Origin of the sequence: Brevundimonas faecalis (assembly GCF_040549405.1) — a bacterium.
GTDB lineage: Bacteria > Pseudomonadota > Alphaproteobacteria > Caulobacterales > Caulobacteraceae > Brevundimonas > Brevundimonas faecalis.
This window is the reverse complement of the sequence record NZ_JBEPTF010000005.1, coordinates 57,672-115,342: the sequence shown is the minus strand read 5'-3', so window position 1 is coordinate 115,342 and position 57,671 is coordinate 57,672. Positions and strand designations below refer to the sequence as shown.

At 65.0% G+C, this 57,671-nt stretch carries 41 protein-coding genes and 1 riboswitch (2 of these 42 cut by a window edge); of the genes, 9 read left to right on the top strand and 32 right to left on the bottom strand.

What is annotated here, in order from left to right; translation table 11 throughout:
* From ABIE19_RS15785 to ABIE19_RS15695, 19 genes are all read right to left on the bottom strand, one after another.
* On the bottom strand, positions 1-382 hold the 5' portion of the coding sequence (locus tag ABIE19_RS15785) for an energy transducer TonB (protein WP_354090184.1). Its footprint begins 356 nt before the window's first position; only the first 382 of its 738 coding nucleotides appear in the window; it begins with the start codon at positions 380-382; its stop codon lies off the left edge, out of view.
* A 13-nt stretch (positions 383-395) separates the two neighbouring features.
* Positions 396-3,971, bottom strand: coding sequence for a TonB-dependent receptor domain-containing protein (locus ABIE19_RS15780; protein ID WP_354090183.1), 3,576 nt, complete (start codon positions 3,969-3,971; stop codon positions 396-398).
* A 100-nt stretch (positions 3,972-4,071) separates the two neighbouring features.
* Positions 4,072-5,010 carry a FecR family protein gene (locus ABIE19_RS15775; RefSeq protein WP_354090182.1) on the bottom strand — a complete coding sequence of 313 codons (939 nt, stop codon included), beginning with the start codon at positions 5,008-5,010 and terminating at the stop codon, positions 4,072-4,074.
* Between the two features lie 69 nt (positions 5,011-5,079).
* Positions 5,080-5,604: an RNA polymerase sigma factor gene (locus ABIE19_RS15770; RefSeq protein ID WP_354090181.1), complete on the bottom strand. Its 525-nt coding sequence runs from the start codon at positions 5,602-5,604 to the stop codon at positions 5,080-5,082.
* Positions 5,605-6,099: 495 nt separating this feature from the next.
* On the bottom strand, positions 6,100-6,642 hold the full coding sequence (locus ABIE19_RS15765; protein WP_354090180.1) for an NADPH-dependent FMN reductase: 543 nt from the start codon (positions 6,640-6,642) through the stop codon (positions 6,100-6,102).
* Position 6,643: 1 nt separating this feature from the next.
* Entirely contained in the window at positions 6,644-7,678 is a 1,035-nt protein-coding gene (gene dmpG, locus ABIE19_RS15760) for a 4-hydroxy-2-oxovalerate aldolase (RefSeq protein WP_354090179.1), read from the bottom strand.
* Positions 7,675-8,616: an acetaldehyde dehydrogenase (acetylating) gene (locus ABIE19_RS15755; RefSeq protein WP_354090178.1), complete on the bottom strand. Its 942-nt coding sequence runs from the start codon at positions 8,614-8,616 to the stop codon at positions 7,675-7,677. The genes dmpG and ABIE19_RS15755 overlap by 4 nt, the downstream gene beginning before the upstream one ends.
* A gap of 4 nt (positions 8,617-8,620) precedes the next feature.
* A complete protein-coding gene (locus ABIE19_RS15750; RefSeq protein ID WP_354090177.1) occupies positions 8,621-9,403 on the bottom strand; it encodes a 2-keto-4-pentenoate hydratase in 783 nt (260 codons plus the stop codon).
* Positions 9,404-9,415: 12 nt separating this feature from the next.
* Positions 9,416-9,949: a 3-hydroxyanthranilate 3,4-dioxygenase gene (locus ABIE19_RS15745; RefSeq protein ID WP_354090176.1), complete on the bottom strand. Its 534-nt coding sequence runs from the start codon at positions 9,947-9,949 to the stop codon at positions 9,416-9,418.
* A gap of 16 nt (positions 9,950-9,965) precedes the next feature.
* Positions 9,966-10,403, bottom strand: coding sequence for a RidA family protein (locus ABIE19_RS15740; protein ID WP_354090175.1), 438 nt, complete (start codon positions 10,401-10,403; stop codon positions 9,966-9,968).
* Positions 10,400-11,179 (bottom strand): 2-keto-4-pentenoate hydratase, encoded by a 780-nt coding sequence (locus tag ABIE19_RS15735; protein WP_354090174.1) that lies wholly within the window; start codon positions 11,177-11,179, stop codon positions 10,400-10,402. Before ABIE19_RS15735 ends, ABIE19_RS15740 begins: the two co-directional genes overlap by 4 nt.
* Before the next feature lie 19 nt (positions 11,180-11,198).
* A complete protein-coding gene (locus tag ABIE19_RS15730) occupies positions 11,199-12,677 on the bottom strand; it encodes a 2-hydroxymuconic semialdehyde dehydrogenase (RefSeq protein WP_354090173.1) in 1,479 nt (492 codons plus the stop codon).
* Positions 12,674-13,501, bottom strand: a complete 828-nt coding sequence (locus tag ABIE19_RS15725) for an alpha/beta fold hydrolase (RefSeq protein ID WP_354090172.1) — start codon at positions 13,499-13,501, stop codon at positions 12,674-12,676. The genes ABIE19_RS15730 and ABIE19_RS15725 overlap by 4 nt, the downstream gene beginning before the upstream one ends.
* Positions 13,501-14,250 (bottom strand): ABC transporter ATP-binding protein, encoded by a 750-nt coding sequence (locus ABIE19_RS15720; protein ID WP_354090171.1) that lies wholly within the window; start codon positions 14,248-14,250, stop codon positions 13,501-13,503. Before ABIE19_RS15720 ends, ABIE19_RS15725 begins: the two co-directional genes overlap by 1 nt.
* Entirely contained in the window at positions 14,247-15,002 is a 756-nt protein-coding gene (locus ABIE19_RS15715; protein WP_354090170.1) for an ABC transporter permease, read from the bottom strand. Before ABIE19_RS15715 ends, ABIE19_RS15720 begins: the two co-directional genes overlap by 4 nt.
* On the bottom strand, positions 14,999-15,556 hold the full coding sequence (locus ABIE19_RS15710; protein ID WP_354090169.1) for a VOC family protein: 558 nt from the start codon (positions 15,554-15,556) through the stop codon (positions 14,999-15,001). The genes ABIE19_RS15715 and ABIE19_RS15710 overlap by 4 nt, the downstream gene beginning before the upstream one ends.
* Entirely contained in the window at positions 15,553-16,593 is a 1,041-nt protein-coding gene (locus tag ABIE19_RS15705; protein WP_354090168.1) for an ABC transporter substrate-binding protein, read from the bottom strand. The genes ABIE19_RS15710 and ABIE19_RS15705 overlap by 4 nt, the downstream gene beginning before the upstream one ends.
* Positions 16,593-17,639 carry a fumarylacetoacetate hydrolase family protein gene (locus ABIE19_RS15700; RefSeq protein ID WP_354090167.1) on the bottom strand — a complete coding sequence of 349 codons (1,047 nt, stop codon included), beginning with the start codon at positions 17,637-17,639 and terminating at the stop codon, positions 16,593-16,595. Before ABIE19_RS15700 ends, ABIE19_RS15705 begins: the two co-directional genes overlap by 1 nt.
* A 4-nt stretch (positions 17,640-17,643) precedes the next feature.
* Positions 17,644-18,471, bottom strand: coding sequence for a sulfite exporter TauE/SafE family protein (locus ABIE19_RS15695; RefSeq protein ID WP_354090166.1), 828 nt, complete (start codon positions 18,469-18,471; stop codon positions 17,644-17,646).
* A gap of 186 nt (positions 18,472-18,657) precedes the next feature.
* Between ABIE19_RS15695 and ABIE19_RS15690 the strand changes: the two genes are divergently transcribed.
* Both ABIE19_RS15690 and ABIE19_RS15685 read left to right on the top strand, forming a co-directional pair.
* The gene (locus ABIE19_RS15690) at positions 18,658-19,461 is read left to right on the top strand and encodes an aspartate dehydrogenase (protein WP_354090165.1); all 804 of its coding nucleotides are present in this window, start codon (positions 18,658-18,660) and stop codon (positions 19,459-19,461) included.
* 72 nt (positions 19,462-19,533) lie between these two features.
* Positions 19,534-19,983 carry a VOC family protein gene (locus ABIE19_RS15685; RefSeq protein WP_354090164.1) on the top strand — a complete coding sequence of 150 codons (450 nt, stop codon included), beginning with the start codon at positions 19,534-19,536 and terminating at the stop codon, positions 19,981-19,983.
* 77 nt (positions 19,984-20,060) lie between these two features.
* Here ABIE19_RS15685 and ABIE19_RS15680 read toward each other — a convergent pair whose 3' ends face one another.
* The gene (locus ABIE19_RS15680; protein WP_354090163.1) at positions 20,061-21,053 is read right to left on the bottom strand and encodes an amidohydrolase family protein; all 993 of its coding nucleotides are present in this window, start codon (positions 21,051-21,053) and stop codon (positions 20,061-20,063) included.
* A gap of 187 nt (positions 21,054-21,240) precedes the next feature.
* Here ABIE19_RS15680 and ABIE19_RS15675 point away from each other — a divergent pair, with 187 nt between their 5' ends.
* Positions 21,241-22,194, top strand: a complete 954-nt coding sequence (locus ABIE19_RS15675) for a LysR family transcriptional regulator (RefSeq protein WP_354090162.1) — start codon at positions 21,241-21,243, stop codon at positions 22,192-22,194.
* On the opposite strand, the gene ABIE19_RS15670 is transcribed toward ABIE19_RS15675, so the two are convergent.
* From ABIE19_RS15670 to ABIE19_RS15615, 12 genes are all read right to left on the bottom strand, one after another.
* Positions 22,184-23,566 carry an amino acid permease gene (locus ABIE19_RS15670; protein ID WP_354090161.1) on the bottom strand — a complete coding sequence of 461 codons (1,383 nt, stop codon included), beginning with the start codon at positions 23,564-23,566 and terminating at the stop codon, positions 22,184-22,186. The genes ABIE19_RS15675 and ABIE19_RS15670 overlap by 11 nt on opposite strands.
* A gap of 23 nt (positions 23,567-23,589) precedes the next feature.
* Positions 23,590-24,849 carry a kynureninase gene (kynU, locus tag ABIE19_RS15665; protein WP_354090160.1) on the bottom strand — a complete coding sequence of 420 codons (1,260 nt, stop codon included), beginning with the start codon at positions 24,847-24,849 and terminating at the stop codon, positions 23,590-23,592.
* A 1-nt stretch (position 24,850) separates the two neighbouring features.
* Entirely contained in the window at positions 24,851-26,317 is a 1,467-nt protein-coding gene (locus ABIE19_RS15660; protein WP_354090159.1) for an aldehyde dehydrogenase family protein, read from the bottom strand.
* Positions 26,314-27,966, bottom strand: a complete 1,653-nt coding sequence (locus ABIE19_RS15655) for a thiamine pyrophosphate-binding protein (RefSeq protein WP_354090158.1) — start codon at positions 27,964-27,966, stop codon at positions 26,314-26,316. Before ABIE19_RS15655 ends, ABIE19_RS15660 begins: the two co-directional genes overlap by 4 nt.
* A gap of 88 nt (positions 27,967-28,054) precedes the next feature.
* Entirely contained in the window at positions 28,055-28,738 is a 684-nt protein-coding gene (locus ABIE19_RS15650) for a fumarylacetoacetate hydrolase family protein (RefSeq protein ID WP_354090157.1), read from the bottom strand.
* A gap of 21 nt (positions 28,739-28,759) precedes the next feature.
* Entirely contained in the window at positions 28,760-29,683 is a 924-nt protein-coding gene (locus ABIE19_RS15645; RefSeq protein ID WP_354090156.1) for a hypothetical protein, read from the bottom strand.
* A gap of 21 nt (positions 29,684-29,704) precedes the next feature.
* On the bottom strand, positions 29,705-31,459 hold the full coding sequence (locus tag ABIE19_RS15640; protein ID WP_354090155.1) for an LVIVD repeat-containing protein: 1,755 nt from the start codon (positions 31,457-31,459) through the stop codon (positions 29,705-29,707).
* A gap of 46 nt (positions 31,460-31,505) precedes the next feature.
* Complete coding sequence (locus ABIE19_RS15635) at positions 31,506-33,782, bottom strand: TonB-dependent receptor (RefSeq protein WP_354090154.1); 2,277 nt, start codon at positions 33,780-33,782, stop codon at positions 31,506-31,508.
* Positions 33,783-34,268: 486 nt separating this feature from the next.
* Positions 34,269-34,775, bottom strand: a complete 507-nt coding sequence (locus ABIE19_RS15630; protein WP_354090153.1) for a flavin reductase family protein — start codon at positions 34,773-34,775, stop codon at positions 34,269-34,271.
* A gap of 23 nt (positions 34,776-34,798) precedes the next feature.
* Positions 34,799-35,797 carry a bile acid:sodium symporter family protein gene (locus ABIE19_RS15625; RefSeq protein WP_354090152.1) on the bottom strand — a complete coding sequence of 333 codons (999 nt, stop codon included), beginning with the start codon at positions 35,795-35,797 and terminating at the stop codon, positions 34,799-34,801.
* Between the two features lie 4 nt (positions 35,798-35,801).
* Positions 35,802-36,830: a methionine synthase gene (locus tag ABIE19_RS15620; protein ID WP_354090151.1), complete on the bottom strand. Its 1,029-nt coding sequence runs from the start codon at positions 36,828-36,830 to the stop codon at positions 35,802-35,804.
* 29 nt (positions 36,831-36,859) lie between these two features.
* Positions 36,860-37,846: a DUF1852 domain-containing protein gene (locus ABIE19_RS15615; protein ID WP_354090150.1), complete on the bottom strand. Its 987-nt coding sequence runs from the start codon at positions 37,844-37,846 to the stop codon at positions 36,860-36,862.
* Positions 37,847-37,954: 108 nt separating this feature from the next.
* Positions 37,955-38,170, bottom strand: a riboswitch (cobalamin riboswitch).
* Positions 38,171-38,643: 473 nt separating this feature from the next.
* Here ABIE19_RS15615 and ABIE19_RS15610 point away from each other — a divergent pair.
* From ABIE19_RS15610 to ABIE19_RS15585, 6 genes are all read left to right on the top strand, one after another.
* Positions 38,644-51,804 carry a hypothetical protein gene (locus tag ABIE19_RS15610; RefSeq protein ID WP_354090149.1) on the top strand — a complete coding sequence of 4,387 codons (13,161 nt, stop codon included), beginning with the start codon at positions 38,644-38,646 and terminating at the stop codon, positions 51,802-51,804.
* Entirely contained in the window at positions 51,792-52,142 is a 351-nt protein-coding gene (locus tag ABIE19_RS15605; RefSeq protein ID WP_354090148.1) for a hypothetical protein, read from the top strand. The genes ABIE19_RS15610 and ABIE19_RS15605 overlap by 13 nt, the downstream gene beginning before the upstream one ends.
* A gap of 14 nt (positions 52,143-52,156) precedes the next feature.
* Positions 52,157-52,588, top strand: a complete 432-nt coding sequence (locus ABIE19_RS15600) for a hypothetical protein (RefSeq protein ID WP_354090147.1) — start codon at positions 52,157-52,159, stop codon at positions 52,586-52,588.
* Between the two features lie 214 nt (positions 52,589-52,802).
* On the top strand, positions 52,803-53,648 hold the full coding sequence (locus ABIE19_RS15595) for a DUF4238 domain-containing protein (RefSeq protein ID WP_354090146.1): 846 nt from the start codon (positions 52,803-52,805) through the stop codon (positions 53,646-53,648).
* Positions 53,649-54,520: 872 nt separating this feature from the next.
* A complete protein-coding gene (locus ABIE19_RS15590; protein ID WP_354090145.1) occupies positions 54,521-56,746 on the top strand; it encodes a TonB-dependent receptor in 2,226 nt (741 codons plus the stop codon).
* 65 nt (positions 56,747-56,811) lie between these two features.
* Positions 56,812-57,671, top strand: partial view of an alkaline phosphatase D family protein gene (locus ABIE19_RS15585; protein ID WP_354090144.1) — the 5' portion only. The gene runs 721 nt beyond the window's last position; the window shows 860 of its 1,581 coding nt (coding positions 1-860); the start codon lies at positions 56,812-56,814; its stop codon lies beyond the right edge, outside the window.

Sequence of the window (57,671 nt, the reverse complement as noted above, 5' to 3'; positions counted from 1 at the left end):
GCGCCGCCGAAACCGTCGGCGTCGGCTCAGGCTCCACCGTCAAGGGCAGGGTCTCCACGTTCGCGGGGACGGCCGTTGATGGGCGCGGCTGGATCGGCGGCCTGGGTTGGGCCGGCGCAGTTGCGGCCTCGGTCTGCTGCGGACCCGGCGGCTGTTCCGAAGGCGGCCTGGGCGGGGCCTGCATCCGCACCAGTTCGACTTCGAAGACCTGATCCGGAATCTGGACCGCCTCGGGCCGAGTGGCCCAGAAGCCGCTCGCGATCAACAGGGGCGCCGCATGCAGAAGCAGCGACGCCGCCACCCCGCGCCCCCAGGCGCTGCGCCGGCGACGCGACCGCCGCGCCTGGGGCTCGACCACAACGGCCGTCGACGTGCCGCTCATCGTCATCCCCGCCTCAGAACCGGAAGTTCAGGCCGATACGGATCGCATGCAGGTCCAGGTCGCTGGACGTGCGCCGCCCCTCCTCCACCGTCGAAGACCCCTTATGCTGGATCGTCTCATAGACCGGCCGCTCGCGCGGCCTGCAGAACGAGGCGTCGATGGCGCACAGCCAGGCCATGGCCGGATCCTTCGACGGATCATAGATTTCAACCCCGATCTGACGCTGACTGGTGTAGTTGGCGCCGGTGCCGGCCCGCGCCTTGGCGAAGTCCACATCCTGCTTGCCGAAGCGGCTGTAGTTGTACTCGGCGCGAAGGGACCAGCGGTCGTTGAGGGCGTATTCGGCGCCCAGCCCTGCCGAGAAGCCCTTGCGCGTCACCGAGGCGCGCTCGACGAAGAAGATGCTGGTCTCGCTGCCCAGGGGCGCCGAGACGTGGCCCGAGTTGGAGACATATTGATCACGCGACTGGGTCTCGTGCGCCAAGGCCAGTCCTCCCGCGCCATAGGCCATGAAACGGTCGCTGAAGGCATAGCCCAGTCGAGCGCGGACGCCCGCCGTCCAGCTGACGTCGAAGGCGCGGTCGGCTTCCAGATAGCCCTGCTTGGCCATGCCCGGATCAAGCGACAAGGTCTTCACCCGATCACGCAGATAGGTGCGGCTCCAATCCGCCTCGACGCCGACTACCCAGCGGTTCGACAACTGGCGGTTATAGCCGGCCTGCAACCCCATCAGGCCGCTGGGCGCGCTCCATTTCGCCGCCTCGCGCTGCGCATTGGCGTCGGTCGTCCCGTTCAGCGTGGTCGCACTTCCCGAGGATGACGCATGCTGACCGCCGCCGTGCGCGCCCAGGTAGAAGCCGGTCCAGTCGCGCGTCACCTCGCCCGGCTCCAGGCTGAAGGGCTCCAGCCAGGCGATCGGCCGATCGCCGCCGAACTGCTGCGTCAGGCTGAAGGAGACGGTGCGCCCCGGCCCGGGCTGCGTCACCAGACCCAGCGGGTCCATGTAGTAGCGGTCGAACAGGTTCTCGACGCGCAGGCTGGCCGTCAGCCGGTCCGTGACCCGATAATCGGCGAACAGGTCGGTCAGGGTATAGGGCTTCCAGTCCACCAGGGCGACGAACTGTCCCGCGCCCTGGGCCGTCACGTCTCCGTGGCCGATGGCGCGCGGCCCGGTGTGCTGCACCCGTCCGCCGACAGTCAGCCGGTCCTGCATCAGTTTCTGCGACAGCCCCAGCTCGAGGCTGTATTCCGGCGGCACGTGATTGGTGGCGTAGTCGCCGTACAGGGATTTCTGACCGCAGGTGTCCGCCGTGCGGCAATACTGGATGTCGAGGTAGTAGTTGGCGGCGAAGTCGGCCGTCAGGCCGCCCAGCTCATAGCGACTGCTGAACTCCAGCCCCTCGAACCGCGCCTGGTGGATGTTTTCTATGTTCAGGGTGATCGTCGGCTCGGTGCGGACGTTGCGGGCGATGTAGTCGTCCACAACCCAGTGGAAGTAGCCCAGCTTGAACTGGGCGCGATCGCCCTGGGCCAGCAGGTCGTTGCGGACCAGATTGGCGCCCAGTTCCCAGTTCTTCGACCGCTCGGGCGTGATGCGCTTGTTGGCGACGAAGCTGTTGAAGGCGGAAATGGTCTCGGTCAGGCCCGGCGCGCGCAGGGTGCTGGAATAGTTGAGATAGAGCTGCGCCCCCTCCATCGGCCGCAGGATCAGGCCCAGCGACGGGCTGAAGCCGCCGTCGTCCATGCGGACGTCCTGCTTCTCCGGCGCGTTCTGATAGGCCTCATAGGGATCGTAGCGGTCTTCCGACCAATAGTGGGTGTAGCGCAGCCCCCCGTTCAGCGTCAGCCAGTCGCGCGGCGTATAGGCGCCCTTGGCGAAGCCCGCGACCTCGTGCCGGAAGCCGTCGCGCGGCGTGTTCCAGCCCTCCAGCACGGCCGTATGACGGCTGCCGCGCGTGTCCTCGCCGCGATAGGACAGGCCGTAGGACAGCTCCAGATCGCCGCTGTCGAGGAAGAGGCGCGACCGGTTGCTGACGTCCACGCCCCACAGGTCGCTATCGGACCCGACCCGGAAGTTCTCATCCAGCCCCAGGCTCTTGGGCGTCGCCAGACGACCCCCGCGGATCGGATTGCGCAGTTCCAGGTGCGACCAGTAGGCGTTGGCCTTCAGGTCGATCAGGTCGCTGCCGGACGGCGCCCACAGATAGCGGGCCGTATAGGTGTCCAGCAGGGTTCCCGCCGTCCGCGCCTGCTGCTGGGCCTGACCTTCCCGACTGGTCTGGCGCGACGCCAGGCGATCCCCCGCTTCGCTGCGAAAACCGTTGTAGCCCAGTTGCACGACCTGGCCGTCGCCGAAACGCGCTGTGGCCTTGGCCAGCCAGGACTGGGTTTCCAGTTGGCTGTTGAGCACCTCTTCGCCCGCCCGATAGTTGGCCAGACCGGCGTTGATCATGGTGTTCGGCTGGACGCCGCTCCAGATCTTGGTGTCGCCGATATTGAGGGGACGCGCCACGGGACCATGCTCGCCCGCATGGAAATTCCCCTGTTCGCGATAGGTATAGCCCGCCAGCAGGTCGATCGCGTCGCTGGAATAGGCGCCGACGACGCTGGCCCACCCGCTGGTCGGCTCCAGGGCGCCGGGACGGTCCATGCCCGTCTTGGACGGCTCCGCCGTGCCGACGACCGAGCGATAGACATAGCCGCTCAGATCGCCGGCCGTCGGGTCCGAGGTGTTGCCGCGCAGGCCGCCGCGCACCCGAAGTCCCCAGGTCTCGCCCTCGCGCACGATGTCGCCGGCCTCCAGGGTGCGGATGGCGACCGAGCCGGCGTTGCCGAACGCCGCCGCGTCGGCCCCCTTGGTCACGTCCACGCCCGCGATGAAGTCGGGGTCGATGAAGGTCCGGTTCGAAACGCCCTGATAGCCCTGATAGACGGTGACCGCGTTCTCGGCGCCGTCGATCTTGGTCGTCACCCGACCGAAGCCCTGCAGACCCCGGATGTTCAGATCGATGGCCCCCGCCCCGTTGCGCGCCTCGCCCGACAGGACGCCGGGCGTGCCGCGGAACACGTCCGCCGGACTGGACCCGCGATAGCGTTCGATACGGTCGGCCCCGATGTGCGCGACCGGCGCCGGCTCGCTGTAGATCGCATCGTCGCTCAACCCTGCATCCGCGCCGATCGCGCCGGACGAAGCCGTCGCGCCTTCCACCCGCACGGCGCCGAGCTGGATCACGCCGTCCCCCGCCGCACGCTGGGGCGCAGGCTCAAGCCGCACAGTTCCCGCCCCGGTGAAACGATAGGTCAGGCCGCTGCCAGCCAGGATGCGCGACAAGCCCTCCGACGACGACATCCGCCCGACCGCTCCCGGCGAACGCACGTCGGGCATGGCCGCGCCATAGACCAGGTTCACGCCCGTCGTCCGGCTATAGGCCGCCAGGGCGGCGCCCAGCGGTTGCGGCCGAATGTCGAACGCCGTGTCCTGCGTCTGCGCCCAGGCCGGAACGCCCGACACGCCGACCGCGCCCAAGGCCGTCGTGCCCATCAAGACGGCCATCATCAAAACCCGGCCGCCGCCCAATCTCGTCTTCATACGCCCCTCACGCGGGATAAATCGGCGGACCACAGTCGTCCGCCTTCGGTGAGAAAGACGATGAGGCCTTGCCGCCGTCAGGTGAGAATGAGATTTATTTTCATATAGACGTCACAACAGCGAGCAAGGAACCGCCGCGCCGAATGCGCATCGGCGTCGCCTGGGCCAGGCGCTCCAGGCCCCGCGCGGCTTCCGTCGTACGAGTGATCAGGGTGACGGGCCGCGCCGCCAGGTCATCGTCCAGGATCAAGGTGCGCCCGCCGGTCCATCGGTCCAGGGCGGCCGCCACACGCCCCAGGGGCGCATTGACGAAGATCAGCCGCCCGTCGCGCCACGCCATGCTGTCCTCGGGCAAGAGGCGCGGCGGCTCCAGCCCCGCTCGGCCGTAGGAAAGACCATAGCCTTCCTCCAGGGTCGCAACGGCCTGCCCCATGCCCACCCGCGCCGCCTTCGCCGTGACCCCGACACGCGCGCCGCCGACCTCGATCGCCGCGACGAAAGCCCCCTCGCCCGCCTCGATCCAGCCGCCCGCCGCTTCCACGATGAAGGGTCTGGCGTCCGTCGCAGCCGGCTGGAACCAGGCCTCGCCGCCCAGCAGCCGCAGGCGACGCCGCCGAGAACTGAAGTCCACATTCACCGCCGTCGCGGTCGAAAGTTCGATCAGCGATCCGTCCGCCAGGGCGACGCGCGCCGTCTCGCCTGGCCGGGTCGCATAGTCGGCGAAGGGATGCGGCCCCAGGGCCAGACGCCCGCCGACAAGCGCGACAGCCGCAACTCCGCCGGCGCCGACCGCGCCGCGCAACATCCTCCGCCGATCCATCGTCGGCTTTTGCACTGACAGGCTGGGCAGGTGCGCGGACGCCCCCCACAGGCGTTGCAGTCGCTCATAGGCACGGACATGGCGCGGATCGGCGTCGCGCCATGCTTCAAAGTCCGAACGAAGACTGGGATCGGCCGGGTCGTCGTGCAGCCGCACGAACCAGGCGATCGCCGCCTCAGCTGCCGGGTCCGCCTGGGCCTGGCTTCGTCCTGTGCTCACATCCGTCTCTCATTGTTCCGCGCGCCGACGCGGGCGCTCCCTGTGTAGGACGAAAGACCACGTCCCTTGTCAGGTTTCTGCGTCGAAATCCGTGTCCGCCGCCAACTGGAGGGCCAGCAGCGCCCGCCCCATGTGCTCATGCACGGTCTGCCGCGACAGCTTCATCCGACGACCGATCTCGGCGAAGGACAGACCCTCGATCCGCGACAGGCGGAAGACCTCGCGCGGACGGGCCGGCATGGCGGCGATGATGCGGTCCATGCGCGCCAGTTCGATCCGGGTGATCAAGACGCTCTCCGGATTGGGTCGTGGATCGACCACCGTCAGCAAGGCGTCGTCTCCGTCGATCGGCGGTCTGGCCGCGCCGCGCCGTCTATGATCCACGATCAGGTTGCGCGCGATGCGGAACAGATAGCCCCGGGCGTTGACGATCGGCGCCCTGCTCTCTCGCACCGAGGCCGCCATGCGCAGCCAACTGTCCTGGGCGATGTCCTCGCAGTCCTCGCGACTGCCGACCCGACTGCGGACCAGCCCCCTCAAACGCCGATCCGTCTCTCCGATCTCGTCCTCGGACAACGGTATGGGCGACGGCATGGCGGAGTCCCGACAGTGATGAGCGCACGTCACCTAGCGCAAATGATAATGATTCTCAACGAACCAAAAGGGCATGAAGAGTGAAATCAACGGCCCGATATTCGGACGTTGGAAACGCCAAGATCCACGCAGGTCGCGAGGACGGCGAGGAGGTGCGGACGGAATTGCGTAGGCTGATCGATCGGTTGGACTTCATCCCGACGGAGGCCTGGGCAAGTTCCAGTTGGAGGTGCACGGCATCACCACAGCCGGCGATCATCACCCGATTGAGGTTGGGCTAGACAGCAGAAAGCCCCGCAGCATGGCTACGGAGCTTTGAGATATTTGGGTGCGGGAGCAGGATTTGGGCGATACCTCACACCTGTTGTCAGCTTCATGACATAGGCGCCGGCGGCGCACCGATTGCGTCGGAAGACCTCGGGCGCACAAACCATTCCACAAGCGAACGGATCAGGAAGGCGTAACCTCTTCAAGACGACGGGTTGCTGGTTCTCTTCAATGCCTGCAGGCGTCGCCCAGGTCGCGGACGCCGTCCAGGATGAAGTCCAGCGTCGGCTGGTGAACCAGACGGCCGTCCACGATCTTTTCGGCCACCATGCCGATGACGATCTGACGGCGGATCACCAGGCGGGAACAGGTGGCGATGAAGGTCTCGTTGAGCTGCTGCTGAGCCCGGACGCCCCCCAGGGCCGACGGCGAAGCCGTCATCGTCAGCACCGGCTTGTCGCGCAGGCAACTGTCCGCGCCCGGCCGCGACAGCCAGTCCAGGGCGTTCTTCAGCACCCCGCTCATGCCGTGGTTGTACTCGGGCGAGATCACCACCAGACCGTCCGCCGCAGCGATGTCGCGGCGCAGGGCGGCGACCGTCGCGGGCGCGCCCTCGCCGTCGAGGTCGTCATTGAAGAGCGGCATGTCCGCGAGCGATCTCACCTCCAGCCGCATATCGGCCGGCAGGCTGTCGCCCAGCGTCGCCAATACGGCGGTGCTGTAGGCATGGCGACGCAGGCTTCCCGACAGACCGATCAGGGACAACGCCATATCAGCCGACCGTCGCCGCGCGCGCCATGTCCAGGGCCACGTCCATGATCATGTCTTCCTGGCCGCCGACCATCTTGCGACGGCCCAGCTCGACCAGGATGGCCCGCGTATCGAGGCCGTGCTCGGCGGCGGCCTTCTCCGCATGGCGCAGGAAGCTGGAATAGACTCCGGCGTAGCCCAGGGTCAGGGTCTCGCGATCCACGCGCACCGGCCGATCCTGAAGCGGACGGACCAGATCCTCGGCCGCGTCCATCAAGGCGTAGAGGTCGCAGCCGTGATTCCAGCCCTGGGCGTCGGCGGCGGCGATGAAGACCTCGAGCGGCGCGTTGCCGGCGCCCGCGCCCATGCCTGCCAGAGAGGCGTCGACGCGGATCGCCCCGCCCTGGACCGCGACGATGCTGTTGGCCACGCCGAGCGACAGGTTATGGTGGGCGTGGACTCCGCGCTGGGTCTCGGGTTTCAGCACCCGGTCATAGGCCGCCAGACGCGCGGCGTACTGGTCCATGGTCATCGCGCCGCCGCTGTCGGTGACATAGATGCAGTGCGCGCCATAGGTCTCCATCAGCTTGGCCTGCTGGGCCAGGGCGTCGGGCTCTGACATGTGGCTCATCATCAGGAAGCCGGCCACGTCCATGCCCATGGCGCGGGCCGCCTCGATATGCTGCCTGGCCACGTCGGCCTCGGTGCAATGGGTGGCGATACGCACGGAACGCACGCCCAGGTCATAGGCGCGCTTCAGGTCATGCACCGTCCCGATGCCCGGCAGCAGCAGGGTGGTCAGCACGCTGTGCTCCAGCACCTCGGCCACCGCGCCGATCCAGTCCCAGTCGGTATGGGCGCCGAAGCCGTAGTTGAAGCTGGAGCCGTTCAGCCCGTCGCCATGCGAGACCTCGATCGCGTCGACCTTGGCGCGGTCCAGCGCCCGCGCGATCGCCTGGACATGGTCGAGACCGTACTGGTGACGGATGGCGTGCATCCCGTCGCGCAGGGTGACGTCCTGGATATAGAGCTTGGCGGTCTTGGGATCGAAGGTCATGCGGCGATCCTTGCAGCGATCTTCTCGGCGGTCTTGAGCGCCGCCGAGGTCATGATGTCGAGGTTGCCGGCATAGGCCGGCAGGTAGTGGGCCGCGCCCTCGACCTCGAGGAAGACGCTGACCTTCAGCCCCGTGAAGTCGCCGCCCATTTCGGGGATGCGCAGGGGTTCGTTGTCGCCGATGGCCTCGAACTGCACCGCCTGTTTCAGGCGATAGCCGGGGACATAGGCCTGAACCTCGGCCACCATGTCCTCCACCGAGCGACGGATCGCCTCGCGGTCGCCGTCGTCGCACAGGCAGTAGACTGTGTCGCGCATGATCAGCGGCGGTTCGGCGGGATTGAGGACGATGATGGCCTTGCCGCGCGTCGCCCCGCCCACCTGGGCGATGGCCTGGCTGGTCGTCTCGGTGAACTCGTCAATGTTGGCGCGCGTGCCCGGGCCGGCGCTCTTGGAGGCGATGGAGGCGACGATCTCGCCGTAGTGCACCTTGGCGACCCGGTTGACCGCCGCGACGATGGGGATCGTCGCCTGCCCGCCGCAGGTCACCATGTTGACGTTGGCCGCATCCAGATGAGCGTCGCCGTTGACCGGCGGGATGACATAGGGGCCGATGGCCGCCGGGGTCAGGTCGATCACCCGCTTGCCGTGCGCGGTCAGCACCTCGCTGTGCCGCTGGTGCGCACCCGCCGAGGTCGCGTCGAAGACGATGGCGATGTCGGCGAAACCCGGCAAGGCGACCAGGCCGTCCAGCCCCCCGGCGGTAATCGGGACGCCCAGCCGTTCGGCGCGCTTCAGACCGTCCGATTCCGGGTCGATGCCGACGAAGGCCGCCATCTCCAATGTGTCGGACAGGCGCATGATCTTGATCATCAGATCCGTGCCGATATTGCCCGAGCCGATGATGGCGACCTTGGTCTTGCCGTTAGAAGCAGTCATGGCTTCAGCCCTCGCCATAGGTGAAACGGACCTCGCCGAGGCCGCCGATCGTCGCGACCACTTGATCGCCGGTGGTCAGGGCGACCATCGGACCCAGGGCTCCGGCCAGCAGGATGTCGCCCGCCTTCAACGGCTCGCCGCGAGCCGCCAGGGTGCGCGCCAGCCAGGCGGCGGCGTTGAGCGGATTGCCCAGGGCCGCGGCCCCGACGCCGGTGGATGCGACCGCGCCGTTGACAGTCATCTCCATCGCCGCGCCTTCAAGATCGAGCCCGGCCAAGCCCCTGCCCGCGTCGGCCAGCACGAAGAAGGCCGAGGACCCGTTGTCGGCGACCGTGTCGGCGAAGGTGATCTTCCAGTCGGCGATGCGGCTATCGACGATCTCGATGGCGGCGTGGACGCTGGCGACCGCCGCCGCCGCCTGAGCCACGCTCGTCTCGGGGTCCGGTAGATCGGCGCCGAGAATGAAGGCGATCTCCGCCTCGGCCTTGGGCTGGATCGTCCGCGCGGGATTGAGCACGCCGCCGTCGGCGACACGCATGTCGTCGAACAGGACGCCGAAGTCAGGCTGATCGACGCCCAGTTGCGCCTGCACCGCCTTGGCCGTCAGTCCCGCCTTGCGGCCGACGATCCGCCGGCCCTGGGCCTCCCAGAAGCGGGTGTTGATCGTCTGCACCGCATAGGCGCCGTCCGCATCGGTCGGCGCCAGAACCTCGCGCAGGGGCGCCACGGCGGCGCCCGAATAGGCCTCGCGCAGCCGACGCGCCGTGGTTTCATACAAGGCCGACATCGTCAGTTGTCCTTACGCCGGGGTCGCATGCTTGCCGGGATGCACCGTGCCGCACTGGCCGCAGGTGCGCAGTTCCTCACTGGCGTAGAAGGCCGCGAACAGGGGCGGCAGGTCGCGGACGATGCTCTTCAGTTGCACCTCGACGCGGTGGACGATGGAACCGCAGTCGTCGCAATACCACTGGAAGGCGTCGATCACGCCGTCCGGCCGTTTGCGCTCGATCACCAGACCGACGCTGCCCTCGACCGGGCGCTGCGGCGAGTGCGGCACGTTCGGCGGCAAGAGGAAGATGTCGCCCTCGCGGATCGCCATGTCCTTCGGACCGTCCTCGGTCCACAGGCGCAGGTTCATGTCGCCTTCCAACTGATAGAAGAACTCCTCCAGCGGATCGACGTGATAGTCGGTGCGCTGATTGGGGCCCCCGACGACGGTGACGATGAAGTCGGCGTCCTCCCAGATCTGGGCGTTGCCCACGGGCGGCTTCAGTTGCTCGCGATGATCGGCGATCCACTGACGGAAGTTGAAGGGCGGTCCATAGGTCAGCATGGGCGGTGTCCTGAAATCACAGGTCTATGCGCGGGATGAAGGCGGTCGCCTTGATCTCGATCAGCAGATGCGGATGGGGAAGCTGGTGGACGGCGACGGTCGTCCGCGCCGGGCCGGCTTCGTCGAAGTACTCGGCGTAGACGGTGTTGTAGCCGCCGAAGTCGTTCATGTTCACGAGGAAGCTGGTGACGTCGACGACATCCGCCAGCGAGCCCCCGGCGTCGGCCAGGATGGCGCCGATGTTCTCAATCACCGCACGCGTCTGTTCCTTGATGTCGAGACTGACGACGCCGAACTCGTCCGCCGAGGCGCCGGCGAAGCTGTTGTCGGGTCGACGCGAACTGGTCCCGGAGACAAAGACGAAATCACCGGCGCGGCGGTAATGCGGAAAGCGGCCGCGCGGACGCGCCTTGCCCGGGATGACCCGGCCTTCTCCGTTCTCAGCTCCGCTCATGCTGCGCCGCCCGCGATGGTAAAACCGACCCGGCCGAGACGTCCGGCGTCGAGCGAAACCAAACGCGCCGAGCCGATGGCCGCCGCCGCCGTCGCGCCGCCCAGCATCACGGTCCAGCCGGGCTGCAGCGTCAGTCCCCCCGCGCCCGCCAGACGCGCCGCCGCGATCAGGGAACGGATCGGATCGCCCAGGATGGCGTCGCTCGATCCTCTCTCGACGACGGTCCCGTCCACGCTCATCTCCATCGCCACATCGGCGAGATCCGTCTCCGCAGGCAGCCAGGGCCCGACCACGAAGGCGGAAGACGACGCATTGTCCGCGACGACATCCCCCAGGGCGAAGCGGAAATTCTCATAGCGGCTGTCGATGACTTCCAGGGCCGGGGCCACCGCGTCGACGGCCGCCAGGGCCCCGTCATAGTTCACCGTGCCCGTCAGGGGCGCCTTCAACCGCACCGCGACCTCGGGCTCGACACGCGGATGGATGAAACGCGTGCGGTCCAGAACCCCGCCGTCCGCCACGACCATGTCCGAGGTCAGGCGCCCCCAGATCTGATCCTTCAGACCCATCTGGACCATCTTGGCTTCGCTGGTGAAGCCCATCTTCACCCCGACCAGGGTCGCCCCGCGCGCCAACCGGTGATCGATCACGGCGCGCTGGATGTCATAGGCGTCGTTCAGCGCCAGTTCGCCTTCCTGTCCGGTGATCTGCGGGATGGCGCGCGCGTCACGCGCGGCGGCGTCCAGTCTGGCGGCGATGTCAGCGATGTCGACCATGTCGTGGGCTCCCCTTCCCTTACAGTTTGACGCAGATGTTGGTGGGTTCTGAATAGAAGCTCAGCGAATGCTCGCCGCCCTCGCGTCCGATGCCCGACAGCTTCATGCCGCCGAAGGGCGTGCGCAGGTCGCGCAGGAACCATTCATTGACCCAGACGATGCCGGTTTCCATCTGCCCGGCCACGCGATGGGCGCGACCCACGTCCCGCGTCCAGATCGCCGCCGCCAGACCATAGTCGCTGTCATTGGCCAGTTCGATCGCTTCGTCCTCGCTGTCGAAGGGCGCGATATGGCAGACGGGGCCGAAGACCTCCTCGCGCACACAGCGAGCGTCCTGACCCAGGCCCGTCAGAATCGTGGGCTGGACGAAGGCGCCCTGATCCAGCGGACCGCCGAACGACGGCACTCCGCCGCCGGTGACGACCGTCGCCCCCTCTTCCTTCGCCAGGGCATAGTAGCTCAGCACCTTGTCGCGATGGCCGTGCGAGATCAGCGGCCCCATGTCGGCGCCCGACCAGGGATCGCCGATGGTCAGGGCCTCGGCGCGCTCGGCCAGGGCCTTGACGAAGCGCTCGAAGATCGGCCGCTCGACATAGATGCGCTCGGTGCACAGACAGACCTGACCGCAGTTGGAAAAGACCGACCGCACCGTGCCTGCGATGGCTTCTTCGAAATCGCAGTCGGCGAAGACCAAGGCCGCGTTCTTGCCGCCCAGCTCGAACGAGACCGGCTTCACCCCGGCCGCCGCCACCCGCATGATGGCGCCGCCGGTGGCCGACTCGCCGGTGAAGGTGATGGCGTCGATGTCGGGGTTGGCGGTCAGCCATTCGCCGGTCGAGTCGGCCCCGAATCCATGAACCAGGTTGAACACGCCCGGCGGCACGCCCGCCGCATCCATCACCTCGGCCAGCAGGGTCGCCGTCGAAGGCGTTTCCTCGCTCGGCTTGACCACCACCACATTGCCGCAGGCGAGCGCGGGCGCGACCTTCCAGGTCATCAGCAGCAGCGGCAGGTTCCACGGCGATATGATCGCCACCACTCCCAACGGGCGCGCGACGGCGTAGTTGATGGCGCTGCGCCCATCGGCCAGCTCAGTGCGGAAGCTGGGCATGGCCCGCGCCTCGGCCAGGGAGGCGAAGGCGCGGAAGTTGGCAGCCCCGCGCGGAATGTCGATGGTGCGCGCCTGATGCAGGGACTTGCCGGTGTCGGCGATCTCGGCGGCGGCGAAGTCGTCGAAGCGGGCCTCGATCCCCTCGGCGACGCGAACCAGAACCTTGCAGCGCTCGGCCTGGGACATCTTCCCCCACGGCCCCTTGAGCGCCCGGCGACCCGCCGCCACGGCCCAGTCGACCATGGCCCGGTCCGCCTGGGACACCCGCGCCGCGACCGTTCCCGTGACCGGGTTCACATTGTCGAAAAAGGCCTCGCCCGCGACGAAGGCGCCGTCGACGTAGTTCAGGATGTCGCGTTGCGCGAACGGATAGGCTGCGTCCGTCATGCCTTGCCCTCGACCCGCGCATAGCCGGCGGTGTTGCTGTGTGCGGCGCCGCCCTTGCCGACATGCCCGGCCATCTGAAGCAGCGAAAGAATGGTGTCGTTGAATTGAACCGGCGCCTCGAGGAAGGCCGAATGGCCGACGTCGTTGATCTCGACCAGGAAGGAGCCCGCGACTTCTTCCTGAACCAGACGCACCGCCTCGATGGGGAAGATCACGTCCTCGGTCCCGCACAGGAACAGAATGGGGAAGCCCTTGCCGGCCAAATCGGCGGCCGGACGCGCCGTGAACCGCCCTGTCAGGCTGTGACGATCCGCAGCGTTGAAGCTAGAAATCTGGCGATAGAGCATGGCCAGGTCGCGGGGCGCGCCGGCGCCGAGGACGCGGTCGATCTGGTCCATCGCGGCGGTGTTCGCGCGGGCGACGTCCATGATCGCCTTCACCGCCTCGCTTTCGACGACGCCGTGCAGGCTGTCGCAGATCGCCAGGGCCGCGACGCGTTCCGGCGCCTGATGCGCGAAACCGATGCAGGTTCCCGCCCCCATCGACTGGCCGACCAGCGCCGCCCGGTCCACGCCCAGGTGATCGAGCAGGGTGGTCAAATCCTCGACGAAGGCGTCGCGCCCGCGACCATCCAGATCGCGCGACTGACCGAAGCCTCGGTGATCGAACAGGATGACCCGGTTCGACCGCGCCAGGATTTCAATCTGGCCGTACCAGATGGCGTGATTGCCGCCGATGCCGTGCGCCAGCACCACCGCCGGCCCCGCGCCGTGCGTCTGGTAATAGATTTCGGCGCCTGCGGTTTTCAGAATCCCGCCTTCCATCACGCCACTCCCATCAGTTTGCTGAGCCGGACGACGTAGTCGCCGAAGGCCGGGTCTTCGCGCGTCAGGCTGGGATCGCGCGGTCGCGGCAGGTCGATGCGCACGTCCTCGATGATCGTCCCGGGCCGCTCCGACATCACCAGCACGCGGTCGGACAGCAGCACGGCCTCCGAAATGCTGTGCGTGACCAGGACCACCGTCTTGCGGTCGCGCTGCCACAGACGCAGCAGCTCCATGTTGAGCCGGTCGCGCGTCAGGGCGTCCAGGGCCCCGAAGGGCTCGTCCATCAGCAGGATCTGAGGATTGCGCGCCAGGGCCTGACCGATGGCCACGCGGTGCCGCATCCCGCCCGACAGCTGATGCGGATAGCTGGCCTCGAAGCCAGTCAAGCCCAGGGTCTCGACCAGTTCGGCCAAGGCCGCTTCGTCCAACCGCTGCGCCGAAGCGTCGAGATTGATCCCGAGCAGCAGGTTGTCGCGCACATTGAGCCAGGGCATCAGGTTCGAGGTCTGGAACACGAAGCCCATGGTCGGCGAAGGCGCGGTCACGGCCGCTCCGTTGACCAGAATTCTCCCCTCCTCGAACGGGATCAGCCCTGCGATCAGACGCAACAGGGTGCTCTTGCCGCAGCCCGACGGGCCGAGGACCGAGACGAACTCGGCGGCGCCGATGTCGGCGGAGACGCCGTCGAGCACTTTGCGCTCGTCGAACGCCTTGCCGACGCCCGTGATGGAGATTTCCGCACTCATGCCGCACGCCACCAGATGAAGCGTTCCCAGTAGGCGACGCCGTAGAAGAGCAGCAGCGACAGGACCGTCACCGCGAACAGGGCCGCGAAGGTCAGGGTGGTGTGGCCCGAACCCGACGCCGTCAGGATCAGATTGCCCAGCCCGTCGTTCGAGCCGACGAACTCGCCCACCACCGCGCCGATGACGGCCAGCGGCATGGCAACCTTGCAGCCGTCGAGGAAGCTGGGCAGGGCCGCCGGCAGGCGCAGTCGCCAGAAGGTCTGCAACGGCGTGGCGCGCAGGGCGCGGAAGTGTTCCTCGAGATGGGCCGGAGTGCTGGCCAGCCCTCCGAGCGTCGAAATGATGATCGGGAAGAAGGCGAACAGGAAGGCCATGATCAGCTTCGAGGTCAGGCCGTAGCCGAACCAGACGACGATCAGGGGCGCCAGGCCTATCTTGGGAATGCTCTGCAGGGCGACGAACAGGGGATAGACTGTGCGTTTGGCCGTGCGCGAAAAATATATCAGCGCCGCGATCGGCACGCCCAGCACCACGGCGATGACGAAGCCCCAGAAGACCTCGGTCAGGGTCACAAGGCTCTGCGCCAGGATCGGCCCGCGCGACTGCCACAGCTCGGCCAGGATCGCGCTGGGCGGCGGAAGCAGATAGGCCTGAACGCCCCACCAGCGGACGCCGTACTCCCACGCCATTCCCAGCAACAGGAAGAAGGCGGCGCTGATCGCCGTGTCGCGGTTGAACAGGACACGGGTCATGCCTCGCCGTCCTTGTCCAACAGGGCCTGGATGCGCGCCGGCGGCGGCACCAGGAAGCGTTCCAGCTTCCACTGATCGAAGGTCGCCAGCTTCTTTCCGTCCCACACCGAGGGGGCGTAGGGATGCTCGGCGTCGATCTGGGTCATGTCGGTATAGAATTCGACATTATTGCCGTCCGGGTCGCGGAACACGAGGAAGGTGTTCTCGCCGGGACCATGCCTGCCGATGCCCCGGTCGATGGGCACGCCGCGCGCCGTCAGCATGGCCGCGACCTTCTCCAGCTCCTCAAGGGTTTCAAGGCGATAGGAGAAGTGCTCGACCGCCGGATAATGACCCTCGGGCGCGTCGGAATGACCGGGCGGCAGTTGCAGCAGAGCCAGGTCATGGTGATCCTGACCGGCGCGCAGGAAGACCATCTGATGGTCGATCCAGTCCGAGACCTCCAGGCCCATGACCTCGGTGTAGAAGGCCAGCGACCGGTCGATGTCGCGCACCTTCAGCACCAGGTGCCCCAGCCGCGTCGGCCGCGGACGATAGGATGCGGGATCGGTCATGGCTGTTTCCCCATCGGAATGAAGGCGTTGGTGAAGAGGGTCTCGGTCGCGTCGAAGCCCTGGAGCTGGCCGTTGGCCTGCAGGGTCGTGACGGTGCGTTCGATCTTTTCAGGTTTCAGCCGGTGCGACCCGCCCTCGGCGGCCATCAGGTCGGCGGTCTCGCGGATCTGACGCTCGGTCACGGCCTCGTCGAGCAGCGGATAGTGACGACGAATGATCGCCAGCGCCCCCTTGGGGTCTCGCGCCGCCTCGGCGTATCCGCGATAGGCCGCGTGGGTGAAGGCGCGCACCAGGGCGGGATCGCTTTCGATCAGGGCGTCGCGCGTCGCCAGGCCGCTGCCGTAGACGTCCAGGCCGAAGTCGGCGTAGGCAATCCGGCCGATGCTGACGCCCTTGGCCTTGGCGGCCTTGTCGAACAGGGCCATCGAATTGCCCAGCCAGCATTCGGCGGCGTCGATGCGTCCCTCGACCAGAGAGGAGACGACGATGGCCGGATCGAGCTGGATCTGCTCGACGCGCGCCGGATCGACGCCGTTGTCGCGCAACCAGGCCGGCATCAGGGTCTGGATGGCCGACGACTGGCCGGCCCCGAAACGCAGGCCCTCCAGGTCGGCGGGCTTGGCGACGGCATGCCGCTCCTTGACGAAGCAGGCGCCGGCCGGCAGCCGCATGTTGATGCCGCCGATCATCCGCGCTGCGCCGCCCTTGGACCGGTTGAGCGCGACCGACAGGGGGTCGAGGTAGGCGAACTCGAACATGCCCTGATCAAGCTCGTTGGCGGTGCGGACGCCGCCGAAGCCGCGCACGGGTTCGACGTTCAGCCCGGCCTCGGCGAAATAGCCCTTGTCCATGGCGACGAAGACGCCCGCCATGCTGCCCTGGGGCAGCCAGGCCATGTTGAAGCGGACGGTGCGGGCGTCCTCACGCGGGGCCGTCTTCGGCGCGCCGCCGCCGAACGCGCTCCACAGCGTCAGTCCCGCGACCGCCGCCACAATCACGACCGGCGCGATCAGGGCGCGACGAGCCAGGGCGGCCATCAGGCGGCGCCTCGCGGCAGATGGGGCGCCGAGACGGGGTTGACCAGCTCGCCGACCCCCGCGACCCAGGCCCGCATCACGTCGCCGTCCTTCAGGAAGACCCCGCGCCCCATGCCGACCCCGGCCGGAGTACCTGAGGCGATCACGTCGCCGGCGCGCAGTTCCAGGATGGTCGAGAGGTAGGCGATCTGCTCGTAGATGTTGAAGATCATCTCGGACGTATTGCCGTCCTGCATCGAGGCCTCGTTGACCGAGAGGCCCAGGCGGATGTCATGCGGATCGCCCAGGCAGTCGCGCGGCACGAAGACCGGCCCCAGCGGCGTGAAGGTGTCGAAGCTCTTGCCCCGGAACCAGTCGTGCGAGAACGGGAAGTCCGTGCGCCGGGTGCGGTCGCGCGCCGAGACGTCGTTGACGATTGTGTAGCCGGCGATCAGCTCGTGCGCCTCGCCCACGGCGACGTTCTTGCCCGCACGGCCCAGGACCACGCCCAGTTCGACCTCCCAGTCGGGACGCGACACCTGCGGCGGCACGATCACCGTCTCATCGGGACCGACGACGCTCTCGACCGTCTTGAGGAAGATATAGGGCTCGCTGTCGGCCTTGGCCGCCAGCTTGGTCTGCATCTCCTCGGCATGCTCGATGAAGTTGGAGGCGGCGCCGAAGATACGGCGCGGCTCGAACGGAGTCAGCAACCTGGGCGCCGGAAGCGCCTGACCAGAGGCGTCGGCCAGGGCGCGGGCGAGGCCGAACAGCCCCTCGCGTCGCGCCTCCCAGTCACGGATGATCGTCGTGACGTCGCCCGCGACGGCGGCGAAGCCATGGACGGCTGCGGCGTCGTGCAGGTCGTGGAAGGCGTCGCCGACCTTGATCGTCGGGCGCGGGCCGTCGGAACCGGCGCGAGCGGCCAGAGCAAACCAGGTCATGGGCGGGTCAACCTTTTGAAATGAGAGGGCCGGCTGCGGCGCGACGAGGCCGAGCAGTCCAGCGCCGATCCCGGCGATCGCGGCGCGGCGATCCACCAGGCTTTGAGCGGCGACATCGGGCACGGCATCACCCGAAGGCCCGGATCAGCATCCGCGCCGAAACCACGGCGAGGAACAGGCCGAACAGGATGCTCAACTGTCGCTTCGACAGGGCATGGGCGATCCGCGCCCCCCAGGGCGCCGTGAAGAAGGACACCGGCGCGATGATCGCCAGGCCGATCAGGTTGACGTAGCCCAGGCTGCCCGGCGGCAGATCCGGCACGTTCCAGCCTGTGATGGCGAAGGCGATGGTCGCCGGGACGCTGATCAACAGGCCGAACAGAGCCGCCGTGCCCACCGCGCGATGGATGGGGAAGTTGAACAGGGTCATGGTCGGGACGCTCAAGGTCCCGCCGCCGATGCCCATCATGCTGGAAATCCCGCCGATGGCGAAGGGCAGCAGCTGGCCGCCCGGTCCGCCGGGAATCGTGTCGGCGATATGCCTGCCTTCCAACGGCAGCAGCATCTTGATCGCGACCAGCAGGGCGATGACGCCGAACACGGCCGACAGGACATCCCCCGTGACCCGCGACGCCACCAGAACCCCGACGATGGCGCCCAGGAAGATAGCCACGCTCCAGCGCTTCAGCTGCGGCATGTCCACCGCGCCCTTGGCGTGATGGGCGCGGGACGAGGAAATGGCGGTCGGGATGATCGTCGCCAGCGAGGTCGCCACCGCGACATGCATCCGCACCGAGGGATCGACGCCCATCGACGTCAGCACGAGATCGAGCACCGGGACGATGACGATGCCGCCTCCGACCCCCAGCATGCCGGCGATCACGCCTCCGACCGCCCCGGTCAGCAGCATCATCGCCGTCAGCGTCAGCAGCTCATGATTGATGAAGTCAGACACCGGCTCCCCCAGAAGTCAGTCATGACTTGTGCGGGGTCTCGGATATGCGGTCAAAGAGAGAAACTTGGACGAATTATAACCAAAAACATATAATTCGACAGGCCGCCCGATTTATATGCTTTTCGGGATACCCGCTTAGACAATGGGTATATTCGCATATAACGGCCGCGCCTTAGCCTAGCGCCCATGATCAAGATAGGCATAGCCGGGTTCGGCACCATCGGCCGCGTTGTCGCGCGCCATATCGAAACAAGCGAACTGCCGCTGACGCTGGCGGCCGTGTCCGCGGGCGACCGGGGTCGCGCCGAGGCTGCGATGGCGGCCCTGCGAACCCCGGTCCCCATCCTCGACACCGCTGACCTGGTCGCCGCCTGCGACGTCATCGTCGACAGCGCCCCGACCGCGGCCTTCCACGACATCGCGGAAACGACCCTGCGGGCGGGCAAGACCCTGGTGACGGTCAGCGGCGCGGCCTTGATGCAATGGCCCGAGGCGGTCGAGCTGGCGCGCGCCCATAACGGACGCATCATCCTGGCCACCGGCGCCCTGCTGGGGCTGGACGCCGTGCGCGCCGCCGCCATCGGAACCATCCATTCCGTGACCATGGTGACGCGCAAGCCGGTCAAGTCCCTGGTCAAGGCCGAGCACGTGGTCCGCAACAATATCGACCTGTCCGGCCTCACCGCCCCGCTCAAGATCTTCGAGGGCACGGCCCGCGAGGGCGCCGTCGCCTTTCCGGCCAATGTGAACGTCGCGGCCGCGCTGGGCATGGCGGGCGTCGGCCCGGACCGGACCCAGCTCGAGATCTGGGCCGACCCGGCGCTGGAGCGCAACACCCACCGCATCGTGGTCGATTCCGACAGCGCGCGACTGGAACTCGCCATCGAGAACGTGCCGACCGACGAGAACCCCGGCACCGGCCGGATCACCGCGCTCAGCATCGTCACCGCGCTGCGCGACCTGGTCAGTCCGATCCGCATCGGCACCTGATTTCTGCAACCACGCCCTCCCCGTCCCGGACCAAGTGATCCGGGCGGACATGTTTCTGAAAGGCCTGCCTCCATGACGACCCGCCTGCGCCACGTGGCGATTGCATCCGCCGATCCTGACACCTCGGTCGGCTTCTTCACCGAGGTCCTCGGCTGGACCCTGGCCGGCAAGATCGATAGCCGCAACGCGCGCGGCTATTATGTGACCGACGGCCACATCAACATCGCCCTGCTCTGCTTCAAGAACCGCCCCGCCGCCGGGATGGAGTTCCCCGAGGGCTATACCGGCCTGCACCACATCGGCTTCCAGTGCGACGACATCAACGAGATCGTCGAACGCTTCGAAAACTCGGGCTTCGCGCCGCGCCATGACGTCAACCTGGCCCAGGGCCTGGGCAAGAACCCGGCCAAGGACAACGCCGAGTACAAGATGACCGGACCCGAGAACGTCATGGTCGACGTGTCCGAACGCGGCTGGGCCGGCACCGAAAGCTACAAGGGCAATCCCGTCCCGACGTCATAGGCGCGCCGCAGCTTAAGACATGAAAAACCCGCCGGAGCAGCGCCCCGGCGGGTTTTCTAATGGGATCAAAGGACAGCCTAGAGGTTCAGGAAGGCCCTGGCGTTGCCGCTGAGGATCTTGGCCTTCTGCGCGCCCGACAGACCGTCGTGGCCGCGCACCAGCGAACCGATGTCCTGCTCCCCCAGCGGGAAGGGATGGTCGGACCCCAGCAGGACGCGATCCTCGCCCATTACGTCGATCAGCAGGCTGAGCGCGCGAGGGTCGAACACCGCGGAATCGACGAAGAAGCGATCGACATAGGTCGAGGGCGGATTGGGGCAGTCGGCGCGGACGATGTCCCGATACTTCCAGGCGTTCTCGACCCGGCCCAGCAGGAAGGCGAAGCTGCCGCCGCCGTGGCCGAAACAGATGCGCAGGGACCTGGGTAGGCGCTCGAAGGCGCCCGACAGGATCAGCGACAGGATCGACAGTTGCGTCTCGGCCGGCATCGCCACCAGCCAGGGCAGCATGTATTTGGGCATGCGCTCGCGCGCCATCATGTCCCAGGGATGGATCAGCACCGCCGCGCCGATGTCGGCGCAATGGGTCAGGAAGGTCAGCAGGCCTTCGTCATCCAGGTTGCGCAGGCCCATGTGGTTGCCGATCTGGACGCCCAGATGGCCCGACGCCATGGCGCGGCTGACCTCGGCGCAGGCCATGTCGATGTCCTGCAGCGGGACCTGGGCCAAAGCCTTCATCCGATGCGGGGCGTAGCCGCAGAAGGCCAGGGCCTCATCGTTGAAACGCTGGGCCATGTCGCGCGCTTCCGCCGCCGGGCGGCTGTAGCCGAACATGATCGGGGTGGCGCACAGGATCTGCAGGTCGATGCCCTGGGCGTCCAGCGCCTCGACGCGGCGCGCCGGGTCCCACAGGATATCCTCGACCGGCCGGAACTCGCTCCCGCCCTGCATGATGAAGCCCTTGCCGCCACCGGAGTCGCGCAGCCAGGGCAGGCCTTCAGCCTCCGCCCGGGCACGATAGGCGGCGTCCATCGCGGGGAAAAAATGGCTGTGCATGTCGATGACAGCCATGTCCTTTGAAGCCTCAATCGTCATGAGTTTGGTCGCGCCCCTGTGCATCCGTCATCCCCGCAACCGATTCCGGCGCGGGGGGCCACCAGGGTCAGTACCGGCGGTCGGCTATCAACAATAATCCCGAGACTTGCCCCAGCTATTACAAAACGAATATATTAGTCCCAAGGCGGCGCGAGGGAGCATCATGCCCAAATTCCACGACAACTTCCTGCTGGGCCGACTGAAACTGCGTCAGTTGCGCCTGCTGACGGCGATCGCCGACGAGGGCACCGTACTCAAGGGATCCCAGGCGCTGAACATCGCTCAGCCCGCTGCGACAAAAAGCATCAAGGAGTTGGAGGACGCCCTGGGCGTCCAGCTGTTCGACCGCTCCTCGCGCGGCGTGACCCCGACGGATTTCGGCCGAGTGATGATCAAGCACGCCAAGCTGATCCTGACCCAGCTGCGCCATGCGGGCGAGGAACTGCAGTCGCTGGAGGAAGGGCTGTCGGGCCGGGTCCATGTCGGCACCCTGCTGGCCGCCTCGACGTCGCTGCTGCCCCGCGCCCTGGCGCGACTGCGCGAGCAGCGCCCCGGAATCGCGGTCACTGTGACCGAAGGCACCATCGACCGCCTGATGCCCGCCCTGCGCACCGGCGATCTCGACATCGTGCTCGGCCGTCTGCCTGAGTATCGCGAGCGGGAGGGCCTGAAGCAGGACATCCTCTATCTCGACGCCGTCTCCATCATGGTGCGCGCCGACCATCCGCTGACCCGGCGCGCTTCATTGACCCTCGCTGACCTGGTCGAGCAGGCCTGGGTCATGCCGCCGCCGCAGACATCCTTGCGCCGTCAGATCGACGCCGCCTTCCGCCACGAAGGGCTGGAGCCGCCGCACGACGTGATCGAGTCCGTGTCTATCCTGACCAACCACGGCCTGCTGATGAACACCGACATGATCGCCGCCATGCCGCACCAGGTCGGCGCCGGACAGGCCGGACTGACGATCCTGCCCGTCGTCCTGGAAGGGGCCATTTCGCGGATCGGCGCCACGACCCACGCCCACGTCGAGCTGTCGGCCGCCTCCCGCTACTTCATGGACATCATCCACGAGGTAGCGGGCGAGATCCGCGATGAACTGGGTCAGGCTAGGCCTTAGGGACCGCCCCGCCCGACACGCGCTTCCAGATGAAATAGGCCGAAGCGACGACCACCAGCCACGGCACGCCGGCGACCAGGGCCACCTGCCAGTCGGCGTGGAAGGCCATGGTCACTGTGATCGCGGCCAGAAGCACCAGCCCCAGGATCTGGGCATAGGGGAAGAAGGGCATCCTGACCGGCAGGTCGACACCCTTGTGCCGGCGGCGGAAGCGCAGGTGGCTGGCCAGGATGGTGCTCCACACCAATAGGCCGCCGAACAGCACGATCCCGAACAGATAGTTGTAGGCCATAGGCGTCAGGGCCGAGATCGAGGCCGCGGCCAGAATGCCGACGCCGGTGACCAGGGTGGCGCGCATCGGCGCCTTCTGCCCGTTCAACTCGCCCAGGGCGCGCGGCGCATAGCCCCCGCGCGCCAGCGAAAACAGCATGCGCGAGCCCAGGTAGATGCTGGTGTTCATCGCCGACAGGGCCGCCGAGGCGACGACGAAGTTCATGATGCCCGCCGCATAGGGAATGCCCGCGCTGGCGAACATTTTCACGAACGGGCTTTCAGTCACCACCTTGGCCCCGGACTCGGTCCACGGGATGAAGGCGACGATGATGAACAGGGCCAGAATGTAGAAGAGGAACAGACGTCCCGCCATGGTCCGCAGCGCCGCCGGGATGGCGGTCTTCGGGTCCTTGGCCTCGCTGGCGGTGCCGACGACGAACTCCAGACCCATGAAGGAGAAGAGCGCCATCAGCACGGCCAGCCAGACGCCTGAGAAGCCGTTGGGCAGGAAGCCGCCGGCCAGACCGGTGACATTGTGCAGGCCGATGGGGTCGCCGACCACGCCGAAGATCCGGCTGAGCCCGACCAGGATGAAGCCGACGATGGCCGACACCTTGATCACCGTCAGCCAGTATTCGACCGAGCCGAAATTATGCACCGCGCGCGTGTTCACCCAGACGACGACGCCGGCGCTGCCCAGCGCCCACATCCACACGGGCGTGCCGGGGAACCACCATCGCATATAGATGCCGACGGCGATCGCCTCGCTGCCGATCAGCAGCACCTGCTGGATCCAGTAGGTGTAGCGGACGATGAAGCCCATCAACGGCCCGAGATAGATTTCGGCATAGGTGCCGAAGGACCCCGCCGTCGGGTGAACGACAGCCATTTCCGACAGGCTGAACACCATGATCACCGCGATCAGCGCGGCGATGACATAGCTGACCAGGACGCCGGGACCGGCGTAGCCGATGGCGATGCCCGAGCCCATGAACAGGCCCGTGCCGATCGCGCCGCCCAGGCCGATCATGATGATCTGCGCCTTGCTGAGCCCCCGCTCCAGCCCCGCCTCGCGGTCGATATAGGTTTGTTCTTTCATCGGCTTGCCCCCTCCTGCCTTGGTCATGTGACGGCTTCGCGCGCCTGATGTTCGGGCTGCTTCCAGACCCCGCCGTCCATGATCGCCGCCAACCGCTCCACCGCATCCCAGACATCGGCATAGCCGACATAGAGGGGCGTGAAGCCGAAACGCACCGTGTCCGGCGCGCGGAAGTCGCCGATCACGCCCGCCGCGATCAGCGCGCGCATGATCGGATAGCCGTCGGCATGGGCGAAGGAAACCTGGCTGCCGCGTGCGCTCGCGTCGCGCGGCGAGGCCAGGGTGAAGCCGTGCCCGGCGCAGCGCTGCTCCACCAGACGGATGAACAGGTCGGTCAGGGCCATCGACTTGGCCCGGATCGCCGCCATGTCGGCCGACAGATGAATATCCAGCCCCACTTCAAGCATGGTCATCGACAGGATCGGCTGGGTGCCGATCAGGAACTGGCGCAACCCCTGTTGAGGGCGATAGCCCGGCTCGAAAGCGAAGGGCGCAGCATGGCCCCACCAGCCGGTCACGGGCTGATGCGCCTGATCCTGATGCCGCTTGGCGACGAACAGGAAGGCGGGCGAGCCGGGGCCGCCGTTCAGATACTTGTAGGTGCAGCCGACGGCGAAATCGGCCTTGCAGCCGTTAAGGTCGACCGGCATGGCGCCGGCGCTGTGGCACAGGTCCCAGACGGCCAGAGCCCCGGCAGCTTGCGCGCGCGCGGTGATCGCCGCCATGTCGTGGACATGGCCGGTCTTGTAATGGACGTGGGTGATGGCGACGGCGATGGTGTTCGCGTCGATGGCGTCGGCGATCTCGTCCTTTTCGCACAGACGCACCGTCACCCGCCCGCCGGTCGCCGCAGCGACGCCTTGGGCGATGTAGTTGTTGGTCGGGAAGTTGCTGCCTTCCAGGATCAGGACATTGCGGTCGGGGCGCATCGCCACCGTCGCCGACAGGACCTTGAACAGGTTCTGGCTGGTCGAGTCGCAGACGATGACCTCGCCCGCCCCGGCGCCGACCAGGGGGGCCAGCTTGTCGCCCAGGCGTACCGGCAGATCGAACCAGCCGGCCGTGTTCCAGCTCTTGATCAGGTCCGTGCCCCACTCCCGCGTCACGACGTCCAGAGCTCGGGCGCCGGCGCCCTTGGGCATGGCCCCCAGGGAGTTGCCGTCGAGATAGAGCATGCCCTCGGGCAGGTCGAAACGGTCGCGCAAGGGCGCCAGCGGATCGGCGCGATCCATCGCCTCGCACCAGGCGCGATCGGGCGTCTCGGGGATGTCTATGCGGGTCACGTCAAGCGTCATGGAAACACACTACCTTCGTCTGGGACATCTCACGCACCGCAAAACGCACGCCTTCCCGCCCCATATTGCCTCGCCCCGCACCGCCGAAAGGCATGGCGTCGAGCCGATAATCGGTCGAATCATTGATCATCACACCGGCGACCCTCAGTCGGCGAGCGGCATGGCGCGCATGACGAAGCGATCCTGTGAATATCGCAGCGTGGATCGCGTATTCGGCGCGATTGGCGGCGTCTATGGCTTCATCCACATCCGAGAAACGGAACAGGCTGACCACAGGACCGAAGGCTTCCTCACAGGACACCTTCGCCGCCTCCGGCACGTCCGCCAGCAGGGTCGGACGCACCAGGGCGCCGACACGTTCGCCGCCCGTCAGCAGGGTCGCGCCCTGCGCCACGGCTTCCCGCGTCCAGGTCAGGATGCGTTCGGCCTGCTGCAGGTCGATCATCGGACCGATGTCGGTCGCCGGGTCCGTCGGGTCGCCGACGGTCAGGGCGTTCGTCGCCGCGACCATGGCGTCCCGGAAGGCGTCATGGACGCTCTCGTGGACATAGATGCGCTGCACCCCGATGCAGTTCTGGCCCGCCGCGCCGAAGGCGCCCGAGGCGCAGGCCTGGGCAGCCGTGTCGATATCGGCGTCGTCCATCACGATGACCGGACCGTTGCCGCCCAGTTCCATCGCCACCCGCTTCATGCCGGCCGAACGGCAGATGGCCTGTCCGACGCCGGCGCCGCCGGTGAAGCTGACCATCGCCACATCCTCATGGCCAGTCAGGGCGTCGCCGAAGTCGCAGCCGCGCCCCGTCAGCAGGTTGAGCGCGCCCTCGGGCAGGCCCGCCGCGAGCAGCAGCTTCGCCAGCATGACGGCCACCAGGGGCGCCTGCTCGGCGGGCTTCAGCACCACCGCATTTCCGACGGCCAGGGCCGGGCCGACCTTGTGGCAGATCAGGTTCAGCGGATCATTGAACGGGGTGATGGCGACGATGACGCCCAGGGGCTCATGCACATAATGGCCCGAGCGCGTCTCGCCGCCCGGGAAACTGTCGAAGGCGATGGTCTCGCCCGCCAGCCGCACAGCCTCTTCGGCCGACAGGCGCAGGGTGTTGACCGCGCGCGCGACCTCGCGCGTCGCCGAACGCACCGGCTTGCCCGTCTCCGCCGTGATGGCGGCGGCGAAACGGGCCGCATCGGCCTCCAGCGCCGCCGCTGCGGCGTGCAGGATGCGGGACCGCGCGCCGGTCGACAGGTCGCGCATCAGCTCAGCGCCGAGCACCGCGCTGGCCACCGCCCGTTCAGCATGCTCCACCCCGGCGCAGGCCGCCTCGCCCAGCACATCCCCGGTAAAAGGGTTGCGCACAGTCATGGTTTCAGCGGCTGTCTCCCAGCCCGCTCCGATCAACAGCGTCCGGCCGGTTTCGGCCGGAACCGGGGTCACGACCTGTCGCAAGGCCAGGCTCACGGCTTGTCCTTGCGCAGCACCAGCTGATCATATTCGCGGCTGTCCAGCAGAGCCTCGACGATGACCGGGCCGTCAGCGGCGAAGCCCGCCTCCAGGGCCGCGCGGAACTCGGCCGGGTCACGCGCGACCGTCACCGGCACGCCGAACAGCGACGGCCCGCCGATGGTCCCCTCGGCGCGCACCGGCGTGCCGTAGATGGGGTTCGACTTCTTCTCCTGCTTGATGCGGATCAGGGCCAGGTCGTTGTCGGTAAAAATGACGATCACCAGCGGCAGCTTTTCGCGCACCGCCGTCGCCAGCTCCCCGGCCGTCATCAGGAAGCCCCCGTCGCCCAGGACGCAGCAGACCGGGGCGTCCGGGCGGCACAGCTTGGCCGCGATGGCGGCGGGCAGACCGAAGCCCATGGCCGACCAACCGTTGGTCATGATCTGCGTCCCCGGCGCCGGCGTGCGCCAGTGCTGGCCGATCAGGTGGGTGTGGGCGCCGACGTCGCAGGTCATGATCCCGTCGGCGGGCAGGACGTCCCGCAGCACGTCGAGCGCGGCGCGAGGGCCAAAGGGCCCTTCGGCCCCGGCCAGGCGCGCGAACATCTCGTCCCGGCGCGACGCCAGGGCGGCCAGATCCCACCCTTTGGCGGTCGCCGGAAGCGCCAGCAGGGCGTCAAGCGCGGGCGCAATGGCGCCGACCACATCGGCGAGGACCGGATGAACCGCTCGGTCGATGTCCGCCGCGACGACATCGATGCTGGCCAGGGCCAGCCCGTCGCGCATCCAGCTTTCGTAGTTGAACTCGATGGGGTCATAGCCGACCGCGACCACCAGATCGGCCTCGGCATGGGTCAGGCCGACCAGATCGGACAGGGCGTGGAACAGGACCCCGGCGTAGTTGGGGTGGGTCTCCGCCACCATGCCCTTGGCCATCGGCGTCAGCAGCACCGGCAGGCCGAACCGCTCGGCCAGGGCGATGATGCGGTCCTGCACCCCGGCATGGACGGCGCCCAGACCAATGGCCAGCACAGGCTTTTCAGCGTCGGAGAAGGCGGCGATCAGGGCCTCGACGGCCGCCGCATCGGGCGCGGGCGTCGGATCGGCGGCGGGCGACGCGATCCGCGCCTCCTCGACCGCAACGGCGCTCATGCCCTGAGGCAGTCCGACATGGACCGCGCCGGGACGACCCGACAGGGCGATCCGCGCGGCCTCGGCCAGGGTGTCGACGGTGCTGTCGGCCTCGATCCGCATCGTCGCCTTGGTCAGGGGTGCGAAAAGGGCCTGATGGTCGATGCCCATCTGCACCGTCCGGCTGCGCCAGGCGGCGGGCATTTCATCGGTCAGGGCGATCATCGGCGAGCGATCCAGCGTCGCCCCGCCCACCCCGGTCGCCAGGTTGGTCGCGCCCGGCCCGAAGGTGCCAAAACAGACGCCCGGAACCCCGGTCAGACGACCGCAGACATCGGCCATGAACCCCGCCCCGCCTTCATGGCTGGTCAGGACGAAATCAATGCCGTCAGTCGTGCGGATCGCCTCCATGTAGTCGACCCAGCCGCCGCTCGGGACGCCGAAGACATGGCGCACGCCCATGTCGCGAAGAGCCGCAACGACGTTGCGGGCCACATTGGTCGATTTCATGCGCGATCCTTGAACGAGAGCCATCAGCCGTCTCCGGCCTAAGCCCGCGCGCCATAAACAAATAATACCGAATGGCCGCGACGGTATGGCCATTATGTTATGATTAAGGCGGTCAGACGAAGCGGTTGGCGAGGACGCCGACGCCGTCGATCCCGCCTTCGACAAGGTCCCCGGCCTTGATGCGGCCGACGCCCGCAGGCGTCCCGGTGTAGATCAGGTCGCCGGGTTTCAGCTCCACATAGGTCGACAGCTCGGCGATGATGTCGGCGACCGGCCAGATCATGTCGGCGATATCGCCGTCCTGCCGCATCGTCCCGTTGACCGACAGCCATATGCGCGCATTCGACGGATAGCCGATCTCTGCGGCCGGGCGGATCGGCGACAGCACCGCGCTGTGATCGAACCCCTTGGCCATGTCCCACGGCCGACCGCCCGCCTTGGCGTCGGCCTGAAGATCGCGGCGGGTCAGGTCATTGCCCACGGCATAGCCGAACACGGTCGCCAGGGCATCCTCGGACGCGATGTTCGCCCCGCCTCCCCCAAGCGCGATCACCAGCTCGATTTCGTGATGCAGATCGGCGGTGCGCGACGGCATGGCGATGTCGGCTGCTCCCGCGACCACGGCGTCGGCCGGCTTGGAGAAGAAGAAGGGCGGCTCACGCGTGGGATCGCCCCCCATTTCGCGGGCGTGATCGGCGTAGTTCTTGCCGACGCAGAAGATGCGGCGGATGGGAAACCGCCGCGCGTCGCCCGCGACTTCGGCGCTCGGCGACGCAACGGAGAAGAGCGAATCCATGACGGCGGTCTCTGACTATGTTCAGGCGGGAGGATTGAGCGCCGCGCGGCATGAACCCAGGTCGGCCTCAGCCAGGCTCTTTTCCTTGGTGGCGTTCCACGGACTGCCCATCTTGTCCTCTGGGCGGTACCAGAAGCCGTAGAGCTTGCCGTTCGCCGCCACCAGGGTCGCCGAACCGATGCTGCCCTCCTCCTTCGAGAACCAGGCCAGCCGCATGATCCGACCGAAGGCCGTTCCGCGCAGCGTGCCCAGCCCGTCGTTGTAGCAGCCCCAAATCTCGTGGCCCGACTGCCGCAGGGCGATGGGGCCGTATTCGTGCGTATAGACCCCGCTGACATCGGCCTCGCCTGCCGCGCCGCGCTGGTCCAGCTCGCCATAGACGGCCAAATCAGACAGGCGCGTGGGGCCGCTGCCCTTCCAATTGCTGTCGATGCGCAGGCGCAGCCAACGCGCGCTGCTTTCCTTGGGCAGCTTGATCAGCGTCTGGGCGTCGGCCTTGGCCTCGCCCGTGACCAGGGTTTCATACGGCCCGTCAGGTCCGGCGTTCGAACCCAGAATGGCGAAGCGGCGGACGGGCGAGCCCTCGGCGGTCTGCGACATCGATCCGTCTTCACGCACCACGGGCTGGAAGCGGTTGTCCAGCGCGACCGAGCGGATCTTGCCCGTCCCCGCCAACTCGAAGTTCAGCGTGTGGGGGAAGGTTGTGCCCTCCTCCGACAGCCAGCCGTATTCAGGCCCGCCGTCGACCAGGTTGATCGTCCAGGTCGACCAGTGCCGCTTGGCCTCGCCCTGATCGGCCTCGGCGATCCCGCCCCAGCTGATGTGCAAGATGTTGCTGTCCTCGGGCGCCGCCGCGGACGCCGGATCGGCGGGCTTGTCGACAGACGCGTTCGAGCATCCGGCGAGGAGCAGAGCCCCCGCCGTCGCGGCTTTCCAACTACGCATGGTTTTGTTTCCTGTTTGAACCTAGCGCCGTTCGGGCCAGGGCTTTTCCGGAGGCGCGAAACTCGGCTCGCCCAGCAGAGGCGACGACAGCGCATAGACGCCGTTGACCGAGAAGGCCCAGATGATGTTGCGGTCATATTCGGTGAAGACCGCAAAGGTGGAGTTGCCGAAGGTGTATTCCGGCGTCTCCGTTTCGTTGGCGAAGCGGGGAACGAAATAGCCCGCGATCGTCGGCTGTTCGGGATTGCTCACGTCGAACAGCTGGATGCCCGCATTATAGAAGGCGTAGGTGACGATGCCCTGCCGGCCGTACTCGGGTTGTCCCAGCCCGCCCGAACGTTTCGGACCGAAGCTGCCGCGCCTTTGGCAGAAGTCGGTGAACTCGGCGCCCGGCGGCGGCGTCGGCCGCGGGAAGCGCGCGGCGATGCGCGGGTTGGCGGGATCGCGGGCGTCGATCGAGAAGATGTCCTTGTAGGGCTCGTAGCAGTTCTCGTTCATCGGATAGCCGTTCGAGAAGACGAAGCCGGTCCGGTCGTATTGGCTCACGTCGACGTTATCGAACTCGGTCCCGGCGAAGCTGGGCGGCACGCTGATGTGACCCAGGGTCTTTGGATTGGCCGGATCGCCCAGGTCGAAGCTGTAGAAGCCCAGTCCGCCCATGCCGCCGAAACCGATCCGCCCCCCGTCCTCGACCGGCTTGGACAGTACGATGGGCGTGCGCGACCCCATCCAGCTGGTGCGGTTGCCGGCGCGCGGATTGGCGCGATAGGCCGCCTCGCTTTCCGGATCGCCCAGCACCTGTCCGGGCACCGTGATCTGTGAGACGAACTTGGGATCGGCCGGATCCGCCATGTCCCACACCTGATAGCCCGGCGAATAGAGGTAGTCGGGATATTCGGTCAGCCCATAACTGTCGTCGGGCGCAGAAGAGAGCAGCATGTACTTGCCGCCCCACCAGGTGACGCCGTCCAGCGCGCCCGACCCCTGCTGTTCGCCGATCGGCGCATCGGGATGCCGGTAGTCCGTGGTCCGCGTGGCGATCAACTCCCACTGATCGGGAGTCGGGCCGTTCATGACGTAGACCTTGAAGCCCTTCAGCGAGTTGTAGTGCCGCTGCGCCTCGACCTTGTCGGGCTGACGTCGCTTGTCCTCCATCAGGCCGAAGCGGCCTATCTCGTAGGAGGCCACCAGGACATTGCGCTGAAGCGTCTCGCTCCAGGCGATGGTGACGCCGCCGAAATAGTCGGTGACGGCCGAGGCGTCGAAGTCCTCGCTCGAGCCTTCGGCGCTCCACACACCACCCTGCGACCAGACGATCTTGGCTGCGCGAGGATCGGTGACGTCCATGATCCGCAGATAGTCGCGGTCGTGGGTGTAGAGGTAGCGCTTGCCCTCGAAGTCAACGACGCTGGCCCAGGCGTGCCAGGGCGACGTCACCGCCGGATAGAAGGCGACGACATCGACATTCTTGGCGTAGCTCTTCTGATCCCAGTGATCGAGCTGTCCGGGGAAGGACGGCGCGCTGGTGGTCAGGGGCGTGGACACGGGGTGGCGGAAGGCGCCCGTTTCGGGATCCATGCCGTAATCCACCCCCGGCGTCGGCGGGGTCGGCGGATTTTCAGGGGTCGCGTCCTGCCACGCCTTCAGCCAGGGATCGACGACGTTGATCGGCCCCATCTCCTGCCCATGCTGAGCGCTAGCCGGCGTCAGCATCGTGGCGTTGAGCAGCACCGCGGCAAGGACGCCGCCCGCCCTGATCCCGAAACTCCGCTTCATTGGCGCTTCCTTCGTCATCAACTGTATCGACCCCGACGCCCGGCGCTTAGAAGCTGAACCGGGCGGTCACGCCATAGGTGCGCGGCGGGATGTAGGTGCCGTAAATGGTCCCGAACAGATTGAGCTTGCTGGTGTAGTTGAGCTCATCGGTCAGGTTTTTCACCCAGGCCGTCACCTCCCACTTGCGGTCCGCGTTGCGGATGCCGATCCGGGCGTTGGCAAGGGTCTCGTCGTCGAACTTCAACAGTTCGGTGTTCGGGTTGTCGAAGAAGGTCGCGCCCGTGAACTGGAAGTCGCCGCCTGCGGTGAAGACCAGATCGTTGCCGATCGGCCGGTCATAGTTGGCCGAGATGCCGAAGGCGTGCTCGGGCGTCCGGCGGCAGGTCTTGCCGTCCAGGTCGGTCCCGTCGTCGTCGATGATCAGCTCGCCGGTGAACTCGCACTGCGAATAGGCGTAGTTGCCCGACAGTGTCAGTTCGTCAGTCAGACGTGCATGGACGTCCAACTCCAGACCATAGGCGCGGGTGCCGTTGGCGGCGTTGAAGACGAAGTTGTCCGGCGGCATGCCCGGGCCCGGCGAGACGAACTGGTTGGTCTGCAGGTTCTCGTACAGGGTGTAGTAGGCCGCCGCGTTGAGGTAGATGCGCCGCTCGGCGAAGGCCAGCTTGGCGCCCAGCTCGAAGCTGTCGGCGGTTTCGGGATCGAACGACACCAGGGCCTCTTCCGGCGTGTTCGCATCCTCGCCGGTCCAGCCGCCCGGCTTGTAGCCTCGGGCGTAGTGGGCATAGAGGGACACGTCCTCGTTCGGCTCGTACCGCAGCGTGGCGCTGGGCAGCCAGGCGTCCCACGACCGTTTCTCTCCGACGACGAAGTTCACCGGCGCCCCTTCGAACGACTCGCCCGAGCGGTTGTTCGAATAGTCCTTGCTGTCATAGGCGTAGCGCAGACCCGCATCGAAGGTGATCTGATCGGTCAGGTCGTAGCTCACCTCGGCGAAGAGGCCGATGTTGTCGTTCTTGGACGTCGTCACCGTGTGATTGGACCCTGGGAAGGGCAAGGCGGGCGTGCCGCCGTACTCCATGGCGAAGGCGAACTCGGTGATCGCCTGGAAGTCGGCGAACAGGAAGTTCACGTCTTCGGCGCGGCGGATGTTCTCATGCAGGTAATAGGCGCCGCCTTCCAGCCTCAGGGCGCCGCCCTGATCCCAGCGCAGACGCACTTCCTGCGAGAACTGCTTCACGTCCTCCGCCTTGCCGCTGTCGAAATAGCTGTCGGGCACGGTGGCGAGATAGGTGTTCAGCCCTGCCAGCATGGCCGAGGTCACGTCCGGCGCGTTGGTGGCCGGGTCCAGCGGGAAGTCGAAGAACATTCCGCCGCCGTCTTCACGGGCCGCGAGTTCAGAATCCCGGTAGGCGGTCTGCAGGGCGACGCTGAGGCTGTCGCTCGCCTCCCAGTCGACCGTGGCGCTGATCCCGTACATGTCGGAATTCTGATAGCCGGTGAAGTTGTGCGCGCCTTCGCGGCGCTTGTCGCTCTGGAACGGCGCATTGCGGTTCGGCAGCACAAAGCCCGGCAGGCTGGCGATCGGCGGCGCGAAGAAGCTGTTGTAGGTGACTTCATGGCTGTCGCCGGGGACGATGATGTCCACCCAACGCGCGCCGTCGCGGTGGCGGGTGTAGTCGGCCGCCAGGTTGATATCGAGCCGGTCGTTCGGCCGCCAGCGGAGCTGCGCCCGCCCCGACTGCGCGTTCTGATCTTCCTCGTCGCCGCCACGCGTATTGATCGCATAGCCGTCGTGGGTCCGCGAGCTGACGGACAGACCAAAGCCCAGGGTATCCGTCAGCGGGCCGCTGAACGCGGTCGCAATATCGAACTTGGCGTAGTTGCCGACGGTGACCTCGGAACGCCCCTCGAACGTGTCGCCGGGCTTCTTGGTCACGTAGTTGATCAGGCCGCCGACGACGCTCTTGCCGAACCGCAGCGCCTGCGGTCCCTTCAGCACCTCGACCCGCTCCAGATCATAGAGGTCGAGCTGCGCGCCCGTCCCGCGCGACATGTAGACGCCGTCGACGAAGATGCCGACCGCGCCGTCGGCGCCGGCGCCCTGGATGTCAGACCCGATGCCCCGAATGAACAGTTCGGTGTCGACCGCACGCTCGGCGCTGAGCTTCAGACCCGGAACGCGGTAGGCGATTTCCGAAAAGTCCTTGATGCCGGCCTGCTCCAGCGCGGCGGCGCCGAACACCTGGACCGACATCGGCACGTCCTGCAGGGACTCTTCCCGCTTGCGCGCCGTCACCACGATATCGTCGACCGACGACACCGCGGGGGCCTCCGGCGCCGTTTGCGCCCATGTCGCGCCTGGGACGGCGCAGGCCGCCACAGTGGCCAGAAGAGCCCAGCGCAAATTACGATTCGATCTCATTACCCATCCCCCCAGAGACCGGACGCGCCTTCATCCTTGTACGGAAGGCCATGCCAGTCTGATTGAACTCCCAGATCGACGTTAGCGGCGCCTCTATATCTAACTAATAGATTGTATGATGTCTGATATTCATAATTGGATATACTCATGCCGCGATCGACGTCATGCCAGCGATCTCCATGCCGCCCTCTTCAGGACGCTGCGGGTACCGCAAGCACCCCGACACCGGCATCCTTAACTCGCCAGAGACATGGCTGCGGGAGGAGGATTTGGACGATACCTCACACCTTCGATCCAGTTCATGACGTAGCTGTCCCGTCGGCACTTAAAGCCCGCAATGCGCCGTAGCAGTCAGTTATTTGTTCGCCCGCCCAAAGCAGCCACTCAACTAACCAAGCCAATAGGCGCCAAAGTGTGAAAATCACTGGAGTGGAAGACCAGCGGCATGATCCCGTCGACGGCGGCCGCCCTGTGAAGACGGAAGAGGACGATGTCGTGATCCCCGGCTTCGATTTCGGTCTCGACCGAGCATTCCAGCCAAGCCGTCGCGTTCGTTAGAAACAGCGCGCCGCTGGAGACGCGGTGATAGTTCAATCCCTGGAAGCGGTCGCCCGCCCCCTGCGCCAGTTGGCGCGCCGTTGCGGCGTGACTGTCGCCCAGGAAGGAGATTCCGATGCGTTCGCGCGTGCGCAACCGCCGCCAGGTCCAGGAGCCCTGCTTGATACAGACCGACACCAGGGGCGGGTTGAGCGAGACCGCCACGAAGGCGCTGGCGGTCATGCCCACGGGATTGTCCTGATCCATCGCGCACAGGGCGGTGACGCCGGTCGGGAAGCGACCGAACAGCCGGCGCAGGTCGGCGTCTCCGCCGATATCGTTCAAGGCGTTCATAGAGATATCTCGCTGGGCAGGCGTCACGCGGGCGCCGCGCCCGTCGGCGCCGGCTCTTCGGGGCGCAGGCTGTAGCGACGGGCGAGCGCAGCGCAGACCATCAACTGCATCTGATGGAACAGCATAAGCGGCAGGACGATCAGACCCACGGTGGCGGCCGGGAAGATGATGTTCGCCATCGGCAGGCCGCTGGCCATGCTCTTCTTCGAGCCGCAGAAGACGATGGCGATCTCATCCTCCATGGAGAAGCGCAGGAGGCGGCTGGCGACGGTCGTGAACACCAGAATGACCGCCAGCATCACAAGGTCCAGAACGATGACCAGCCCGAGGCTCTGCGGCGTCACCTTGCTCCAGACGCCCGCGACGACGCCCGCGCTGAACGCCGAATAGACGACCAGCAGGATCGATCCACGATCGACAAGCATGGTGAGGGTTTTCTGCCTGACGAACCAGTCGCCGATCAGCGGACGAGCGCACTGGCCGACGACGAACGGCAGCAGGATTTGCAGGGCGATGTCCCGCACCGAATCCAGCGACATGCCCCCCGTATCGGCGCTCAGCAGCATCGTCGCCAACAAGGGCGTGACCACCACCCCCGCCAGGTTCGAAACCGACGCGCAGCAGAGCGCCGCCGGGACATTGCCTCTGGCGATCGAGGTGAAGGCGATCGAGGATTGCACCGTCGAAGGCAGCAGGGACACGAACAACAGGCCCGTCGCCAGACCGCTGTCCAGATGCCCCCTTGTCAGCATCACGATCCCGAAGCCGACCAGAGGAAAGACGATGAAGGTCGTGCCGAAGACCAGGCCCTGAAGCCGCCAATGGGTGATGCCCGTCCAGATCGCCTGCGGTGATATCTTGGCGCCGTAGATGAAGAACAGAAGCGCGATGGCGGCATGCACCACCAGGTTGAGCGCGTCCTTGCCCGCTCCCCGTGCGGGCATGACCGCCGCCACCGCCACCATGGCCATGATCGCGACGATGTAGGGGTCCAGCCGCAGCCGACGCAGAAGGGCGTTCATGAGGTCAGACCGACAGTTCTTTCCGGATGATCTCGGCGCCCGCGCTTAGGGCCTTCAACTTGCCGTTGGCCACCTGACGCGACAGGGGCGCCATGCCGCAGTTGGTGGCGGGATAGAGCTTGTCGGCGTCCACGAACTGAAGCGCCTTGCGCAGGGTGTCGGCGACCTCCTCCGGCGTCTCGATGACGTCGGTCGCCACGTCGATGGCCCCGACCATCACCTTCTTGCCCCGGATGAGTTCGATCAGGTCCATCGGCACGCGGGAGTTCTGGGCCTCCAGCGAAATGATGTCGATGCTGGATGTCTGTAGCTTGGGGAAGGCCTCTTCATACTGCCGCCATTCCGACCCCAGGGTCTTCTTCCAGTCGGTGTTGGCCTTGATGCCGTAGCCGTAACAGATGTGGACGGCGGTCTCGCACTTCAGCCCCTCGGCCGCCTTCTCCAGCGTCGCCACGCCCCAGTCGTTGACCTCGTCGAAGAAGACGTTGAAGGCAGGCTCGTCGAACTGGATGATGTCGACGCCGGCGGCCTCCAGTTCCCTGGCTTCTTCGTTCAGGATCCTGGCGAACTCCCAGGCCAGTTTCTCGCGGCTGCCGTAGTGGTCGTCGTAGAGGGTGTCGATCATCGTCATCGGCCCCGGCAGGGCCCATTTGATCGGCTGATCGGTCTGCTGGCGCAGGAATTTCGCGTCCTCGACGAAGACCGACTTCAGTCGGCTGACCGCGCCCACGACCACCGGCACGCTGGCGTCATAGCGATTGCGGATGCGCATGGTCTTGCGCTGCTCGAAATCGACGCCGTCCAGATGCTCGATGAAGGTAGTGACGAAATGCTGGCGGGTCTGTTCGCCGTCGCTGACGATGTCGATGCCGGCGCGGCGCTGATCGTCCAGCGATAGACGCAGGGCGTCCCGCTTCGCCTCGATCAACGCCTCCCCTTCCAGTTTCCAGGGCGACCAGAGGGTCTCGGGTTCGGCCAACCAGACGGGTTTGGGTAGGCTGCCGGCGGTCGAGGTGGGCAACAGGGTTTTCATTTTCGGTGACTTCAGCAATTCGGGACTGATCAGGCGGCGAAGTTAGCGGACCATTGGTCCAGCAGGGCGCGATGCGGCTCGATGAAGCGCTCCTCGACGAACCGGCCCTGTTCGACGGCCAGTCGACTGCGTTCCTCGCGGTCGTAGACGATCCGGGTCAGCGAATAGTCCTGGTACTTCAGGCTGGGCTGATACTCTTCCGAAGCCGGGGAGTTGGCGTTGTAAATCTCGGGACGGTAGATCTTCTGAAAGGTCTCCATGGTGCTGATCGTGCTGACCAGCTCCAGGTCGGTGTAGTCTGCCGTCAGATCGCCCACGTGGTAGAAGGCGAAGGGCGCCACGCTGCCCTGGGGCATGAAGTAGCGGACCTTCATTCCCATCTTCGCGAAATACTCGTCGGTCGGCGAGAATGCGTCGTTCCCGTATTCCAAGCCCAGGACGGCGTGCTCCTCGCCGGTGCGGTGATAGGTCTTGTTGCTCGACACGCTCAGACAGATGACCGGCGGCTTGCCGAAATTGGCGCGATAGGCGGCCGAGTTCAGGAAATGCCTGAACAGCTTGCCGTGCAGATCGCCGAAATCCGCCGGTGCAAAGGCGCCGGGATTGGCCTTCATGTGCGCCGGCAGGACCACGCTGAAGTCGTAGTCGCGAACGTAGGAGGAGAAGTTGTTCCCGACGATCCCGTCGGTCCGCTCGCCGGTCTGCTGATCGACAATCGTCGTCTGAAGGATTTCGATCAGCGGAAAGCTGTCCGTCCCTTCACCCGGAGCCAGGCTCATCTCGACGGAGACGATCTGGAGTTCGACCGCGTAGCGATCGCCTTTCGGATTGCCCCAATGCGCCAGGGAGTTGAACCGGTTGTCGATCATCCTCAGGGTGTTGCGCAGGTTCTCCTGACGGCTCTCGCCCCTGGCCAGGTTGGCGAAGTTGGTCGTGATCCGCGTGTTCTCGGCGGGAACGTAATTCTCGTCGAGCGGGGTGCGCTTGATGCTGAAGGTGAATTCGCTGCTCGCCATGGTCTCTGCCGTTGATGCTGTGGCGAGACAGCGGACAGGGACGCGCGACCGCTCGCGCGGAATCGTCCCGTCGCGGCGCTCATGCGACCTGACCGGACACCCCGCCGGAGGACGTTATCTGTCGAGGCAGGTCTCCTGGCTCACGGGTCATCGCCTCCGGTCCGGCCTTCCCGGAGGCGAACCCCCAGTGACACGAAATGGACCTTCAGCTCGCCGCTCACAGTTGCGGGGGCAGCGCCGGCATCGACCGAGGTCTCACCGGCTTCCCTCTTAGCTCCGCGCAGTCCGAGGACCGCGCGCAGAACCACGACGGCGTGAACATGACACGCCCGCCGCCAGAGTCAATCGCGATATAAAGATATCCTTATATGATTATGCGATTGCCTTGGCCGCATCCGCTTCTCGCCACGACGGAATAACCGCCTGGGTCAGCGCCTGAATGCGATCGGGGTCATAGGTCGGGATGGACATCAGATGCCCACGGCGGGTGTTGGCGAAACCTGTTGCGGGTAGGGATTTCCGCACCTTGCTTACAACGGTCGTCACGAAGACAACGCTCTATCCTCGCTCCCCGGGCAGAACCCTATGTCATCGAGGTCACAGAGCACCCGCAAAGAAATTGCTTCGCGTACGGAGGAGCAACACTTTTTGCATTCTCGCTGGAAGCCTGATCCACCTCGATTGCCTTGGCTGAGACCGTGGCCGAAAGTTATTCCTAAACTTGGGCTTGAAATTCCCGATGCAGTCTTGAGGGGGCAAATTTCTGAAAGTCGCCCCGGATATCGGGAAGATCGTAGATGGTCGGAATCATCACCGGGGCGCGTCTGGGAACTCATCAGGCGTCAGGCTTCGTTCTTGGAGCGAACGGCCAACTCGGCCAGTCAACTTTGGGGCGTGCAGGCGAGAGCCTTCTGGTCAACGCTGCGACCGGCAACCTCTACATCGAGAACCGCGACGAATTCTTTCAGGCTCTGGTAGCGGACGGAGCGACCCATCGCGCCTACAATAGCCTAGGCGTACTGGACGGCGACAATGGCGACGGTTGGCGTATGACCGTCCGCCAGATCCACGGCCATACAGGAACCATCAATACGGTGGGCGCCTATCTGTTCCGGACCGACTGGGACGGGTCGGTCGTGCGCTATGACTGGGATGCATCGGCGGCCGCCTATGTCTCGAAGGAGGGCGCGGGCGCCTACGACAAGATCACCTATGAGAGCTCCAACTGGGTCTGGCGAGACGGCGATACCGGCGTCCGTGAAGTCTACCTCGCGTCCGAGAATTACAGGGTCGGCTCGACCTGGACGCGGGATAATCAGAATCTTCTCTACGTCTATACTGGAGGAAAGCTAACCCAGATTTCTTCGCCCTATGCGAAGACGAACTTGGCGTGGTCAGGTAACAATCTCACCCAGATTTCAACCGTCTATTTTAACGCTTCCTCAGGCTCGAACCGGACGGCGACTAGAACCCGATACACCTACGATGACCAGAATCGTTTGACTTCAGTCATCGTCGACCTGACCCCCGACGACAACGTCATCGTCGATGGCAACGTCTATGTCACGACTTACACCTACGACGGCTCAAGCAAGCGCGTCGCGTCAATCAGCCAGACGGATGGATCGCGCGTCGACGTCACCTATGAGACGTCAGGCCAGTTCCGAGTGGCTTCCCTCACTCAATCGGTCGCCGAGGGAACGTCGCGAACGACAAGCTTCGTCTACGTAAGCGCGACCAGGACAGACATCACTTCACCCGACGGCCTCACTACTCAGATGGAGCATGACGCCTCCGGGCAACTCGTCAGGATCAGCGAGCCCACAGTTTCCGGCCCTCTATCGATCCGTGAGTTCACCTACAATTCAAACGGCGACGTGCTGTCGGAAACCTACGGAAGCGGCGCAGCGGCGACCACGGTTTTCTATGAGTACGCCCCGGGTTCGAACGGCCTCTGGACTGCTCGCTACCAGTCAACAGGATCCGGGTATATCGCCACACGTCGCACCTACAACAGCGCCAACCGAATACTAACCGAAACAATTTACAATACCCTTGATCCAGACGGCACAGGCGCTGCAGACGCGTCCGCCCCCATGACCACCCGATACGTCTACGGAAGCTACAACAGACTTAGATTTACTATAAGCGCATCCGGAGAGGTCAGCGAGTACATATATCGCGAAAATGGTGAGCTTAGCCGCTCCAAGCTTCACTTAAGTCAACTCTACGATTTATCGAGCTTGCTTCCCGACCAGTCCCCCTCCGAAAGCGTCATGGCCAACTGGTCAGCGTCCATTGCGGATAAGAGCAATACAAAAATTATAGAGTACTATTCAGATAGTCGCGGCAATATCAATAAAACATACGAATACTACTCGGTTGATGCCAATGGATCTGGCAATATATTAAGTGCCAAAATTACTTCCTACACCTACGACTATGCCGGGAAACTCTTGCACACCGGATCTGATTTTGGCGAATATAGGGAGTACTACGCCTACGACGGACTCGGACGAATTATCAGTGTTTCCGGTACTCTGAACTCGGCGACAACGACCTACCATGACAAGTTCGCGACGACGACCGTAACCACAGCGGACGGATTGAATAAGGTCTCAACCTATAACCGCGCTGGCGAGTTGATCGCCTACAGCGAAAGCGAACGAGGCCGGAACCGAGTAGATCTGACGCGGTGGCCCGATCCAGTCGCCAGCGTGAACGGCGCTCCCGCCGCCCTGCCGGACTGGCCAGTCGACACGCCCTCCGGCGCCACGCTGTGGCGCCTGGTCGACGGCCCGGAGGGGCGCCAGATCGTGGCCCTTCAGGCAAGGCAGACCAATCCTGAGGACACCGGAAAGGCGACCAACGACGTCAAGATCGACGCCAGCAAGGCCTATGAATTCACCCTATATTTCCGCAAGAGCGACCTCACCCGAGATGGCGTCTTCTTCGGCCTTTCCAACAACGGTGAGACGCCGCCTCGCGCCTATGTCGACAATGCGATTGACGGCACCCCCGACGCCAACCCCTTTTTCTTCTTCAGCGACCCCTCCTCCCAGCAAATCAGTCTGATCGAGGACCGTTGGTACAAGGTGGTGGCCTACGTCCTGCCGCTGGACAGCGCCAACCTGAACTTGGCGGATGCCCCCGGAGGCGTCTACGACGCCGTCACAGGCGAAAAGGTCGCCCAAACAGCGACCTTCCGCTGGCGCTCCGATCGCCCCGACGATCTGGTCCATGCACGTTTCTACACCCAGACGGACGCAGCAAATCCGGCTTGGACGACCGACTTCTACAAACCAGAGATACGCCAGCTATCATCAGGCGCTAGACCGACCAGCCTACTACCTTCCGAAGCGACCCAGTATCGATACGACAACATGGGTCGACTACGGATGACGATTGATCCGACGGGCAAGTCGAGCCACACTCTCTATGACAGCCAGGGTCGCAACTCCGCCACCATCGACGGCGACGGCTCCCTGACTGAATACAGATACGACGCTGGCGGCAGACTGACCGCAACCATCCGCTACGCCAGCCGGATTTCTTCGGCTGCTCTGGCAGGCTTGGTAGATTCAATAGGAAATCCCGCATCGGTCGATTTGGCGGCAATCCGACCCGCGCCGTCGACTGACGACGCTTGGACCTGGCAAATCCATGACGCAGCGGGTCGCCTCGTTCAAACCATCGATGCCGACGGAAGCTCAGTCGCCTACCTATATGACGGCGCAAATCGCCTGGTTGCACAGACCTCGCATTCCAACCGCATCGCCGGGACGTTGTTGGACAGCCTTCGGATTGCGCTGCCCCTCGCTCCACACCTGCCGGATCTAAATGCGAATGCGGATCGCACCATCCGCTACTTCCATGACGCGACCGGCCGGGTGACCGGCACGCTCGACGCGGAAGGATACCTAACCCGGTCCGTCTATAACCCTGCCGGAAACAAGGTAAAATCCTCCACGTTCGCCACGGCGGCGGCAGAAGATCTTCGAGCCAACGGAAGCCTGGACGACCTTCTTGCTAGCGTAGGATCGAGCTCTGCCGATGCGCATGATTGGTTCGTTTACGACCTCCGCGGCCTGCTCGTGGGGCAGGTGAACGGCGAGGGGGACGTCACCGTCTACCAATATGATCGGGTCAACTGGCTTACGAGGACGGAAACCGGGCGTCGGATGACATCGCTTCCGTCTGTAGCTCCGACACTGGCCCAACTGATCGCCGCTCCTGTAGTCGGCAACTTTGCGGCCAAAGATTACGTTCGCAATGCTTACGGTCAGGTAACCCAAGAGAAGCGCGACGGCGTCGATTCCCAAATCATCACCACGTACACCTACGACGTCATGCAACGACTGACGAGTACGTTCGTAAAGAAATACATCACATCCGGTGCTGGAAACACAAGCCGCTACGACCGTCGTGGACGACTAATCGGCGAACTATCAGGAAGGGGATCCGCGGCTCTATCGGCTCTGGGCTCCAACGCCACCCAGCAGCAAATCGACGACGTCTATCGTAAGTGGGGCGTCAACTACACCTATGACGCCGCCGACCGGATGATCTCCAGAACCGAGCCTGACGGCGGCGACGGCCCGGGGTTCACCACCACCTACTTCTATGATGCCGATGGGAAGCTGGCCTATGAGGTCAACCCCATGGGAGAGGTCAAAGGCTACCTCTACGACGCCCTCAATAGACTAACTCAGACCCTCACTTTCGGAACGCGGATTGCTACGACAGGACTGAAGGGCGGCAAGATTGTCGGCGTCCTTCCTTCGCGCGCCAACCTGTCGTCCTCCGACAGCAGGGCGATCATCGCCTACAATGCCGACGGAACCATCAGGTCCGCCACTGACTCGCTCAACACCGAAACGACCTATTTCTACAACGCCTTCGACGAGGTGATCGAACTCCACCGCCCTAGCGGGACATCCGGTATGACGGTCGCCGCCCAAGGCTATGATCGCCGCGGCTTATTGACGAGCGCCGTTCGCGATGCGGGCGGCCTGAACCTGACAACCGCTCAGGTCCTGGACGCATTCGGCCGGGTCGTTCAGCAGGTCGATGCAAATGGGGTGCTACGCCAGACGGCGTATGATCGGGCTGGTCGCGTCAAGGTGATCACCGATGGCGCTGGCCAAACCACCACCTACGCATACGACGCGGCCGGTCAGGTGATCTCGATCACGGACCGGGCAGGCAAAACGACCGTCTTCACCTATACGAAAGGCAGCGACCGCGTAACGGTCAAGACAGCCGAAGGGCTGGTCACGACAACCCTCTACGATGAATTCGGCAACGTGGTCGCCGTCACCGATGGCGAAGGCCGACAGACAACTTACGCCTACGACAAGGACAGACAGGTCCTTTCGGTGACCAATGCCGCCAATCAGAAGGATGTTTTGATCTATGACGTAGCGGGCCGCCTGTACGAAAAGGCGGACGCTTCCGGCATGAAGGTCCGCTACACCTACGACGCTGTCGGTCGCATCCTAACCGAAAGCGTCGATCCAGACGGCCTGAACCTCGTCACCACCTATGTCTACGACGCCAAGGGCCTGCGGACATCGATCATCGATCCGACCGGCAAGAGAACCGACTACATCTTTGACCTCGGCGGTCGGACCGCGAAAATCATCGTCGATCCTGCGGGCTTGGCGATCACGACCGAATTTACTCACGACCTAGCCGGTAATGTGGTCAGCCAGGTTGAAGCTGCCGGAAGTGCGGCGGAACGCAAAACCACCTTCGGCTACGATCAAATCGGCCGACTGATCTCTCAACAGACCGGCGACGCCAATCATAATGTTCGCACGACCTATGACTACGACGATAATGGCAACGTCGTCCGCAGGCGCGACGGGGTCTCTGCTGGCGTCGATCTCGCCACGCGCTACGTCTATGACGCCGAGAACCGCCTGATCCTCACGATTGATCCAGTGGGGGCGGTCACTCGTCTCGTGTACGATGCGGAAGGTCGCGTCGCTCAAAACTCCACCTATGCCGACACTGTTGCCCTTGGGGGCGTTGCACTTTCGGAAGCCGCCGTCCTGGCGATGCTGGCGACCTCGGAGACTCGGACTACGGCATACGCCTACGACGGCGACGGAAGGCTTCGCTTCACCGTCGACGCCCAGGGGAAAGTCACGGAGTTCGAGTACGACAGGTCAGACAAGCTGACCTACGAACGTCATTTCTCAACCGTCTATTCCGGCGCCGCCACACTAGCGGACCTCAAGGTCTGGACCGCCGTCAACACTTCCACCAACGATCGCGTCAGCCGCAACGTTTGGAGCACGACTACAGGACGCCTGGTCGGGAACATCGATGCCCGCGGCTACTATACGGCTTACAACTACGACAATGCTGGCCGAGTCGTCCGTGAAACCCGCTACGCCATCATCCTTACCAACGCCCAACAGGTTGCGGTCGCCCCCTCGGCGACCACCTCGGCCAACGATCGGGTTACCTACCACACCTATGACGCCGCCGGTCGTCGATCGTTCACCCTCGACGCCGAAGGCTATGCAACCGGCATGAGCTATCGCTCTGACGGTCAACTCGCGACGGTGAGCCGCTACACGACCAAGCTGGCCGTCACGAATCCTACCCACGCGAGCCTGGCCGCTCTCGTCTCAAGTCAGGACGCGGCCGCAGCGACGACGATCTATGGCTACGACGCGGTCGGACGGCGCGTGCGGACCACGGACCCAGAAGGCGTGGAGACCCGCTGGACGCTCGACGGCCTGGGGCGGGCGATCGAGGTGGTTGAGGCGTACGGTTCCACAGAGGCGCGGTTGATCGCCCGAACCTATGACGACGCCGGACGGATGACGAGCGAAGTCGTCGCCCGCGGCGAGCCCGAAGAAACCGCCCGCTCCTGGATCTACGACGGCCTCGGACGAATTCTGTCCTCGGCGGACGGTAGGGGGCACGCCACGACTTACACCTACGACGCCATGGGCCGGGTACTGACCAAGAGCGTGCCGCTCACGGCGACGCGGACAGCCCTGACCACCTACGTTTACAACGCGTTCGGCGAAGCGATCCAGGTTACCGATCCCCGCGGTGCGGTCGGAACATTCGAGTACGACAGCCTTGGGCGAGTGATAAGTCAAACAGACCCGGAAGGCTGGAATACGACGACCACTTACACCCTTGGTGGCGAGGTCGCTTCCGTGAATCGTGCCGGCGCCATCACCGTGTTTGGGCGCGACAAAACGGATAGGTTAATTTCCACCACCGACGCGATGGGTCACGTCGAGAGCTACGAGCTTGACGCCTTCGGGAACCGCTTGTCGATCACGAACAAACTCGGCGGGAAAACGACCTACACCTATGATCGGCGCGGGTTGATGATCACCGAGGTGCTGCCGGTGAAGGCGATGAACGCATCCGGAACGGTCCAGGCCTCGTCCGTCACCAATACCTTCGCCTACGACTCCCGCGCCAACCTGATCCAGACCGTGGAAGGCTCGAACCTCACTGAGAAACGCACGACCACCTACGCCTATGACAAGCTCGACCGCTTGGTGCGAAAGGCGGGGCAGACGCTAACGGTCACCTCTGGATCCACCTTCACCACCTCCGTGGTCACGCCAACCGAGACCATCGCCTACGACAGGCGCGGCAATGTTATCCAGACGGTCGACCCCGCTGGCGCCCAAACCCACTTCTACTACGACGACGCCAATCGGAAGGTCGCGCAGATAGATGCCCTTGGCGCGCTAAAGACCTGGGCCTACGACGACAACGACAATGCAATTTCTGAGCGAGCCTACGACGCCTCGGTTAGCTTGCCCGTCTCGCCCGGCGGAACCCCACCTGCCGGAAGCGGCGCCTATCGCGAAACGCTTTTCGAATACGACCGCAACAATCGCCTGACGAAAACCACGGTTCAGGGGCTCTGGATCGCAGAGTACGGCTCTCAGCATGCGGCTTCCATCGTCGATGTCTCGACCCAGTTGGTTTACGACGCGGCTGGCAACGTGGTGCAGAGTCTAGACGGACGGGGCGTCAGCACCTACGCCTTCTACGATCGACTCGGTCGCCAGATCGCCGCGATCGACGGCGAAGGCTATCTCACCACCTGGACCAGGGATGCCGAAGGCAATGTCACACGCGAGGTTCGCTATGCCGACCGCGTGACCACAAGCGTCGCGCCGGCGATCGACCCGGCAAGTCCAGGACAGAACCCTGCGACCCTGCCGCCCCGGAACCCTGACGCAGCGCTCGGCGACCGCATTACTGACTTCTCCTATGATCTGAACGGTCGCCGACTGACTGAAACCCGGCTTGGGGTCCAAGTCTACAGCCCAGTCGATCCCGACCGGCTGACGACCGTCGACTCGACCGTCTCCTACGCCTACGACGCCCTGGGCGGCGTCGTCCGGCGCACGGAAGCCAACGGCGACTATATTGACTACGGCTTCGATCTCCTCGGTCGCCAGACCTCGGCGACCGAGTCGGCAATCACCGATTATCTTGGCGCCAGTGTCCGCCGCCAACGGACGACGGCATACAATGGCTTGGGATTGGTCGTGCGCGCCACTGACGGCGCGCAAGCCGCCGCCTCAACAGATCTGCGCGTCACGACCTTCTCTTATGGCGTCGGCGGCCGCCTGACCTCGATGACCGATGCGACCGGCTTCGTCCGGACGTTTGGCTATGACGCGGCTGGCCGCGTGACCCACGAATCTTGGAGCCGGACCCAAGGCGACGGTACGACGGTCAACGAAGGCCGGCGTTACGACTACGACTCAAAGGGGCGGCTGACCCAGGAAGGATCCGCTTCTAAATCGGGTGAGATCTGGTCGTTCGGCGACAGCCGGGAGACGGCCTATACCGTTCATGGAGAGGTGTCCGCCAAGGGGGTGAACGGCATCTGGCAGGAACGGTTTGAGTTCGACAAAGCCGGACGGATGTACCGCTCCACCGGCAATGACGGCGTAACGCGGCTCTACTTGCATGACGCCGGCGGTCGGACCAGCGCCTCTATCGTGGCGACGACTGCGAACATCACCGCCTGGACAACGGCGGATGCAATGACGGCCTTGACGGATGGCGGCGTCGCTACGCTCGGTTCGTACGACGTACCCGGCGTCGCGCTAACCTTCACGGCCTATGACGATCGCGGTCTGGCGATCTCGACCCGCGAGCCCTTCCGTCAGTTGAGCCGAGACCTCTCCACGGGCTCTTATGCGACGGATATCATCCTGCGGAGCCGTGCTTACAACGCCTTTGGCGAAGCCGTTTCGGAGACGGATCCAAACGGCGCCGTCACCGATTTCTTATACAATACCATGGGCCGGCTCATTGAGACGCGCCGGCCAATGGTCGCCTATACCAACGAGGCTGGCGAGGTTCTGTCTGCCCGCCCCGTCGAACAGGCCCGGTACGATCTATCTGGCCGGCTCGTGGCGACGCGAACCGCAAACGGTTTCTGGACCAGCCGCGTCCTACTGGCCGGTACCGGCCATGGCAAAGACGAGGCGATCGTCAGCGCCCAGTACAATCCGGATGGTGGCGTGATCCAGTACGGCGCCGATGTCTTCGGCGACATCCGCAAGATTACCAACCAACTGGGTCAGGTCACCGATCAGACCTTCGACAAGGCGGGGCGGCTGATCAGCCTGGCTCACCCCAAGCGTTTGGCCGGCTCGGCTGGCAACACCAGCAGCGTGGACGTGCGGCTGACCGACTACTACGCCTATGACGGCCTGGGGCGTCGCATCCAGCACTGGAACAGTCAGTTCGGAGTGAATTTTGTCGAGCGGACCAACTATGACCGCGACGGTCGCATCACTCGTCAGACGGACTTCGAAGGCCGAGCCACTACCTACGCCTGGACCTGGGACAGCACCCTGACCGTTTCTGGCCTCGGCAACGTCGGCGGCTGGATCAAGACCACCAACCACTCCTCCTCCAAGACCAGCATCGACCGCATGGACGTCTTTGGCCGCACCGTCGGGCGGACCGACCTCGGCGGCCGCACCTACGTCATGGGCTTCGACAAAGGCGGGCGGCAGACCAGCCAGACATCTTCGGCTGGACAGAACTTGGCCTGGCAGTGGTTCAATACCGGCCTAATGGCCCGGCAGGAGGATCTGGCCGGAGATCTGTTCAGCTACTCCACCAGCAACACCCGCGCCGACTACGGTTACGACAAGGCAGGCTTGCGGGTACGGGAACGCTACGTCACCCTGCACTACACCTACGCCTACGTCCCTGAGGACGTGGTGCTGGATCCGCCGCCCGAGGAGCCAGCGGATCCCGGGGCTCCGCCTCCGCCTCCGCCTCCGCCTCCGCCTCCCCCTCCACCTCCCCCTACGGTCGTGGAGGTCCAGTCGATCCTGCAGGACGGCTATGCCACCTACGACGCCCTGGGCCGGATGATTGAGTTCAGGGACCTGTCCGACAATGCCTCGGATCCGACCCGCACCGTCTGGACCTATGACCAGAACAGCAATGTCCGCTCGACCCAAACCAACTACCGCGCCGTCGACGCCTCATCGTCCTCCGCCACCCAGGCCACTGCGACAGTTTGGAACCGTTACGACGCGATGAACCGGATGGTTCATGTCGAGGGCTCGCTGGTGAATGGCCAGATCGTCGGCGGCAAGCGGCTCGAGTATGATCAAGCGGACAATCGCGTGCGCATGTTGACCGACCTCACGGTCTCCGGCGGCGGCCAGACCTACGCCGCCAGCCTGGTGGAGCACTACGATTACACCGCCGACGGCTACCTGGCCCGCGTAGGCCAGTCGAAGGACGAATGGAACGCTACGACAGAGCGTGTCGAACGCTCCGCCCTCACGTGGATGTCCCAGGACATCCGCGATGCAGTCGGTCGGCTGACGTATCGAACCGAGTCGTCCGGATTTAGCGGCGTGACCACCACCCACAGCCGCGCAGCAGTCTACGACAAGACCGGTCTGATCACCTCCGAGGAGAACTTCACCTACATCGACAACAATCCAGCCGCCGGCGTCACCTCCTATTTCCGTACCGAAACCACCACCTACAACTACTTCGAAGGCGCGGTCTGGCGCGGCGTGGTTACCTCCATCTCGACCTCGGGCTTCCGCGACCCCTGGCCCCTGGGGACAGCGACGAACTCCAACACCCCGCTGCCTTCTACCCGCACTGACTATGTGTACAGCTGGTGGGATGACGCCCGTCAGTTGACCGTCACGCTGGACGGAGACACCGGTTCGAGTCGCAATGGCCTGCAAACATCGACCTTCAACTACGACACGAACGGTCGCATCTCTGGCGTCTATATCGCTGACGCCCGCTCGCGCACGGTTACTTTCGTCACCGACGCTCTGGGGCAAGTGCTGACCCGGGTTGAGGAGGACCACAACGGGAACCAGCAGGACCCCAGCACCCGCTACTGGTACTTCGACGGCCAGCGCATCGGTCAGGTTACCAACAACGCCGACTACGTCTCGACCTATGTCGCCGAAATGCGGGGCCGCGCTGCGACCCCGGTTAACGCCCAGGGGCCCTTCATCGGCAATATGACCACGCCCCGCTACGGCGTGGACTTCGACTTGGCCTATTCAGCCCTGACCCCCGGTTCTATCCGCTCCACGGTCCAGAGTTGGACCGTCCGCGACGGCGACACCCTGCAGGGTATGGCCGCCGCGATCTGGGGCGACGCCTCACTATGGTATCTAATCGCCGAGGCTAACGGCCTGACATCGGCCAGCATCCTGACCGCCGGTCAAACCCTCACCGTCCCGGCCAAGGTCGGCAACCTCCACAACACCACCGACACCTTCCGACCCTATGATCCCAATGAGGCTCTAGGCAACCTCAACCCCACACAGCCCAAGCCCCCCAAGGGCGGCAAGGGTTGTGGCGGCGTCGGTCAGATCATCGCCGTGGTCATCGCGGTCGCGGTCGCGGCGATAGTCGCTCCCTACGCCATCGCAGCCGTCGCCAACTTCGGCGCCGCAAGCGGTATCACAGCCACCGCCGCCTCGGCCGCCCTTGCAGGAGGTTCGACCGCCGCTGCGGCCGCGGGCATTAGCACAACGGCCATCGTCGTCGGGAGCGCGATGGCAGGGGCCGCGGCTTCCGTTGCAAGCCAGGCCTTCTCCATGGCCGTAGGCATTCAGGACAGCTTTGACTGGAAGGCAGTGGGTCTCGCTTCCCTGTCCGCTGGACTCGGCGCAGGCGCGGGAGGGATGGGCTCCGTCGATCGCTTGATGGGTTCCCTGCCAGGCCCCGGCTGGGTCGCGGACGCAGTTCGGGGAGCCGGGATGAACGCGCTGACGCAAGGCGTGGCTGTCGCAACCGGTATGCAGGAGAAGTTTGATTGGACCAGCGTAGCAGTAGCCGGAGTCGTCAACAGTGTTGGCGCCGCAGGACGAAATAGTCAGAGGCTGGCAAATCTGCCGGGACATGGGCAGGCGATAGTCGCCGGCGTGACTTCCACTGTCGCAGGTGCTGGTGCGCGCTCTCTTATCAACGGCTCCAGCTTTGGCGATAATTTGCGATCCGCTTTGCCCGACGTTATCGGCCAAACCATCGGAAATATGGTCGCGGGAGGGATACAGGCCAAACAACAAGCCGCACAACAAGCCGCCGCTTCTGCTGGTGAAGATCTCTCGAACCCAACGCCACAGCAGTTGAACGAGTTGAAGGCCGCCGGCTATCAGTTCAGCAAGGCTAGGGACGGCGGCCTGATCGTGACCAACTTCGACAAGGTCATGGCCGGCGGCAAGTCTTCGCCGACGGTCGAGGCCGGCAAGGATTGGGGCTGGGATTGGGTCGACGGAACGACGCAATTCCTGGAAACCCAGCCCGGAGCCAATCAAGTCGACAAGACCGACCTCGGGGGCATCGTCGTCAAGCGCGACCTGGGCGTCCTCGGCGACCTTGAAAGCCACTGGATGACCATCAATGGAGGCGGCGCCTACCGCCTCCTGACCTATGGCGGCCAGACGCGCGTCTTCGACGGAAACACGACGCGCTTCAATGACTGGGGCATGACCGTCAGCTACGGCGAACGGCCCGGCGTCGCCTCGCTGCCCGACATCGTCGTCACCGCCTCGTCGAAGATGACCTTCGGCCGGACCGTCGATACTGCCCTGAATGTCGTCGGCGTCGGCTCCATGGGCCTGCTCAACGGCGCTGTGGCGCAACCCATCCTGGGTATCGCCGAGTTGGGGTACAACGGCGTGGGAACGCTGGCGGACCTGGGCATGAGCGCTTTCAGCGCCTCGGCGGCGGATCGACTGGCTCGACGCGGCCAAACCGCAAGGAACAACTGGAACGACCTGACACAGGCCGTTTCCGACATTATCGACCATCCTCGCGCGGCGGGCGCGGCGCTGCGTGACCGCTACACCGCCAACGGCATGACGAGCTGGTTCAACGCCACCTCCGACATAGGATCCGTCGCAACCCTGTTCGTCGGCGGCGCCGGAGCCGCCGGCAAGACGTCGAGCCTCGCCCGAGGCGGAACCGCCGCCGCCCGCGCAGCGTCCTACCGCGCCCTCATGCTCACCGGCGCCGACGATCTCTCGCCGATGTCCAGGGTCGCCGCAGAAAGGGCTGCGCCAAATATCGTGTATCGCGGACTGACAGAGGCTGACGCTATTGCGCTTCAATCAGGCCGAGGATTGACGGCAAAGGCGCCGAATGGGACTTGGAGTGCAGCGGAGCACGTCGCGAATTCTGGCCCCGGCGCGGGAGGAGCGGCGGCGAATAGCCCATGGATTTCGACCAGCAAGCGGCTCGATGTTGCGCAAGCCTATGACAGCGGCCATGGCGTCGCCATGATCGATCTCAACAAGGTCGGCTCCCTTCAAGCGGAAGTTTGGCAGACGGCCCCACGGGTTAACGGCACAGCTGGTCTACCCTATCATCGATCAATCTGGGGGCAGGAGGTCACGATTTATGGGACAATCCCTCGTGAGGCGATTATATGGCCGAAATGAGTGAAATCACCCCGATTTTTGAACGCTATCAGGAGGAGCTAGGCCGCTTTCTTTTGCAGATACAAACCGTTCGTGTGCTGGATGCCGATGCGTTTGAAAGGCTTGAATCTGACAGTCAGGAGCTAGCCCGGCTGCTCAAAAATCGGCCCTCGGTTCCCAAATCCGTGCTGCGCGAGATGCGAGCGGCCATGAAAATCCTTCGCGCCGAAGCGCCATATATGCCGAGCGAGGAGCGCGTTATGAACGACATGGCCGACAGGGTAGAAATGACCTTCGACCTCATATTGCTGAGTGAAGATCATAGCGATCGAACTCCCGGCGTTCCCAGAATCCTTTGAAGTAGCGCAAGGCAATGGAACAGATACCCTCACTGAATATCCCTCTGAGCGTGGAAGCCATCGGCTTCTCCATGGCGGATGAAGCGGCGCATTTGATCGCGATGCTCGGGCGCGGCAGCGACTTCCGCCAGTTCGTCACGCACGATGTGGAGGGCGAGCTATATGCTCAGACTCCGGGCGCCCAGTTGCTATCCATCACCTGTAAAGAGACACCGAAGCTCGAAACTTCTGCGGTGCAAAATGGTCCCGGCAATAGCGCCATGGTGACGGGGGTGAGTGTTACCTTCCCGCTCGTTTTGCGTATCAAAATGGCCGACGATGCGCTTTGGAATCTTGATGTTGAACACAACTATGATGCCGCAAATGTGCATCTGAAGGATGGGCGGCGAACCCTCACCCAGAACTTCTCGGTGGTTGGGCATCAGCAGGTATCGGCCGAGAGTTAGTGGCGAGCAGATGCCGCAAAGGGAACAGTGACGATGTACCACGTCGATGACGTGGCGTTCCCGGCGCGCATCTCGGCGAATGGCACAGTACCGGTTGTCATCACTCGTGCGGGTGGTGAACGGGCATTGTTCGTCGGCTTTGATCAGCAGCGAGCTGCTGAATTTGCTCTCGTCAATCGAAAGGGTAATGCAACGATCACCACAGTCGAAGTAGATGCTTCGATACCGAAACCGTGGGACGTTCGAGGCCAATGTCCAGGATGTCGCCGCGTCCCGATTTTTCTACTCCGAGCCGCGAGCCGAGGGTGCGTCGGAAACTCTGGATGATCAGATCACCGCTTACGAAAGCCGACTGGCTGATCTCCTAAAGTGGCTCAAGGTCGCGCCGGAGGGAAAACTCGTCGACGACGCCCAAGCTAGGGAGGTCGTGGCGCATCTGGCGTTTCGAACCGAAGCGACGCGGGACCTCGTTGGCGAGGCCATGCTCACGACCCAGCGGTTGAAGGTCTGGATGGCCACGCCATCCGTGATGCTCGCCTATGTCGGCGCCGACCGCGACAAACCAGGCGAACGGTTCGAGAACTTCCTCGAGATCATGCGGGCGGCCCCCCGGTGGATGAGAGCCTTCGGCGGCGCGCGGCCGCGCCAGGTGCGAAAGCGCCTGTTCGCCGAGGTGCGGCGCGATCCAATGCGTTTCGCCGGTGGGATGATGGAGGAGACGCGGCGCGAAACCAAGTTCCTCCTACGTGAGCACCGGGCGCTCGCCAGAGAAGCGCACACAGACGCGCTCAGCGAGGACGTCGTCTCTGCTGCGTCGATGCCGAGGCTGGATGGGCTGACCTGGGCGGTCGCTGACTACGACGACCTGATCCTGCCTGACACGGTCGTCCTCGCCTCCAGGGACAGCTCCAGGTTCGGCGGTCTGTCTTGGGTCAAGCCCGCCGAGCAGCGGGACGTGATTATGCCACTGTCCCGCTGCCGGCTGCCGGCTGCCGGCTGCTCCAGGGGCAGCGGGACGGGCCCCGACGCTACGCCTCTCTCGCCCCGCGCCAAGCCTTGATGCGGTGCGCCGACGCGTTCAAGGATAAACTGGCCCTTGAGACCCAGCGCGCGACGCTGGAAGCCGAACTTGATTAGCTATCGAGCTATCGAACCCCGCCAGCTCGGTGGCTAAATCCGTCGCTAGGAGCCCGGCCATGGCGACGAAGGCATCCAGCCGGGCCTTGCGCTGCTCCAGCCATGCCCTCCTCGCGTCGCCTTGTTTCAGGGCCGCACGCTCTCCTGGGCGGAGAAAAAAGGATGGAAGGTCCCTAGGCCGTCCTCTCCGAATGCCTTGTGCGCTGCCTCGACCCAGTCTCCGGGCCGCTCGCACGCTTCCTCGCCGGCGCTGGGTCAGGCGCAGACAGCAGAAAGCCCCGGAGCTTTTGGCTACGGGGCTTTGAGATATTTGGGTGCGGGAGCAGGATTTGGGCGATACCTCACACCCGCGATCCGCTTCATGACATAGGCGCCGGATGCTGCTGAAGACGGCCATTCGCCAGAGGCTGCAACCTTGTCCGCGCGCACGCGCCATCAATCCAACCCCGTGCTCCAGGGCAGCGCCGGGTCGATCACTCGGGGCAACGGCCCGCCGAACGAATGTTCCAAAATACGCCGCATATTACGCCCGACAAAGGCGAACAACTGATTTTTTGATCAGAATACTGATCGAATAATTATAAATCCCCGGAAGGTCAGGAGCTTACTCGGAAGAAGAAACAGGCTTGCTGGATAGCGCCGTTCCGCCGCTACTTCCCCCAGGAGAGGGTTGCGTGGCGGCATCGGCAAGTGCGGGATACAGCCCGCACGATGCTTCAACGGTCGAAGTCATGAAGCCCTGGCCGGGAAGGACCGCGTAGAACGGTTCGGGCGGCGTCAACGGGAGAGGGAAACATGAAGGCTCTTTTGGTCAGCGTCTCTGCGACAACATTGGCGACGGTCCTTTCCACCTTGGCCGCAGGGGGCGCCGCTCAGGCGCAGGAAGCTCAATCAGGAAGAACCACGACGGTCGACGATGTCGTCGTCACGGCTCAACGCCGCGAACAGGCAAGCCAGGATGTCGGCGTATCGCTAAGCGTCGTCGGCGGCGAGCAGTTGGATGAAAAGGGCATTGCGGTCGTCAACGATCTTGAAAACGCCGTCCCCAACATGGAGGTCGACAGCCAGTTCGGCGGCGGCCAGCCCCAGTTCCGCATCCGCGGCATCGGCGCGCGCGAGTACTCGTCGAACAACGCCTCCACCGTCGGCGTCTATGTCGATGAAGTGGCCCACCCCTATACGGTGACGACCCAGGGCGCCCTGTTCGACATCGCCCGCATGGAAGTCCTGCGCGGCCCTCAGGGCACCCTCTACGGCCGCAACACCACCGGCGGCGCCGTCAACATCATCACCAACAGCCCGACCGCCGACTTCCGCGCCGGTTTCAACGCCGAATACGGAACCTTCGACCGCTACAAGGTCGAGGGCTATGTCTCGGGCCAGATCGCGCCCAACCTGTTGGGCCGTCTGGCCGCCGTCACCGAACAGGGCGGCGCCTGGCAGTATCACCGCGACACAGGCGAGAAGCTGGGCGACCTGGACAAGACCGCGGTTCGCGGCCGACTGACCTGGGACGTCAACGAGAACGTCACGGCGGACATCAGCGCCACCTATCAGATCGACAAGTCGGACGGTCGCGGCTTCCGCCTGCTCGGCCCCTATGCGGTGTCAGGCAGCAGCATCGTCTATCCCAAGGACACCGCGTGGCGCATCACGGGCTGGGGCATCTCGCCCGCCATGGCCGCCGTGGCCGGGGTCGGCCTAAACGCCAAGCCCTTCCGCGACAATGACGGCTTCGACCTCAGCGCTCGCATCAAGGCCGACCTGGGTTGGGCCGACCTGACCTCGATCACCGCCTACCAGACCTTCTCGCGCAGCGAGTTCAACGACTGGGACGGCACCCGTTTCAACGAGTCGAACGTCTTCTTCTACAACGACATCGATGTCTTCGCCCAGGAACTGCGCCTCAGTTCCAAGGGCGAGGGTCCGCTCAGTTGGATGATCGGCGCCCACTACGCCGACGAGAGCATCGACGGCGGTTTCTACACCAACTTCCGGGGGCAGCCGAACCTGATCAACACCGCCTATGGTCAGTCGGTTTCGGCCTTCGGCGTCTTCACGCACAACTCCTATCAGGTGAACGAGCGTCTGAACCTGATCGCCGGCCTGCGCTGGGAAACGGAAGAGCGGACCCTGGACAGCGGCGGCACGGTCGTGGCGCCCAACCCGCCGCCCGCGACCAAATCCTACGACACCGACCTGAGCGAGGTCTCGGGCCGTCTGGGCCTGGAGTACAAGCTGACGGACGACGCCCTCTTTTACGCCAGCGTGGCGCGCGGGGTGAAATCGGGCGGCTTCACCACCTACAACGCCACCTCGGCGACGCCGTTCAAGCCGGAAATCGTCATCGCCTATGAGGCCGGGATCAAGTCGGACCTGTTCGACCGCCGCCTGCGCCTGAACGGCGCCCTCTTCTACTACGATTACAAGGACCAGCAGGTTCAGGGCCTGGAATACGACCGCCTGACCGGCCGCCTGGGCAAGATCACCAATGTGCCCAAGTCGCATATCTGGGGCGGCGAGATCGAACTGACCTGGATTCCGGTCGATGGCCTGACCATCAGCCAGAACATCGGCTACAAGACCGGCAAGTACGACGAATACTTCGCCATCGACGGTGCCAAGACCGACGCCGCCAACCCGGTCAACGGTCCCTGGGACGTCATCATCGCCAATGACCGCTCCGGCGAACGCCTGTCCTTCCCCAAGATGAACTACGGCGGCTCGATCGCCTATGACTGGACGATGGCCGGCTGGGATCTGCGCGCCGAGACCAACTACAACTATCGGGACGAGCTGTACTCGGTCACGTCCTCGTCGATCATCGACGCCTATTGGTTGTGGAACGCCAACTTCAGCATCGCCCCGACCGACGCCAACTGGCGCGTGGGCCTGTGGGGCCGCAACCTCTTCAACACCTACTACGAAGAGACCCGCAACGGCTTCAACGGCTCGGCCCGTCCGACCACCTCCCCCAGCCAGGGCCGCACCTACGGCGTGCGCCTGTCGATGGACTTCTAGAATCCCTCCTGGTTGAGGCGGGTCGATCTCAAAAGGCCCGCCTCGCCCCTTTTCTCGATGACCTGATGTCCAGTTTCTCTGATCGCCTTGATCGCCGAACCCTGCTGACGGGCTTAGTCGTCGCCCCCGCCGTGCTGAGTTTCGGCCGCGCTCAGGCAAGCGGCGCCTATGTCTTTCCTCTGGGCGTAGCCAGCGGCGATCCCGCGCCCGACGGCTTCGTCATCTGGACCCGTCTGGCCGTAGAACCGCTGGCCGCAGACGGTCTGGGCGGACTGTCCGCCTCCATTCCCGTACGCTGGGAAGTCGCCGCCGACGACCAGTTCCGCCGCATCGTCGCCGCGGGAGACGCGACGGCTTCCAGCGACTCCGCCCATAGCCTTCACATCGAGGTCGCAGGCCTCCAGCCTGCCCGCCCCTATTGGTACCGCTTCACCGCCCAGGGCCAGCAGAGCCCGGTCGGCCGCGCCCTGACCACGCCCGCCCCGAACGCTCAGGCCGACCGGCTACGCCTGGCCGTCGCCTCCTGCTCGCACTGGGAACGCGGCTATTTCAGCGCCTACGGCCACATGGCCGACGAGGCGCCGGACCTGACCCTGTTCCTGGGCGACTACATCTATGAGTACAGCCTGGGGCCGGATCGCGCCGACCAGGTGGTGCGCCCCTATAATCTGGAAGAGGCCACGACCCTGGCGGGCTATCGCAACCGCTACGCCCTGCACAAGACGGATGCGAACCTGCAACGCCTGCACGCCGTCGCCCCCTGCGTCGCCGTCTGGGACGACCACGAGGTTCAGGACGACTATTCCGGCGTCTGGTCCAAGGTTTCGGGCGTCGCTCCGTCCGACTTCCTGCAACGCCGCGCCGCCGCCTATCAGGCCTTCTTCGAGGCCATGCCGATCCGCCGCACGCGCCTGAACGCCGCCTT

Excerpts from the sequence above, each read along its gene's own strand:
- ABIE19_RS15780 (WP_354090183.1), bottom strand. The coding sequence starts at position 3,971 with ATGAAGACGAGATTGGGCGGCGGCCGGGTTTTGATGATGGCCGTCTTG.
- ABIE19_RS15770 (WP_354090181.1), bottom strand. The coding sequence starts at position 5,604 with ATGCCGTCGCCCATACCGTTGTCCGAGGACGAGATCGGAGAGACGGAT.
- ABIE19_RS15765 (WP_354090180.1), bottom strand. The coding sequence starts at position 6,642 with ATGGCGTTGTCCCTGATCGGTCTGTCGGGAAGCCTGCGTCGCCATGCC.
- dmpG (WP_354090179.1), bottom strand. The coding sequence starts at position 7,678 with ATGACCTTCGATCCCAAGACCGCCAAGCTCTATATCCAGGACGTCACC.
- ABIE19_RS15755 (WP_354090178.1), bottom strand. The coding sequence starts at position 8,616 with ATGACTGCTTCTAACGGCAAGACCAAGGTCGCCATCATCGGCTCGGGC.
- ABIE19_RS15750 (WP_354090177.1), bottom strand. The coding sequence starts at position 9,403 with ATGTCGGCCTTGTATGAAACCACGGCGCGTCGGCTGCGCGAGGCCTAT.
- ABIE19_RS15745 (WP_354090176.1), bottom strand. The coding sequence starts at position 9,949 with ATGCTGACCTATGGACCGCCCTTCAACTTCCGTCAGTGGATCGCCGAT.
- ABIE19_RS15740 (WP_354090175.1), bottom strand. The coding sequence starts at position 10,403 with ATGAGCGGAGCTGAGAACGGAGAAGGCCGGGTCATCCCGGGCAAGGCG.
- ABIE19_RS15735 (WP_354090174.1), bottom strand. The coding sequence starts at position 11,179 with ATGGTCGACATCGCTGACATCGCCGCCAGACTGGACGCCGCCGCGCGT.
- ABIE19_RS15730 (WP_354090173.1), bottom strand. The coding sequence starts at position 12,677 with ATGACGGACGCAGCCTATCCGTTCGCGCAACGCGACATCCTGAACTAC.
- ABIE19_RS15725 (WP_354090172.1), bottom strand. The coding sequence starts at position 13,501 with ATGGAAGGCGGGATTCTGAAAACCGCAGGCGCCGAAATCTATTACCAG.
- ABIE19_RS15720 (WP_354090171.1), bottom strand. The coding sequence starts at position 14,250 with ATGAGTGCGGAAATCTCCATCACGGGCGTCGGCAAGGCGTTCGACGAG.
- ABIE19_RS15715 (WP_354090170.1), bottom strand. The coding sequence starts at position 15,002 with ATGACCCGTGTCCTGTTCAACCGCGACACGGCGATCAGCGCCGCCTTC.
- ABIE19_RS15710 (WP_354090169.1), bottom strand. The coding sequence starts at position 15,556 with ATGACCGATCCCGCATCCTATCGTCCGCGGCCGACGCGGCTGGGGCAC.
- ABIE19_RS15705 (WP_354090168.1), bottom strand. The coding sequence starts at position 16,593 with ATGGCCGCCCTGGCTCGTCGCGCCCTGATCGCGCCGGTCGTGATTGTG.
- ABIE19_RS15690 (WP_354090165.1), top strand. The coding sequence starts at position 18,658 with ATGATCAAGATAGGCATAGCCGGGTTCGGCACCATCGGCCGCGTTGTC.
- ABIE19_RS15685 (WP_354090164.1), top strand. The coding sequence starts at position 19,534 with ATGACGACCCGCCTGCGCCACGTGGCGATTGCATCCGCCGATCCTGAC.
- ABIE19_RS15680 (WP_354090163.1), bottom strand. The coding sequence starts at position 21,053 with ATGGCTGTCATCGACATGCACAGCCATTTTTTCCCCGCGATGGACGCC.
- ABIE19_RS15675 (WP_354090162.1), top strand. The coding sequence starts at position 21,241 with ATGCCCAAATTCCACGACAACTTCCTGCTGGGCCGACTGAAACTGCGT.
- ABIE19_RS15670 (WP_354090161.1), bottom strand. The coding sequence starts at position 23,566 with ATGAAAGAACAAACCTATATCGACCGCGAGGCGGGGCTGGAGCGGGGG.
- ABIE19_RS15655 (WP_354090158.1), bottom strand. The coding sequence starts at position 27,966 with ATGGCTCTCGTTCAAGGATCGCGCATGAAATCGACCAATGTGGCCCGC.
- ABIE19_RS15650 (WP_354090157.1), bottom strand. The coding sequence starts at position 28,738 with ATGGATTCGCTCTTCTCCGTTGCGTCGCCGAGCGCCGAAGTCGCGGGC.
- ABIE19_RS15645 (WP_354090156.1), bottom strand. The coding sequence starts at position 29,683 with ATGCGTAGTTGGAAAGCCGCGACGGCGGGGGCTCTGCTCCTCGCCGGA.
- ABIE19_RS15640 (WP_354090155.1), bottom strand. The coding sequence starts at position 31,459 with ATGAAGCGGAGTTTCGGGATCAGGGCGGGCGGCGTCCTTGCCGCGGTG.
- ABIE19_RS15630 (WP_354090153.1), bottom strand. The coding sequence starts at position 34,775 with ATGAACGCCTTGAACGATATCGGCGGAGACGCCGACCTGCGCCGGCTG.
- ABIE19_RS15625 (WP_354090152.1), bottom strand. The coding sequence starts at position 35,797 with ATGAACGCCCTTCTGCGTCGGCTGCGGCTGGACCCCTACATCGTCGCG.
- ABIE19_RS15620 (WP_354090151.1), bottom strand. The coding sequence starts at position 36,830 with ATGAAAACCCTGTTGCCCACCTCGACCGCCGGCAGCCTACCCAAACCC.
- ABIE19_RS15615 (WP_354090150.1), bottom strand. The coding sequence starts at position 37,846 with ATGGCGAGCAGCGAATTCACCTTCAGCATCAAGCGCACCCCGCTCGAC.
- ABIE19_RS15610 (WP_354090149.1), top strand. The coding sequence starts at position 38,644 with ATGGTCGGAATCATCACCGGGGCGCGTCTGGGAACTCATCAGGCGTCA.
- ABIE19_RS15605 (WP_354090148.1), top strand. The coding sequence starts at position 51,792 with ATGGCCGAAATGAGTGAAATCACCCCGATTTTTGAACGCTATCAGGAG.
- ABIE19_RS15600 (WP_354090147.1), top strand. The coding sequence starts at position 52,157 with ATGGAACAGATACCCTCACTGAATATCCCTCTGAGCGTGGAAGCCATC.
- ABIE19_RS15595 (WP_354090146.1), top strand. The coding sequence starts at position 52,803 with ATGCTTCGATACCGAAACCGTGGGACGTTCGAGGCCAATGTCCAGGAT.
- ABIE19_RS15590 (WP_354090145.1), top strand. The coding sequence starts at position 54,521 with ATGAAGGCTCTTTTGGTCAGCGTCTCTGCGACAACATTGGCGACGGTC.